The 56,108-nt window shown below is 66.3% G+C and carries 53 protein-coding genes and 6 tRNA genes (1 of these 59 running past the window's edge); 27 read left to right on the forward strand and 32 right to left on the reverse strand.

The window, feature by feature from the left end; genetic code table 11:
• The coding region (locus LQ564_RS26050; RefSeq protein WP_371873524.1) for a MerR family DNA-binding transcriptional regulator at positions 1-100 on the reverse strand (100 nt) is incomplete at its 3' end.
• 380 nt (positions 101-480) lie between these two features.
• Between LQ564_RS26050 and LQ564_RS19800 the strand changes: the two genes are divergently transcribed.
• The 7 genes from LQ564_RS19800 (at position 481) to LQ564_RS19830 (ending at position 5,580) form a co-directional block, all read left to right on the forward strand.
• The gene (locus LQ564_RS19800) at positions 481-690 is read left to right on the forward strand and encodes a hypothetical protein (protein ID WP_231059839.1); all 210 of its coding nucleotides are present in this window, start codon (positions 481-483) and stop codon (positions 688-690) included.
• Between the two features lie 12 nt (positions 691-702).
• A complete protein-coding gene (locus tag LQ564_RS19805; protein WP_231059840.1) occupies positions 703-1,848 on the forward strand; it encodes a methyltransferase in 1,146 nt (381 codons plus the stop codon).
• 94 nt (positions 1,849-1,942) lie between these two features.
• A tRNA-Met gene (locus LQ564_RS19810) sits at positions 1,943-2,019 on the forward strand.
• A 124-nt stretch (positions 2,020-2,143) separates the two neighbouring features.
• Positions 2,144-2,377, forward strand: a complete 234-nt coding sequence (locus LQ564_RS19815) for a hypothetical protein (protein WP_231059841.1) — start codon at positions 2,144-2,146, stop codon at positions 2,375-2,377.
• Between the two features lie 35 nt (positions 2,378-2,412).
• Positions 2,413-3,825, forward strand: coding sequence for an ATP-dependent RNA helicase DbpA (gene dbpA / locus LQ564_RS19820; protein ID WP_231059842.1), 1,413 nt, complete (start codon positions 2,413-2,415; stop codon positions 3,823-3,825).
• 157 nt (positions 3,826-3,982) lie between these two features.
• Positions 3,983-5,074: a serine/threonine-protein kinase gene (locus LQ564_RS19825; protein WP_231059843.1), complete on the forward strand. Its 1,092-nt coding sequence runs from the start codon at positions 3,983-3,985 to the stop codon at positions 5,072-5,074.
• The gene (locus LQ564_RS19830) at positions 5,071-5,580 is read left to right on the forward strand and encodes a TssQ family T6SS-associated lipoprotein (RefSeq protein WP_231059844.1); all 510 of its coding nucleotides are present in this window, start codon (positions 5,071-5,073) and stop codon (positions 5,578-5,580) included. The genes LQ564_RS19825 and LQ564_RS19830 overlap by 4 nt, the downstream gene beginning before the upstream one ends.
• 160 nt (positions 5,581-5,740) lie before the next feature.
• Here the strand turns inward: LQ564_RS19830 and LQ564_RS19835 are convergent, their stop codons facing one another.
• Positions 5,741-7,345: an amidase gene (locus LQ564_RS19835; protein WP_231059845.1), complete on the reverse strand. Its 1,605-nt coding sequence runs from the start codon at positions 7,343-7,345 to the stop codon at positions 5,741-5,743.
• Positions 7,346-7,724: 379 nt separating this feature from the next.
• Between LQ564_RS19835 and LQ564_RS19840 the strand changes: the two genes are divergently transcribed.
• A complete protein-coding gene (locus LQ564_RS19840) occupies positions 7,725-8,333 on the forward strand; it encodes a TetR/AcrR family transcriptional regulator (RefSeq protein ID WP_231059846.1) in 609 nt (202 codons plus the stop codon).
• 66 nt (positions 8,334-8,399) lie between these two features.
• Here LQ564_RS19840 and LQ564_RS19845 read toward each other — a convergent pair whose 3' ends face one another.
• Together LQ564_RS19845 and earP are read right to left on the reverse strand one after the other, a co-directional pair.
• Complete coding sequence (locus LQ564_RS19845) at positions 8,400-8,975, reverse strand: elongation factor P (RefSeq protein WP_159697749.1); 576 nt, start codon at positions 8,973-8,975, stop codon at positions 8,400-8,402.
• Between the two features lie 111 nt (positions 8,976-9,086).
• Entirely contained in the window at positions 9,087-10,265 is a 1,179-nt protein-coding gene (earP, locus tag LQ564_RS19850; protein WP_231059847.1) for an elongation factor P maturation arginine rhamnosyltransferase EarP, read from the reverse strand.
• Between the two features lie 392 nt (positions 10,266-10,657).
• Here earP and LQ564_RS19855 point away from each other — a divergent pair, with 392 nt between their 5' ends.
• The 3 genes from LQ564_RS19855 to LQ564_RS19865 all read left to right on the forward strand — a co-directional run bounded on the left by LQ564_RS19855 (position 10,658) and on the right by LQ564_RS19865 (position 13,826).
• On the forward strand, positions 10,658-11,512 hold the full coding sequence (locus LQ564_RS19855) for a hypothetical protein (RefSeq protein WP_231059848.1): 855 nt from the start codon (positions 10,658-10,660) through the stop codon (positions 11,510-11,512).
• A 65-nt stretch (positions 11,513-11,577) separates the two neighbouring features.
• Positions 11,578-11,841: a hypothetical protein gene (locus LQ564_RS19860; RefSeq protein ID WP_231059849.1), complete on the forward strand. Its 264-nt coding sequence runs from the start codon at positions 11,578-11,580 to the stop codon at positions 11,839-11,841.
• Positions 11,842-11,870: 29 nt separating this feature from the next.
• Positions 11,871-13,826, forward strand: coding sequence for a S8 family serine peptidase (locus LQ564_RS19865; protein WP_231059850.1), 1,956 nt, complete (start codon positions 11,871-11,873; stop codon positions 13,824-13,826).
• A 307-nt stretch (positions 13,827-14,133) separates the two neighbouring features.
• Here LQ564_RS19865 and LQ564_RS19870 read toward each other — a convergent pair.
• The 9 genes from LQ564_RS19870 to LQ564_RS19910 form a co-directional block, all read right to left on the reverse strand.
• Positions 14,134-14,209, reverse strand: a tRNA-Glu gene (locus LQ564_RS19870).
• Positions 14,210-14,288: 79 nt separating this feature from the next.
• Positions 14,289-14,364 (reverse strand) — tRNA-Glu (locus LQ564_RS19875).
• Between the two features lie 30 nt (positions 14,365-14,394).
• Positions 14,395-14,470, reverse strand: a tRNA-Ala gene (locus LQ564_RS19880).
• Positions 14,471-14,563: 93 nt separating this feature from the next.
• Positions 14,564-14,639: transfer RNA gene (locus LQ564_RS19885), tRNA-Glu, on the reverse strand.
• A gap of 57 nt (positions 14,640-14,696) precedes the next feature.
• A tRNA-Ala gene (locus LQ564_RS19890) sits at positions 14,697-14,772 on the reverse strand.
• Positions 14,773-14,898: 126 nt separating this feature from the next.
• Positions 14,899-16,290: a glutamate--tRNA ligase gene (gene gltX, locus LQ564_RS19895; RefSeq protein ID WP_231059851.1), complete on the reverse strand. Its 1,392-nt coding sequence runs from the start codon at positions 16,288-16,290 to the stop codon at positions 14,899-14,901.
• Positions 16,291-16,380: 90 nt separating this feature from the next.
• A complete protein-coding gene (locus tag LQ564_RS19900) occupies positions 16,381-17,736 on the reverse strand; it encodes an aminotransferase class I/II-fold pyridoxal phosphate-dependent enzyme (RefSeq protein WP_231059852.1) in 1,356 nt (451 codons plus the stop codon).
• 27 nt (positions 17,737-17,763) lie between these two features.
• Positions 17,764-20,304, reverse strand: coding sequence for a bifunctional diguanylate cyclase/phosphodiesterase (locus LQ564_RS19905; protein WP_231059853.1), 2,541 nt, complete (start codon positions 20,302-20,304; stop codon positions 17,764-17,766).
• A 69-nt stretch (positions 20,305-20,373) separates the two neighbouring features.
• Positions 20,374-20,535 (reverse strand): hypothetical protein, encoded by a 162-nt coding sequence (locus LQ564_RS19910; RefSeq protein WP_231059854.1) that lies wholly within the window; start codon positions 20,533-20,535, stop codon positions 20,374-20,376.
• On the opposite strand from LQ564_RS19910, the gene LQ564_RS19915 reads away from it, so the two are divergent.
• Both LQ564_RS19915 and LQ564_RS19920 read left to right on the forward strand, forming a co-directional pair.
• Entirely contained in the window at positions 20,536-21,024 is a 489-nt protein-coding gene (locus LQ564_RS19915) for an SDR family NAD(P)-dependent oxidoreductase (protein ID WP_231059855.1), read from the forward strand.
• Positions 21,025-21,053: 29 nt separating this feature from the next.
• Entirely contained in the window at positions 21,054-21,455 is a 402-nt protein-coding gene (locus LQ564_RS19920; protein WP_231059856.1) for a limonene-1,2-epoxide hydrolase family protein, read from the forward strand.
• Here the strand turns inward: LQ564_RS19920 and apbC are convergent.
• Positions 21,452-22,540, reverse strand: coding sequence for an iron-sulfur cluster carrier protein ApbC (gene apbC, locus LQ564_RS19925; protein ID WP_231059857.1), 1,089 nt, complete (start codon positions 22,538-22,540; stop codon positions 21,452-21,454). The two genes, LQ564_RS19920 and apbC, sit on opposite strands and share 4 nt — an antisense overlap.
• Before the next feature lie 152 nt (positions 22,541-22,692).
• On the opposite strand from apbC, the gene metG reads away from it, so the two are divergent.
• The 6 genes from metG to LQ564_RS19955 all read left to right on the forward strand — a co-directional run bounded on the left by metG (position 22,693) and on the right by LQ564_RS19955 (position 29,392).
• Positions 22,693-24,822, forward strand: a complete 2,130-nt coding sequence (gene metG, locus LQ564_RS19930; protein WP_231059858.1) for a methionine--tRNA ligase — start codon at positions 22,693-22,695, stop codon at positions 24,820-24,822.
• Between the two features lie 310 nt (positions 24,823-25,132).
• Positions 25,133-26,449 carry an enoyl ACP reductase FabMG family protein gene (locus LQ564_RS19935; RefSeq protein ID WP_231059859.1) on the forward strand — a complete coding sequence of 439 codons (1,317 nt, stop codon included), beginning with the start codon at positions 25,133-25,135 and terminating at the stop codon, positions 26,447-26,449.
• A 66-nt stretch (positions 26,450-26,515) separates the two neighbouring features.
• Entirely contained in the window at positions 26,516-26,725 is a 210-nt protein-coding gene (locus LQ564_RS19940; protein ID WP_231059860.1) for a DUF3460 family protein, read from the forward strand.
• Positions 26,726-26,768: 43 nt separating this feature from the next.
• Positions 26,769-27,629, forward strand: a complete 861-nt coding sequence (locus LQ564_RS19945) for a segregation and condensation protein A (protein WP_371873525.1) — start codon at positions 26,769-26,771, stop codon at positions 27,627-27,629.
• A gap of 33 nt (positions 27,630-27,662) precedes the next feature.
• Positions 27,663-28,502, forward strand: coding sequence for a pantoate--beta-alanine ligase (panC, locus tag LQ564_RS19950; protein WP_231059862.1), 840 nt, complete (start codon positions 27,663-27,665; stop codon positions 28,500-28,502).
• Between the two features lie 116 nt (positions 28,503-28,618).
• The gene (locus tag LQ564_RS19955) at positions 28,619-29,392 is read left to right on the forward strand and encodes a flagellar brake protein (RefSeq protein ID WP_231059863.1); all 774 of its coding nucleotides are present in this window, start codon (positions 28,619-28,621) and stop codon (positions 29,390-29,392) included.
• Positions 29,393-29,444: 52 nt separating this feature from the next.
• Here LQ564_RS19955 and LQ564_RS19960 read toward each other — a convergent pair whose 3' ends face one another.
• The 15 genes from LQ564_RS19960 to flhD all read right to left on the reverse strand — a co-directional run bounded on the left by LQ564_RS19960 (position 29,445) and on the right by flhD (position 41,894).
• Positions 29,445-30,653: an EAL and HDOD domain-containing protein gene (locus LQ564_RS19960; RefSeq protein WP_231059864.1), complete on the reverse strand. Its 1,209-nt coding sequence runs from the start codon at positions 30,651-30,653 to the stop codon at positions 29,445-29,447.
• A gap of 45 nt (positions 30,654-30,698) precedes the next feature.
• Positions 30,699-31,337: a protein phosphatase CheZ gene (cheZ, locus tag LQ564_RS19965; protein ID WP_231059865.1), complete on the reverse strand. Its 639-nt coding sequence runs from the start codon at positions 31,335-31,337 to the stop codon at positions 30,699-30,701.
• 1 nt (position 31,338) lies between these two features.
• Positions 31,339-31,737, reverse strand: coding sequence for a chemotaxis response regulator CheY (gene cheY, locus LQ564_RS19970; protein ID WP_211525801.1), 399 nt, complete (start codon positions 31,735-31,737; stop codon positions 31,339-31,341).
• A gap of 121 nt (positions 31,738-31,858) precedes the next feature.
• Positions 31,859-32,920, reverse strand: a complete 1,062-nt coding sequence (locus LQ564_RS19975; RefSeq protein WP_231059866.1) for a protein-glutamate methylesterase/protein-glutamine glutaminase — start codon at positions 32,918-32,920, stop codon at positions 31,859-31,861.
• Between the two features lie 41 nt (positions 32,921-32,961).
• Positions 32,962-33,558, reverse strand: coding sequence for a chemoreceptor glutamine deamidase CheD (gene cheD / locus LQ564_RS19980; RefSeq protein ID WP_231059867.1), 597 nt, complete (start codon positions 33,556-33,558; stop codon positions 32,962-32,964).
• Positions 33,559-33,570: 12 nt separating this feature from the next.
• Positions 33,571-34,425: a CheR family methyltransferase gene (locus tag LQ564_RS19985; RefSeq protein WP_231059868.1), complete on the reverse strand. Its 855-nt coding sequence runs from the start codon at positions 34,423-34,425 to the stop codon at positions 33,571-33,573.
• A 62-nt stretch (positions 34,426-34,487) separates the two neighbouring features.
• Positions 34,488-34,988, reverse strand: a complete 501-nt coding sequence (locus tag LQ564_RS19990) for a chemotaxis protein CheW (protein WP_231059869.1) — start codon at positions 34,986-34,988, stop codon at positions 34,488-34,490.
• Between the two features lie 24 nt (positions 34,989-35,012).
• The gene (gene cheA / locus LQ564_RS19995) at positions 35,013-37,178 is read right to left on the reverse strand and encodes a chemotaxis protein CheA (protein ID WP_231059870.1); all 2,166 of its coding nucleotides are present in this window, start codon (positions 37,176-37,178) and stop codon (positions 35,013-35,015) included.
• 35 nt (positions 37,179-37,213) lie between these two features.
• Complete coding sequence (locus tag LQ564_RS20000; protein WP_231059871.1) at positions 37,214-37,579, reverse strand: response regulator; 366 nt, start codon at positions 37,577-37,579, stop codon at positions 37,214-37,216.
• A 76-nt stretch (positions 37,580-37,655) separates the two neighbouring features.
• Entirely contained in the window at positions 37,656-38,204 is a 549-nt protein-coding gene (locus LQ564_RS20005) for a chemotaxis protein (protein WP_231059872.1), read from the reverse strand.
• A gap of 24 nt (positions 38,205-38,228) precedes the next feature.
• Complete coding sequence (gene motB / locus LQ564_RS20010) at positions 38,229-39,164, reverse strand: flagellar motor protein MotB (RefSeq protein ID WP_231059873.1); 936 nt, start codon at positions 39,162-39,164, stop codon at positions 38,229-38,231.
• Between the two features lie 52 nt (positions 39,165-39,216).
• Complete coding sequence (motA, locus tag LQ564_RS20015; RefSeq protein ID WP_231059874.1) at positions 39,217-40,071, reverse strand: flagellar motor stator protein MotA; 855 nt, start codon at positions 40,069-40,071, stop codon at positions 39,217-39,219.
• Between the two features lie 149 nt (positions 40,072-40,220).
• Entirely contained in the window at positions 40,221-40,964 is a 744-nt protein-coding gene (locus tag LQ564_RS20020; protein ID WP_231059875.1) for a class I SAM-dependent methyltransferase, read from the reverse strand.
• Positions 40,961-41,518, reverse strand: a complete 558-nt coding sequence (gene flhC / locus LQ564_RS20025) for a flagellar transcriptional regulator FlhC (RefSeq protein WP_231059876.1) — start codon at positions 41,516-41,518, stop codon at positions 40,961-40,963. The genes LQ564_RS20020 and flhC overlap by 4 nt, the downstream gene beginning before the upstream one ends.
• A 58-nt stretch (positions 41,519-41,576) precedes the next feature.
• Complete coding sequence (gene flhD, locus LQ564_RS20030; protein ID WP_231059877.1) at positions 41,577-41,894, reverse strand: flagellar transcriptional regulator FlhD; 318 nt, start codon at positions 41,892-41,894, stop codon at positions 41,577-41,579.
• A gap of 531 nt (positions 41,895-42,425) precedes the next feature.
• Between flhD and kynU the strand changes: the two genes are divergently transcribed.
• The 4 genes from kynU (at position 42,426) to LQ564_RS20050 (ending at position 46,530) form a co-directional block, all read left to right on the forward strand.
• A complete protein-coding gene (gene kynU / locus LQ564_RS20035; protein ID WP_231059878.1) occupies positions 42,426-43,682 on the forward strand; it encodes a kynureninase in 1,257 nt (418 codons plus the stop codon).
• A gap of 10 nt (positions 43,683-43,692) precedes the next feature.
• Positions 43,693-44,532, forward strand: coding sequence for a tryptophan 2,3-dioxygenase (gene kynA / locus LQ564_RS20040; protein WP_231059879.1), 840 nt, complete (start codon positions 43,693-43,695; stop codon positions 44,530-44,532).
• Between the two features lie 217 nt (positions 44,533-44,749).
• Positions 44,750-45,874: an acyltransferase family protein gene (locus tag LQ564_RS20045; RefSeq protein WP_231059880.1), complete on the forward strand. Its 1,125-nt coding sequence runs from the start codon at positions 44,750-44,752 to the stop codon at positions 45,872-45,874.
• 104 nt (positions 45,875-45,978) lie between these two features.
• Positions 45,979-46,530 (forward strand): RBBP9/YdeN family alpha/beta hydrolase, encoded by a 552-nt coding sequence (locus LQ564_RS20050; RefSeq protein WP_231060053.1) that lies wholly within the window; start codon positions 45,979-45,981, stop codon positions 46,528-46,530.
• Between the two features lie 13 nt (positions 46,531-46,543).
• Here LQ564_RS20050 and LQ564_RS20055 read toward each other — a convergent pair whose 3' ends face one another.
• On the reverse strand, positions 46,544-47,053 hold the full coding sequence (locus tag LQ564_RS20055; RefSeq protein ID WP_231059881.1) for a hypothetical protein: 510 nt from the start codon (positions 47,051-47,053) through the stop codon (positions 46,544-46,546).
• A 138-nt stretch (positions 47,054-47,191) separates the two neighbouring features.
• Here LQ564_RS20055 and LQ564_RS20060 point away from each other — a divergent pair, with 138 nt between their 5' ends.
• The gene (locus LQ564_RS20060) at positions 47,192-47,590 is read left to right on the forward strand and encodes a GFA family protein (RefSeq protein ID WP_231059882.1); all 399 of its coding nucleotides are present in this window, start codon (positions 47,192-47,194) and stop codon (positions 47,588-47,590) included.
• Between the two features lie 100 nt (positions 47,591-47,690).
• Here the strand turns inward: LQ564_RS20060 and htpG are convergent, their stop codons facing one another.
• The gene (gene htpG, locus LQ564_RS20065) at positions 47,691-49,607 is read right to left on the reverse strand and encodes a molecular chaperone HtpG (protein WP_231059883.1); all 1,917 of its coding nucleotides are present in this window, start codon (positions 49,605-49,607) and stop codon (positions 47,691-47,693) included.
• A 242-nt stretch (positions 49,608-49,849) separates the two neighbouring features.
• On the opposite strand from htpG, the gene LQ564_RS20070 reads away from it, so the two are divergent.
• A complete protein-coding gene (locus tag LQ564_RS20070) occupies positions 49,850-53,599 on the forward strand; it encodes an ATP-binding protein (protein ID WP_231059884.1) in 3,750 nt (1,249 codons plus the stop codon).
• An 85-nt stretch (positions 53,600-53,684) separates the two neighbouring features.
• On the forward strand, positions 53,685-54,170 hold the full coding sequence (locus tag LQ564_RS20075; RefSeq protein ID WP_231059885.1) for a VOC family protein: 486 nt from the start codon (positions 53,685-53,687) through the stop codon (positions 54,168-54,170).
• A gap of 10 nt (positions 54,171-54,180) precedes the next feature.
• Here the strand turns inward: LQ564_RS20075 and LQ564_RS20080 are convergent, their stop codons facing one another.
• The gene (locus tag LQ564_RS20080) at positions 54,181-55,593 is read right to left on the reverse strand and encodes an aminotransferase-like domain-containing protein (RefSeq protein ID WP_231059886.1); all 1,413 of its coding nucleotides are present in this window, start codon (positions 55,591-55,593) and stop codon (positions 54,181-54,183) included.
• Between the two features lie 114 nt (positions 55,594-55,707).
• Between LQ564_RS20080 and LQ564_RS20085 the strand changes: the two genes are divergently transcribed.
• A protein-coding gene (locus LQ564_RS20085) for a DMT family transporter (RefSeq protein WP_231059887.1) crosses the window boundary here: on the forward strand, positions 55,708-56,108 show its 5' portion. It continues 502 nt past the right edge of the window; 401 of the gene's 903 nt are visible here — the first part of the coding sequence; its start codon is at positions 55,708-55,710; its stop codon lies off the right edge, out of view.

Consider the following 56,108-nt stretch of genomic DNA (forward strand, 5'->3'; position numbering starts at 1 on the left):
GGCTGGGGATGAGCTTGCCGGCCGCCTCCCAGCGTCTCAGCGTGCTGGCCGAAACGCCAAGCGCTTGCGCGGCAGCGGTGATGGACAAAAACTTGTTCATATGAGTATGACTACTCAAAAATGAATAAGTTCCAAACTAACTGTTAAAACCCGCGCCGGTGCGCAGCAACGGGCGCTGACGAAGCAGGCGCACGGCCGAAATCCGGGGTTTGCGCAGAGGGTGTGAAAAAACGGCTATGGCAAGGCGCCGAGTCGAAGACAGTACACTCGTACGGCGAGACGAGGCAACGCAGCCATGGACGAATTTTTCACACACTCGTAGGGTGGGCAATCCCTTGCCCACGCGTTCAACGAAGGCAAGCGTCGCGACAGAGCATCCTCGAGTCGAACGCGTAGGCGGGAACCGCAAGGCTGCCCCGCCCCACCCATCCCTAGTACAATGCGCCCTTTGCACGCCTCCAACTCCGGATCTCGACCACCATGAAACCCGCCCGCATCCTTACCTTCAAGTGCGCCAAGTGCACCAAACCCGTCAAGGTCTTCCTGCAAAAGGTCTCGGCCTGCTCGCACATCCAGCCCTACCAGGGTATCTGCGATTGCGGCGAGGTCAAGCGGCATGCGACCGGCAGCCCGGACGCCGTGAAGTCCTTCCTCGAATCGAGCGACGGCAACTGGCACCACCACCATTAATCCAGGGTAGCGATGAGCCAGATCACATGGCAGGAAGGCGGCGTCGAACGCAGCGCCCAGTGGCGCTCGGAAAGCGGCTGGCCGGCGCCGAAGAAGGTCGTGCTTGCCGACGACACCATGAACGCCGATGCGGCCTACCGGCTGGCGCTGGACGGCACCGCCCTGCTCTGGCGCGGCGACTTCCAGAACGCGCGCCAGCTGCTGAACGCGCTGGTGCGCCGGGTCGACCATAAAAGCGACCGCGCACGCCGCGCCAAGGCCAAGCCGGATACAACGCCGACGCCGACGGAGCTGTTCCACCGCCACCGCCTGCAGCAGCTGCAGCGCGCCCGCACCCTGGCCATGCTCCTGATCCCGTTCGAGGCCGGCCACACGATCCCGCTACGGCGCGCGCCCGACGTCCACGAGGCTTGCCTCGAGGCCTACGGCGCGGCCGCCGAGCCCTACGTCGCTTCGCTGCGCGAACTGCTGGGCGTGATCGGCGCCCACGAGTGGCGCCGCAAGGGCGTGCACATTCCGGCCCTCGACGAGCGCATCCACCCCTGGTACGGCGTGTTCTCGCCAGTGCGCGGCGAGTATGTCGAACTGGTGGCGCAGGCTCCCCTGCGCCATGGCATGGAGCTGGCCTTCGACATCGGCGCCGGCACCGGCGTGCTGTCGGCGGTGCTGGCGCGGCGCGGCATCGAGCGCGTGGTGGCCACCGACATGGACCTGCGCGCGCTCGGCTGCGCGCGCGACAACATCGTGCGCCTGGGACTCGGCTCGGCCGTCGAGCTGGTCCAGGCCGACCTGTTCCCGCAAGGCCGCGCGCCGCTGGTGGTCTGCAATCCGCCCTGGCTGCCGGGCAAGCCCAGCTCGGCCATCGAGTACGCGATCTACGATCCCGACAGCCGCATGCTCAAGGGTTTCCTGAACGGCCTCGCCGAGCACCTGGAGCCGGACGGCGAAGGCTGGCTGATCCTGTCCGACCTGGCCGAGCACCTGGGCCTGCGTCCGCGCGAACAACTGCTGGGCTGGATCACCGCGGCCGGCCTGGCGGTCGTCGCGCGCCACGACGTGCGTCCGACCCATGGCAAGGCCAGCGATCCGGACGACCCATTGCATGCGGCGCGCTTACAAGAAGTCACCTCGCTGTGGCGCCTGCGCGCGGCGGCCTGAGGTTCTGCACGCTTGAGCTCGCTCAAGCATTGCGCATCGAAAAAATTTGCCGTTTGCTTTCGGCCCCGCGACGCGTTATAATCTTTTTCTCAGACGCGGGGTGGAGCAGTCTGGCAGCTCGTCGGGCTCATAACCCGAAGGTCACAGGTTCAAATCCTGTCCCCGCAACCAAATACCGTACAGAAGCCCGACTCTTGTAGCCGGGCTTTTGTTTTCTGTGGCAGCAAAAGACGGCGCAAGCGACACCGCGCCAGCATCGTATAGTGCCGCAGCAAGAGCTTCGCAGTCAGAGCTGATGAGAGACAAGAAAGACAACGCAACGATCGACCTGCCGGGCTTCGAACCGGCCGCTCCGCCCGTTTCCGTTGCCGAACCGAAGCGCGCCGCTCCCCGGCCGCGCCGCGGGTCACTCAAGCAGGAACAGCTCGAATTGCTCGACGAGACCGACACCACCGGCTTGCCGGTCTGGCGCCGCGACGACAACCTTGACCTGACCGGCCTGCCGGTCTGGGCGCCGGCCTCGACGTAGTCCGGCTCACCGGCTTCGGCCCAGGCTTGACTACCATGCACACCCACTCACCTTTCACTTCGCTGCCGCTGACGCCGCGCTTCCTCGCCAACCTCGCCACGCTGGGCTACCACGCGATGACGCCGATCCAGGCCGAGAGCCTGCCGGCCGTGCTCGAAGGACGCGACCTGATCGCCCAGGCCAAGACCGGCAGCGGCAAGACCGCCGCCTTCGGCATCGGCATCCTGCACACCCTCAATCCGGCCTGGTTCGCAGTCCAGGGCCTGGTACTGTGTCCGACGCGCGAGCTGGCCGACCAGGTCGCCGGCGAGCTGCGCCGGCTGGCGCGCGGGGTCGGCAACGTCAAGATCCTGACCCTCACCGGCGGCGTCGCCATGCGTCCGCAGATCGCCTCGCTGGAGCACGGCGCCCACATCGTGGTCGGCACCCCAGGCCGCATCCGCGACCACCTGGGCCGCGCCACCCTCGACCTGTCGAAAGTCCAGACCCTGGTGCTGGACGAGGCCGACCGCATGACCGACATGGGCTTCTATGACGAGATCGCCGGCATCGTCAGCGCCTGCCATGCGCGCCGCCAGACCCTGCTGTTCTCGGCCACCTACCCGGACGACATCCGCTTCGCCACCGCGGGTTTCCTGCGCGACCCGCTCGAAGTGGCGGTCGAGAGCCAGCACAGTGCGGAAAAGATCGAACAGCGCTTCTACGAGATCGGCTTCGAGGGCCGCGACCAGGCCGTCGCCAAGCTGCTCAAGCATTACCGGCCGGTGTCCACCCTCGCCTTCTGCAATACCAAGGCGCACTGCCGCGAACTGGCCGACCACCTGCGCGAGCAGGGCTTCTCGGCGCTGGCCCTGTACGGCGAGCTGGAACAGTGGGAACGCGACGAGATCCTGGTGCTGTTCGCGAACCGCAGCTGCTCGGTGCTGGTCGCCACCGACGTCGCCGCCCGCGGCCTCGACATCGCCAACCTCGACACCGTCATCAATGCCGACGTCTCGAAGGACCCGGAAGTGCACGTGCACCGCATCGGCCGCACCGGCCGCGGCGGCGAATCGGGCCTTGCGCTGACCCTGGCCGCGCCGAACGAAAAGAAATGGGTGCGCCTGATCGAGGAATACCAGGACCTGCCTGCCACCTGGCACCCGCTGGACGAACTGGGCGAACACCAGGAACCGGGCGTGCCGGCGCCGATGCTGACCCTGCACATTGCCGGCGGCAAGAAGGCCAAGCTGCGCCCGGGCGACATCCTGGGCGCCCTGACCGGCGACGCCGGCCTGTCGAAGGAGCAAGTGGGCAAGATCAACGTGACCGAGTTCGCCAGCTACGTCGCGCTCGACCGCCACGTGGCGCATGCCGCCGTCGCGCGCCTGTCCGACCGCAATGCCCCGGGCCCGGAATTCGGCGCCATCAAGGGCCGCTACTTCAAGATGCGTTTTCTGGCGGTCTGATCCGCACGACGACTGTGACGCGATTTGTAAGTATTTTGTAACAGTCGCGCACGGTTGGCTCAGCAGCACCGCCACCCGGGCAAATCTGGCATTATTTGTCAAAATACAAATACCGGGCCGGGGACAGCGGGCGACGTCACGGCGCGGCGCACATGCCATGATGACGAGCACACCCGTAACCCCACAGCAGCAGACCGACGGCCGGACCGTGCGCGAGGTGGTCGAATGCAACCAGGAACTCGTCAACGAGGTCTGGTGCCGGCGGATCTTCCGCCAGATCCTGCAGTCGCTCGAGCTGCAGTACGCGATGCAGATGCCGCATCGCCCCATCGATCCCGATACCGTGCTGGTGCTCGATTCCGGCGACCCGATCCTGCTGCCCGCCTCCGGCCAGAACGATCCGGGCGCCGAAGCCCAGGACCTGCACGCGCTGGCCGCCGTGGTCCATTACGCGATCACCCGGGAAACGCCGCCGCGCGGTCCCCTGCGCGGCCGCGCCCTGCCGGACGACTACAGCGACACCTTCCTCACCGCGGTCGACCGCTGCCTCGCGCCGGACCCCGCCGAGCGTCCGCGCACGATCGAGGAACTGCGCAACCTGCTGGGCATCGTGCTGCTGGGACCGGCAGTACCGGCGGCGCCGCCGCAGCAAGCAACGGTCCACCATGCCGTCCGCGAAGCGCAGGCCGCCTCGCTTGACGATTCCGCCGGCTCCCTCGACAGGGACCGGATGCGGCGCTGGCTGCTGCTGGTGGCCGCCACCACCGTGCTGCTGTGCGCGGCCGGCGCCCTGGTCGCCTTGCTGCACCAGGCCGATGCGCGCGACGCGCTGACCTTGTCCCTGCCGGAGCCGGCGCCAACGCCGCCCGTCGCAGCGGCGCCGCAGGGAATGCCGGCCGACACCGTCATCCTCACCGATGACAACGCCACGCCCGCGCCTCCTCTCGTCCAGGCGCCGCAAGCTGAAGCGACCCCGGCCGCCGCTTCCCAGCCCACGCCGCCACGCGCCGCGCCCGCCGCCGTTGCCGGCGCAAGCTACAAGCTCGTCATCAAACCCTGGGGCATGGTGCAGGTCGACGGCGTCGACCACGGCGCCAGCCCGCCGCTCAAGCGCCTGAACCTGGCGCCGGGCGAGCACACGATCCGCATCACCAACCCGGACTTCCCGGAACACACGGTCGTCGTGAACGCCGCCCGCGGCGATGCGTCGACCATCGAACTGGACTTCAGCGAGGAGGCTGCCGAGTGAAGCCGCGCATCGAACCTTGCTGGCGCGCCGGCGCGCTGGCCGCCCTGCTGCTGCTGGGCGGCTGCGCCGAGATGAACGCGTCCCTGAACTCGGTGTTCGGGCCAAGGGAACCGTCGCGTCCCCGCCCGCACCCGCGCGCCGAGGACGTGCAGCGCGCCCGCGCCGAGCGCAGCGAACGTCCGGCGCCGCGCCCGGAACGCCCGGCGTCGAACCGCGACGACACCGCCCTGCGCGAAGGCATCGCCCTCTACGACGACGGCGACTTCAACGGCGCCATCAAGCGCCTGGCGTCAAGCGACATGAACGGCGGCTCGCTGCGCAACCGCATCACGGCCCTGAAATACACGGCCTTCAGCTATTGCGTGACGAACCGCCCCGCGCCCTGCCGCCAGGCCTTCGAGCGCGCGCTGCGGCTCGACCCGGCGTTCGACCTGGCGCCCGGCGAACGGGGCCACCCGCAATGGGGGCCGGTGTTCGCCAAGGCCAAGAGTAGCAGCGCGCGCTAAGTACTCGACTAGAAATAAATGTGAATTTTGGCAAACAGAACCGGATGCGGTGCATGGCGGCGAGTGCGCCGCAGTGCGAGCACTGCAAGCAGGAGCCAACGCAGCAACGCGCCGGTTATGGCAGCCAAAAACACATTTATTTCGTGGCGAGTACTTAGATTCAGAACTTGATGTTGATGCTGCTGGGGTAAGTCGGCGCGCGGCGGCGTTTCGACGCCTGCTCGTAGGCATAGGCCATGCCGATCAGGCTGGCTTCGCTCCAGGCACCGCCGACGAAGGAGATCCCCACCGGCAGGCCGCGGGTGAAGCCGGCCGGCACCGTGATGTGCGGATAGCCCGCCACCGCCGCCGGGGTCGAGAAGCTGCCGCCGTAGTGGTCGCCGTTGATGTAGTCGGTGAGCCAGGCCGGGCCGCCGGTCGGCGCCACCAGGGCGTCCAGCTTGTGTTCCTTCATGACCTGGTCGATGCCCTCGTCGCGCGAATAGCGCAGGTCATTGGCCAGCGCCTCCTTGTACTCGCGCGCATCGAGGCCCGGCTTGGCCGCGGCCGCCACCAGGTGCTCCTGCTTGAAGTAAGGCATCTCCTTCGCCGCGTTCTTTTCGTTGAAGGCGATCACGTCGGCCATGGTCTTGACCGGCGCATGCGGCGCGTAATTCTTCAGGTAGGACGCCAGGCCCGGCGCGAATTCATGGAGCAGCACCTGCAGCTCGCTGTCGCCGTACTTGTCGGTGTTCGGCACCTTGACGTCGACCAGGGTCGCACCCTGCGCGCGCAGCACATCGAGCTCCTTTTCGATGATGGCGTCGACGGCGTCGTTGGCGCCGAAGAAATTGCGCGCCACGCCGATGCGTTTCCCCTTCAGTCCGTCCGTGCGCAGCGCCGCGGCGTAATCCTTGACGTGGCGCCCGGCGTCGGCGGTGGCCGCGTCGTCCTTGTCGGCGCCGGCCATCGCGGCCAGCATCAGGGCGGCGTCGGCCACGCTGCGGGTCATCGGGCCGGCGGTGTCCTGGGAATGGGCGATCGGGATGATGCCGCCGCGGCTGAGCAGGCCCAGGGTCGGCTTGATGCCGACGATGCCGCAGGACGAGGACGGCGACACGATCGAGCCATCGGTCTCGGTGCCGACGGTCAGGGTCGCCAGCGCGGCGGCGGCGGCCGAGCCGGAGCCCGAACTCGAGCCGCTGGTGTTGCGGTCAAGCGCATACGGATTCCTGGTCTGCCCGCCGCGGCCGCTCCAGCCGCTGACCGACTTGGTCGAGCGCATATTCGCCCATTCGGACAGGTTGGTCTTGCCGATGATGACGGCGCCGGCCTGGCGCAGCAGGGTGACGATGTGGGCGTCACGGGTGGCGCGCACGCCGTCGAGCGCCAGCGAACCGGCGCTGGTGCTCATCTTGTCGGCGGTGGCGATATTGTCCTTCAGCAGGACGGGGATGCCGTGCAGCGGACCGCGCACCTTGCCGGCGGCGCGCTCGCGGTCCATCTCGGCGGCGATCTGCAGCGCGTCCGGGTTGGTCTCGATGACCGCATTCAGGCGCGGGCCGGCCTTGTCGACGGCGGCGATGCGCGCCAGGTACTGCTTCACGAGGCTGCTGGAAGTCAATTTGCCGGAAGCCATCTGCGCGCCCTGCTCGCGCACGCCGGCATCCAGGATGCCCGAGCCGGCGCTGGCGGCGGGCGTCGCCGCTCCCCCGGCGCCCGCAATGCCTGCGCTGGCCGTGATGCCAGCGCCGATTCCAAGCTGAACGAACTCCCTGCGTTTCATACAAGCCTCCATGTCAAATGATGCATGAGCATAACAGTAAAGTTACTCATGTGACACGTTTGCTACGGGAAAGTCCGGGTGCCCTCCGGCGCCGGGCGCCGCCGCGAGGCAAGCATGCCACCGGGTGCGTGCCCCGGCTCGGCGCGTTCGCGCAAGGGCTTGGGATCCGTATGGGTACATGGCGTCGTGACATTTCCCTGCCCGGCAGTTCTCCTGTAGCGGCAGAACATGCATACTTGAGGATTGGGCATGACATCTCCTTTCAGGAACAGATCGAAGGAAGTTCCGCTGCCCTGCCAGGAGCTGTTAAGATACACAAAGCGGAACACGATTCCGCATATTATAAACGGAACTTTGTTCCGTTTAATAGATATTTTTTATGGATACGAATACCAAGCAAGAAGACGAGGGACCGGAGGGCCAGCCGGCGCGCGGCAAACGGGCGGACGCCCAGCGCAACCTGGATCGCCTGCTGCAGGCGGCACTGGACGTGTTCGCCGAGTCGGGTGTCGAGGCGCCGGTGCGCGACATCGCGCAGCGCGCCGGCGTTGGCGTCGGCACCTTCTACCGCCACTTCCCCCAGCGCGCCGACCTGATCATCGCGGTGATGAAATCCCAGATCGACGCCTGCGCCGACGCCGCCCCGCTTCTGGCCGCCGAACACGATGCGGGCGAGGCGCTGGCGCGCTGGATGCAGCGCTACGTCGACTTCATCGTCACCAAGCGCGGCCTGTCGAACGCGCTGCAATCGGACAGCGCCGCCTACGCCGCCCTGCCCGACTATTTCTACAGCCGCCTGCGCCCGGCCCTGGCCGGCCTGCTGCAGGCCGCGGTCGACGCCAAGGTGATCCGGCCCGGCTTCGAGGCCGACGAGCTGCTGCGCGCCGTCGCCACCCTGTGCAAGGCCAATCCCGACGAGGACACCGCCGCCACGCGCCGCATGGTCGGCCTGCTGGTCGACGGCCTGCGCTGCCGGGCCGGGGACTGATTCGCCAAGTGAACGGGCGAAAAAAAACGCTGCCGAGGCAGCGTTTTTTTCATCGAGCCGGTTCGCTTAGTTGCGGACGACGCGCTTGTATTCGTTGGTGCGGGTGTCGATCTCGATGGTGTCATCGGTGCTGACGAACAGCGGCACCATCACGATGTGCTGCTTGGCTTCGATGGCATTCTCGATCTTGGCTTCCTTCAGGACGTTGCCCGAGGTGTTGCCCTTGACGGCCGGCTCCGAGTACACGACCAGGCGTGCGATGGTGGTCGGCAGTTCGACCGAGATCGCCTTGCCGTCGTAGAACACCGCTTCGCATTCCATACCGTCTTTCAGGTAGTTGATGGCGTCGCCCATGTTCTCTTCTTCGATTTCGTACTGGTTGTACTCTTCGTCCATGAAGACGTACAGCGGATCGGCGAAGTACGAGTAGGTCACCGGCTTCTTGTCCAGCACGACGACGTCGAACTTGTCGTCGCCGCGGAACACGTTTTCCAGCGGAGCATTGGTCAGGAGATTCTTCATCTTCCACTTGTAGGTGAAGCCCGTGCGGCTCGAACCGTTCACGTCGGAACGCAGCACGATGAACGGCTTGTCTTCGACCATAATGATGTTGCCAACACGGATTTCTTTAGCGAATTTCATAGGTGTTTTCGTAAAAAGGGTTTTGCATTAAATCAGCGGTGGCCAGTGAGCGAAGAAGCTTTTTTCAGGCTACGTCTGATCGTCGGTGATTCCTTACAGACTAACCGCGCATTATACCGGATTTTCGCTTGCGGACCCTAGCGCGCGGGCAAAATCGAGCATCTGCGTCGTCAAGTCGCCATGCGCCAACACCTCCCCGCGCCATTCTTCCGCACGAGGGGCAATGCGCGGCAAGGCGGCTTGCAAGTCTCGCCACGCCTGCGGCCAGGACGCGATCACGCATGCGCCGTTCCAGCCCAGCGAAAAAGTGGCGAGCTCATCCAGTCCGCCGGCGTAGCGGTCCAGGAAGGCGCGCAATTTCTTGTGGTGCAGGTTCTCGTCCTGGGGATAGATGTGCCAGACGAAAGGCCGGCCGGCCCATTGCGCGCGGACAAAAGAATCCTCGCCGCGCACGAAGTTCAGGTCGCAGGCCCACAGCAGGCGGTCGTAGTCCGGCTGCGGCACGAAGGGCAGCACCCGCACCGTCAGACGGCCGCGGGTGGCGCCGGCCCCGGCCACCGCGTCGGCCTGGATGAAGTCCGCGACCGCCTCGCGCGCCACGCCTTCCGGCACCAGGCAGGTCACCGGACGTTCGCCGTCGGCCCAGGCCGCCAGCTGCGCCGCGACCGGCGCATGCGGGTAGCAGAACAGCGACACTTTCAGGCTGTCCATTTCCTCCTTGGTCACACCAAAAGGGGCCAGGAAGCGCGCCATGGCTGCGCGGTCGGCCTGGAAGGCCAGGCGCTCCTCGTCGAGGCCGGCCTCGTGCAGCAGGCCGCCGGTCTTCACGGTGAAACCCGGGAAGAAGAAATGCTTGGTCAGCTTCAGGCGCGGGTGCATCGAGGGCAGGCGGTGGCAGCCTTCGACCCACTCTTCCGCGGTCAGGCCCTCGAGGTTGAACCAGACCGGGCGCGGCAGGCGCTGGGCCATCGCGGCGACGTAGCCGGGCGGCAGGTCGACCGCGAAGAATTCGATGACGATGTCGGCCACGTCTTCCGGCGTGGTGGTCACGTCCTGGCTGGACCAGTGCAGCACCCGCACGCCCTCGACTTCCTGCTCGGCGGCGCCCAGGTCCACCTGCGGGCAGATGCGGCGGAAGCTGGACAGGTCGTCGACCCACAGCGTGACGCGCACGCCGTGCTCGCGCCACAGCTGGCGCGCCAGGCGCCAGCAGATGCCGATGTCGCCATAGTTGTCGACGACCTTGCAGAACAGGGCCAGGGTAGTGGCGCGGGAGGCGGGAGGGTTCATACGGAAAGGGGTACGCGAGGAAGGGCGCCATTCTAAGCGATTTCATGCGTCCACGCTCGGAGGTACCGCACGAAAACGCCGCCTGAATCCAGGCGTTTGCAAGCCTCGTTCGCAGCATGTCTGCGCCATCGCAAGCAATGGGACGACAAGGGAAAAGCGCCCCGTCCCTCTCAAAACTTCGCTTCATGTCCCCTGTCGAACGCCTACCTGCAGGGAGCCCGGCCGAGCAAACCCGGCCCCTGCCCTCCGTCCACGCACCGACCTTACCCGGTGCGCGGATGCCATGGTCGCTACCGCGCATACCAGGCGCGTAAGGGCGCCGGCATCGCGTGCGCCTCGCACCCGATGCCGAACTGTTGCGCGCGGAGGCAACATTCAAAAGGAGTTTGAACATGTACGATTACCAGCAATACGGCGTGGGCCAACCCCAGATCGCTCCCCAGGGCCTGTTCGGCGGCATGATCGGCGGTCCGCTGGGCGGCCTGATCGGCCGCGGCATCGGCACCGTCTTCGGCAACCCGGGCCTGGGCGGGCGCATCGGTGAAGTGGCCGGCGGCATCGGCGGCGGGCTGCTGCCCTTCGGCGCCGACCCGAGCACCGCCTATGGCGGCCAGGCTCAGCAATTGCAGCAACTGCAGCAGCTCCAGCAACTGCAACAGCTGCAGCAGCAACAGCAGCTGCAACAGCAATTGCAGCAGCTACAACAGCAGCAACAGGCACAGATGGGCCAGGTGACGCCGCAAGGCTTCGTCGGCGACCTGTTCACCCAGTATGGCAAGGGCGCCGGCAGCGTCCTCGGGAACATTACGGGGAATTCGACGCTCGGCAATATTGCCGGTGGCGTGCTGTCGGGCATCGGCGGCCTGCTGCCCTTCGGCGCCGACGCCCAGGGCGCGGGCGTGCAGCAACACCCAATCGTCCAGCAACTGCAACAGCTGCAGGCGCAGCAACAGCAGCTGTTCCAGGCGCTGCAGCAGATCCAGCAACAGCAGGCCGTGCTGCAACAGCAGCTCGCCGCCGAACAGCAAGGCGGCCAGATCGGCCCGCAGGGATGGCTGGGCAATGTGATCAAGCGCGTCGCCCAGCCGGTCGGCGGCTTCATCGGCGGCCAGCTCGGCAACAAGGCCCTGGGCAGCGCCATCGGCGGCGTCGCCGGCCAGGTCGGCGGCATGCTGCCGTTCTCCGCCGATCCGTGGTCGGTCTACGCCCAGCAGGCGCAGCTCGGGGGCCAGCAGACCCTGCATTGATTCCGTCTTGCCATCGCGCCGCCTCCCGCCGCGGGAGGCGGTTTCCGCCCAGGAGACACCAGCGTATGCCGAGTACCACCAGCGGGCCCGTGGCGGGCCGCCGCAGCCGTTACATCGTCCAGGCCGCCGTTGATGGCGCGCTGGACGCCTTCCTCGACGGCCTCGCCGCCTTTCCCGCCGTGCGCCTGGTCGAGACGATCGGGCCGCAGGCCGGGCCGCCGCATACCGTCGTGGTCGAGATGGATCCCGATACCGCCGAGCAGCTGCGTCGGCTCAACCTCAATCAGTTAACGATCGAACCGGACCAGCCGCTGTCGCTATTCGACTAGCGCCGCCGGCGATCGAGCAAGGAGACACCATGCCCAAAACCCCACCGGGTCCCAGCGAGCAGCCGGGACCGCCACCCAACGGCCCCGACGGCCGTCCGAGCGCCGACGACGCCTCCGCCGCGCGCATGCGCGACCAGGCGCGCGACGCCGGCGCGGAGCCCGGCAGCGGCGACGGCCCCGCGGCGTCGCGCGAATTCGCGGGCCACCGCACCGTGACCGAGCGCAAGAAAAAATACCTGGTCGCGCCGCGCCCCCTGCCCGCCACCGCCGGCTTCCTGCTTCCAGCCGGGCTGATGCCCTCCTTGTCGCTGTCCTCCGTGCACCAGGCGCTGGAAGGGCTCGGCGACATCGAGGTCGTCGATACCGTCGGCGGCCGCAGCGGCCCCCACCCGGCCGGCCTGGGCATGCCAGACGAGGGCGTCATCGTGGCGCGCATGACCGAGCAGAAGGCGGGCGAACTGCAGCAGCGCGGCCAGGGCCGCCTGATCGTCGAGCGCGACCAGCACCTGCAGCTGCTCGATCCGATGCTGCGCCGGCCCGACCTCGTCAGCTCGCTCACGCCCTACAGCGGGCCGAGCGTGGACGTCACTGTGGCGGTGCTGGGCAAGGACGGCGCGCCGCTGCCGGAGGCCGAAGTCTCGCTGTTCGGCGGCCTGCTGCCGAGCAGCGCGGCGACCGGCCCCGATGGCGTCGCCCGCCTGCGCCTGTACGGCGACGACCTGCACATGATCAGCGGCCTGTACGTCAAGCCGCGCGCCGACCACTGGAGCCTCTACCAGCGCGACCCCGACCTCAACGCCCGCGAGGCGAACGTGGTCATGCTGCGCCCGCTAGCCGAGTGGCCGGCCCTGCGCAACCTGCCGCGCCAGAACGCGCTCGGCTGGGGCGCGCGCGCGATGCGCCTCGACCAGGTGCCGCCGCCCATGCGCGGCCAGGGCGTCAAGGTCGCCGTCATCGATTCCGGCGTGGCTACCACCCACGGCAACCTGAACCGCATCCGCGCGGGCTTCGACGTCATCAACAAGGCGGTCGACCGCAACACCTGGAATGTCGACACGCTCGGCCACGGCTCGCATTGCACGGGCGTGATCGCCGGCGCCGATCCGAGCTGGGGCATCCGCGGCTTCGCGCCGGACGCCGAGATCCACGTGTGCAAGCTGTTCCCGGGCGGCCAGATCAGCCAATTGATCGACGCCCTCGAATACTGCATCGAGAACGGGATCGACGTCGTCAACCTGAGCCTGGGCGGCAGCGCGCCGTCGGAAACGCTGGAGCGCCAGATCGTGCGCGCCAAGCAGGCCGGGGTCGCCTGCATCGCGGCGGCCGGCAATTCCGGCGGACCGGTCCAGTATCCGGCGGCCTCGCCGCACGTGCTGGCGGTCGCGGCGATCGGCAAGGCCGATGAGTTCCCGCCCGACAGCTACCACACCGAGACCATCGGCCAGGACATCGACCAGCAAGGCTACTTCACCGCCCGCTTCAGCTGCGCCGGGCGGCAGGTCGACGTGTGCGCGCCGGGCGTGGCGGTGGTGTCGTCGGTGCCGCCGAACAATTTCGCGGCCTGGGACGGCACCTCGATGGCGGCCCCCCACATCACCGGACTGGCGACGCTGGTGCTGGCGCACCGTCCGGAATTCCAGGGCATCCTGCGAACGCGCTCGGCGGAGCGGGTCGAACACCTGTTCCAGGTCTTGCGGCTCAGCGCGCGGCCGGTCGCGACGAGCGATCCCATCCGGATCGGCTACGGCATGCCGGACGCGCTGGTCGCACTCGGCCTGTCGGCCCCGGCCGGCCAGTTCGCCGCCCAGTGGCAAGTGCCGGCGGCAGCGTTCGGCATGGCGCCAGGCCTGATGGCGGGCATGCTGGCCGGCGTGCCTGACGGCGGAGCGCGCTATCCGGTCGGATTCGCACCCCTGCAGGCAGGCGCGATGCCGGGCTTTCCCTTCGGGCTGGGTGTAGGCAACTTGCGTCCCGCGGGCTGGTGAACGGATGAGGCGCAGGATGGGCGGTGCGGCATGGCTGCGCCGCTCGTCTTGCGGCGCATCGCGTGCCGTGGGAAGCGCTCCTTGCCGGAGTCAGATACAGGGATGCGATCGATGCGAAGGCCCCGATCAATGTGGGTCCGATCGATGTGGGTCCGATAGATGCGAAGATCCGGTAGGTAACGGAGGTGCGATGGATGCGATGAGCGAGAAGTGCACCGCCGATAACGTGCACGCCCAATCCGGCGCGCAAAATGAAAAACCGGAGCACCTATCCGCGCATGCGCGTTGGTCTGCTCCGGTTTTATGCTGGCGTCCCCACGGGGATTCGAACCCCGGTACTCACCGTGAAAGGGTGATGTCCTAGGCCTCTAGACGATGGGGACCTAAAACTGTGCTTGCTGCTTTTATTACCGTTTACTACCGCTGCGCCGCCATGCGGCACAGCTTATCGAACCAAATTCTTGGCGTCCCCACGGGGATTCGAACCCCGGTACTCACCGTGAAAGGGTGATGTCCTAGGCCTCTAGACGATGGGGACCCGGACGGTTACAACATTGTTTTCCTCACGTGGTGGAGGTAAGCGGGATCGAACCGCTGACCTCTTGCATGCCATGCAAGCGCTCTCCCAGCTGAGCTATACCCCCTACGGGAAAAACAACATTCTAACATACTGCATTTACTTCTACTACCGCACGCTGCTGGGTGCGTGCTGCCAGGATCGGTTGGCTATCGAACCTTGGCGTCCCCACGGGGATTCGAACCCCGGTACTCACCGTGAAAGGGTGATGTCCTAGGCCTCTAGACGATGGGGACCTCGGGACTACCGTACAACTCATTTACCGCTTTACTACTTACTACACTTCAGGGTTTTGGTGGAGGTAAGCGGGATCGAACCGCTGACCTCTTGCATGCCATGCAAGCGCTCTCCCAGCTGAGCTATACCCCCTCTTTTCACACTGTAGCGTCTTGCTCTTTGCTACCGTGTGCTGCTGAAGTGCGAGCATTATAGCGGAGCGCCTTGCATTTCGCAAATACCTGTTTTCAGAAAATGCGCGCCCCGCAAATGGGCTAATTAAAGATACTTTGCCACACGCGCCACCACGACGTCGCGCCCGAACAATTCGAGCACCGCGTCGATCGCCGGCGTCTGCAACTGGCCGGTGACGATCAGGCGCAGCGGCATTGCGATCTGCGGCATCTTGAGACCATGCGCCGCCAGCACTTCCTTGAACATGGCGGCGATCGCAGCCTTGTTCCACTCCACATCCTTGCAGCGCTCGGCGAAGGTGGCCAGGGCCGGACGCACTGCGTCGGTCAGGTGCTGGGCCAGCAGCGCCGCATCCGGCTGCGGGTCGCGGTAGAACAGCATGGCGGTATCGGCCAGCTCGTTGATGGTGTTGGTGCGGTCCTTCACCAGCGCGATCACGGTCGCCAGTTCAGGCGCGCCGTCAAACTTCGCGCCTTCGCGCTCCAGCACCGGACGCGCGAGGCCAGCCAGGCGTTCGTTGTCGGCCGCCTTGATGTAATGGTTGTTCAGCCAGGCCAGCTTCTCCGGATTGAACTGCGCCGCCGACGCGGTCAGGTGCTCGAGGTTGAACCACTCGGTGAACTGCTCCATCGAGAAGATCTCGTCGTCGCCGTGGCTCCAGCCCAGGCGCGCCAGGTAGTTCAACATCGCTTCCGGCAGGTAGCCCTGCTCCGGGTACTGCATCACGCTGACCGCGCCGTGGCGCTTGGACAGCTTCTGGCCGTCGGCGCCCAGGATCATCGGCAAGTGGCCGTACTGCGGCAGCTCGGCGCCGAGCGCGCGCAGGATGTTGATCTGGCGCGGCGTGTTGTTCACGTGGTCGTCGCCGCGCAGCACGTGGGTGATCTTCATGTCCCAGTCGTCCACCGACACGCAGAAGTTGTAGGTCGGGGTGCCGTCCGGACGCGCGATGATCAGGTCGTCGAGCTCCTTGTTGGCGATGGTGATCGGGCCCTTGACCACGTCGACCCAGGTGACTTCGCCGTCGAGCGGATTCTTGAAGCGCACCACCGGCCTGACCCCTTCCGGCACGGGCGGCAAGGTCTTGCCCGCTTCCGGCCGCCAGGTGCCGTCGTAGCGCGGCTTCTCGCCCGCGGCGCGCATGCGCTCGCGCATCGCCTCGACTTCTTCGGGCGAGCAGTAGCACAGGTAGGCGGTGCCGGCTTCCAGCATCGACCGCACCACCTCGCGGTAGCGGTCCATGCGCTGCATCTGGTAGAACGGGCCTTCGTCATGCGACAGGCCGAGCCACTGCATGCCGTCCAGGATCGCCTGCACCGCTTCCGGCGTCGAGCGCTCCAGGTCGGTGTCTTCGATGCGCAGGATAAAGGTGCCGCCGAAGTGGCGGGCATAGGCCCAGGAATACAGCGCGGTGCGGGCGCCGCCGAGGTGGAGGTAGCCGGTCGGGCTGGGAGCGAAGCGGGTGCGGACGGTCATGGTGAGCGATGCGAAATAGGTAAAGGGGGTATTTTACCGCGTCGCCCGATCCCCACCATACCGCACAAGCGCCCCGCCCCGCTCCTTCGCTCAGCCTTGCGCGGAGGGCGCCAGCGCCGGCCGCGGCGCGGTGCCGGCCTTGCGCACGGCCGCCGCCAGCAGCGGCGCCGCGCGCCGGATCTGGGCCGGCGTGTGCTGGGCCATCAGTTGCAACCGCAGGCGCGCCGCGCCCAGCGGCACGCCGGGGAATTCCATCGGGTTCACGAAGACCTGCTGGCGCGCCAGCAGCATGCCGGCGATGCGGCAGGCCGCCTCGGTGCCGGTCCACAGCGGCACGATCGGCGACGGCGCGCCGATGCAGCGCATGCCCTCGTCCTTCAACAGCGCGCGCAGCTCGACCTCGTGGCGCATCAGCGCGGCGCGCAGGGTCTCGCCTTCGGGACTGGCGACGATGCGCAGGCAGGCCAGCACCGTGGCCGCCTGCACCGGCGACAGGGCGTTGGAAAACATGTGCGGTCCGGCGAACAGCTGCAGCTGGCGGCGCACGCTCGGCGCGTCGCAGGCGACGAAGCCGCCGTTCGAGGCGAAGGTCTTGGAGAAGGCGCCGATCACCATGTCGATCTTGCCGATCATGCCCTGAGCCCCGATCACGCCGGTGCCGCCGGGCCCCATCGCGCCCAGGTCGTGGGCCACGTCCACCAGCAGGGTGGCGCCGTACTCGCGGCACAGGTACTGCAGCAGCGGCAGGTCCGGGCTGTCGGCATCCATGCTGAACAGGCCTTCGGTGATGACCAGGATGGCGGCCTGGCTGTCCATCGCGCGGATGCCGGCCAGCAGTTCGCGCACGTGGTCGCAGTCAAGGTGGCGGAAGGAAGTGACGTTGCGGGTAGCCGCCATCGCGCCCTGGCGCAGCGAGGCGTGCGCCAGGCCGTCGATCAGCACGTGGTCGGCGCCGTGCACCAGCGCGGTGACGGCGCCGAAGGCCGCGCCCCAGCCGGTCGGGAACAGCACCACGTGGCGGCACTGCAGCAGCTCGCCCAGCAACCCCTCCAGCGCGCCCGTGAGGCGGCTGTTCCCGAGCAGGACCGCCGAGCCGGCGCTGTGCGGCCCGCACTCGGCCAGCGCCGCCATCGCCGCCGCCAGCACCGCCGGGTGCGCCGACAGCGACAGGTAGTCCTGCGAGGCGAAGTTGATGCCGCGCGCGGCCGGCAGGCCGTCGCCCTCGACGGTGCTGAGTGGCCCCGGCGCACCCTCCAGGCGGCGGTTGTAGGGCCAGACCCCGTGGCGCATGCGCAGCGCGTACCAGTCGTCGAGCGGCTGCGCGCGCCGCATCAGGTCCGGCCCGCGCGGCTGGCGGAACAGGGCGACGTTGCCGCCCAGGGCGCCGGACGCGGCCAGCGCCGGCAAGTCCTGCGACGGGTCGAATGGAATGGCTTCGTTCTGCATGGCGTTCTCCGGTATGGGTGCGTGGTCTCAATCGAAGGAAGGTTCGGGCTGCGGCGCGGGGTCGGCCTGGCGCGCCAGCATGGCCGCGATCTCGCCTGGCGGCAGCGGGCGCGCGAACAGGTAGCCCTGGGCCGCGTCGCAGCCCATCGCCGCCAGGTCGGCCAGCTGCTCGGGCAGCTCGACCGCTTCGGCGATCACCCGCAGGCCGAGGCGGTGCGCCATGCCGACGATCAACTCGGCAATCGCGAAGGAGCGGCCGGCCTGCCCGTCGCCGAGGCGGCGCACGAACAGCGCGTCCATCTTGAGGATGTCGACCGGCAGCTCGGACAGGTAGTTCAGGCTCGAGTAGCCGGTGCCGAAATCGTCGATCGACACCAGCACGCCGGCGCCGCGCAGGCCGTTCATCAGCGCGCAGTTGGCGGCCAGGTCGTCGATCAGCATGCCCTCGGTGATCTCGAGGTCGAGGCAATGCGCCGACATGCCGGTCTCCACCAGGATCGCGAGCACGCGCCCGGCCAGGCCCGGTTCCTTGAGCTGGCGCGCCGACAGGTTGACGGCCAGCTCGATCTCCGGCAGGCCGGCCTCGCGCCAGGCGCGGTGCTGCCGGCAGGCGGTGCGCAGCACCCAGTCGCCGATCGGCACGATCATGCCGGTCTCCTCGGCCAGCGCGATGAAGCTGCTCGGGGCCACCCGGCCGTAGACCGGATGCTGCCAGCGCAGCAGCGCCTCGACGCCCATCACGCGCTGCTCGGCCAGGTCGAACTGCGGCTGGTATTCGAGGAAGAACTGGCCTTGGGTGAGCGCTTCGCGCAAGCCGTTCTTCAGCGCCAGGCGCTCGCTCTGCGGCTGCGCGGTGTCGCCGGTGTAGACCACCACGCCGTTCTCGCCCAGGCGCTTGGCGTCGCGCATGGCGATGTCGGCGCGCTTGAGCAGCGCATCGAGGTCGCAGTCGGCGGCCGGATACAGGGCCACGCCGACGGCCAGGGTCATGCAGCATTCGTGCGCACCGACCCGCATCGGCAGGCCAAAACGGTCGAGCACCTTCTCGGCCACCAGCTGGGCGTCCGACTCGAAGGCCAGGTCTTCCAGCAGCGCCACGAACTCGTCGCCGCCCCAGCGCGCCACGGTGTCGGAATCGCGCAGGGTGGCGCGGATGGTGGCGCCGGCCTGGCTCAGGAGCGCGTCGCCGGCCTCGTAGCCGAGTTCGTCGTTGATCTCCTTGAAGCGGTTGATGTTCAGCAGCAGCAGCGCTACCAGGCGCCGGTTGCGCCGGGCCCGGTCCATCGCGTGGCGCAGGCGGTCACGCAGCAGGCTGCGGTTGAGCAGGCCGGTGAGCTGGTCGCACTGGGCGCCCTGCGCCAGGCGCGCGTCGGCGGGCCGGCTGCCGCCGTGCGGCGCGGCGTCGCGCGCCAGCACCGGCTGGCGCTGGTCGGCGTCATGGCACTGCACCCGGTTGCGGCCCAGCGACTTGGCCAGATACAGCGCCTGGTCGGCGCGCGCGATCGCCGCGGCCGCCGCTTCACCGAGCCGGTATTCGGCCACGCCGACCGACACCGTCATGCCGATATCCATTCCCTCATGCCGGCAGCACAGCGCGGCGGCCACGCGCCGCACCCGTTCGGCCAGCACGGTCGCATCGGGCGCCGGGGTCTCGGGCAGCATCAGGAGGAACTCCTCGCCGCCGTAGCGCCCGAAGGCGTCGGTCGCGCGGATCTGCCCCTGCACCGCGCCGGCGAAGGCGCGCAGCACGGCGTCGCCGGCCGCGTGGCCATAGGTGTCGTTGATGCGCTTGAAGAAGTCGAGGTCGAACAGGCACAGGCAGAACGGACGGCCGTTGCGGTCGCTACGCTCCTTTTCGCGGTCCACCAGGCCGAGCAGGAAGCGGCGGTTGTGGCTGCCGGTGAGTTCGTCGCGGATGGCCAGCTCGTTGATGGTGGACAGCGCCTTCTGCAGCTTGACGAAGCCCTCGGTCTTGGTCAGCTCGAACAGCAGCACGAACACCAGCAGCACCACGTACAGGCCGAGGTCGCAGACCAGGTGCAGCAGCTGCATGTCGACGGTGGGCGCCGGCGGGCGCGCCAAGCCCAATGCCGGCAAGCCCCAGATCGCGCCGGCCGCCAGGCAGCTCATCACCAGCCAGAACACGCCGCTGGCGACGCCGCCCAGGAACATCGCCACCACCGGCGCCGTCACCAGCCAGCTGGCGGTCGGCGCGTCGCTGCCGCCCAGGTGCCACGTCAGCCAGCTGAAATTGAAGAACAGCGCGCACAGGAACAGCTCGCGCGCCGCCACGATGCTGCCCGAGTAGCGCAGCACGGGAGGGGCCAGCAGCATCACCAGGCAGCAGGCCAGGATCTCGGCCGCCGCCTTGCGCAGGTCGAGCAGCCAGTAGACCAGCGCATAGAAGGGACCGGCGGTGGCCGCCATGAGCGCCGCGTTGACCACGTTCTCGGCGCGCGCACGCAGGGCCGCGTCCTGGCGCAGCCGGCCTGGGACGAACAGGCCGGCGGCGTCGAGGTAGCGGCCGCGCCAGCGCTGGGGGTTGCCTGTCGGGCTGATCTCGCTCATCGGGATTCCGCTTGCATCCACTCAATTAAACTCAATCACCGAGTGTATGCAGGGAAATACCGCGGGATTTTATTTTCGAGCAGAAAGTCTCGAAATAGCCGGCGCCGCCGACAGCCGGCGCGCCAGGTCCGCCGCCTCGAAGGCCGCCACCACCGCGGCGATGAAGACGCGGGTCTTCGCAGGCAGCTGGGCGCGGCTGGGGTAGTAGAGGGAGATGGTGCCGGCGTCCACGTGCCAGTCAACTCGGCCGGCGTCTTCGTCACCGGCAAAGTGGACGACCCCACGGCCGACCTGGCCGGCTTCGAGCGCCAGCTCGACATCAATGTAAAGGGCGTGGCCGCCGCCGTGCGCGCCGCCGCGCCGCTGCTGGCCGACGGTGGACACATCGTCTCGATCGGTACCACCGGCGCCGAACGCATCCCCTTCGCCGGCGCCGCCGACTACGTCGCCTCGAAAGCGGCGGTGGCCGCCTACTCGCGCGGCTGGGCGCGCGACCTGGGCGCACGCGGCATCACCGTCAACGTGATCCAGCCGGGCGCCATCGACACCGAGATGAACCCGTCCGACAGCGCCTTCGCCGACACCTTGCGCGCCATGACCGCGCTGGGCCGCTACGGCCGTCCGGAAGAGATCACGGCGGCCGTCGCCTTCCTGGCCGGGCCGGACGCCGCCTACGTCACCGGCGCCCCCCTCAACGTCGACGGCGGCCAGGTCGCATGAGTCCCGCGCTGCCACGCGAGGAGATTGCCATGGACAACGAGATCCGCATCGCCGAGACGTTCTTCGCGCACTGGAGCGCCAACCGCATCGACGCGGCGCTCGCCACGCTGTCGGAAGACGTCCTGTACGACAACGTGCCCTTTCCCGACATCGTCGGCCGCGAGGAAGTCGGCAAATTCCACCGTGGGTTCGGCGTGGGCATCGACTTCCTGCTGGACTGGAAAATCACCCACATCGCGGCCAGCGGCAACGTCGTCCTGAACGAGCGCATCGACGTGTTCCGACACAAGGATGGCGGCAGCATCGTGCTGCCGGTGATGGGCTTACTAAAGATCGAGAACGGCCGGATCAGCGTCTGGCGCGACTACTTCGATCCGGCCGATTTCGCGCGCCAGCTGGCGGCCTTGCGCGCGAATCCGCTCCCGGCTTAATCGTTCTTGACGACGATGCTCGGGAACTTGCTGCTCATGTCCTTGGCCCGCTCCGCCACCTTGACCGCCACCTTGCGCGCGATCTCTTTATAGATGGTGGCGACCGGGCCTTCGGGATCGGCCACCACGGTCGGGCGGCCGGAATCGGTCTGCTCGCGGATCGACAGGTTCAAGGGCAGCTTGCCGAGGAAGTCGACGTTGAAGTCGCGGCACATCTTCTCGCCGCCGCCGGCCCCGAAGATCTCTTCATGGTGGCCGCAGTTGGAGCAGATGTGGGTGCTCATGTTCTCGACCACGCCGATGATCGGAATCCCGACCTTCTCGAACATCTTGAGGCCCTTGCGCGCGTCCAGCAGGGCGATGTCCTGCGGAGTGGTGACGATCACGGCGCCGGTCACGGGCACCTTCTGCGACAGGGTCAGCTGGATGTCGCCGGTGCCCGGCGGCATGTCGACGATCAGGTAGTCGAGGTCTTGCCAGTTGGTCTGCTCGAGCAGCTGCTGCAGCGCGCCGGTGACCATCGGGCCGCGCCAGACCATCGGCTCGTCCGGGTCGATCATGAAGCCGATCGACGACACCTGCACGCCGTGGTTTTCCAGCGGCTCCATGGTCTTGCCGTCGCGGCTCTCGGGGCGGCCACTGATACCCAGCATCATCGGCTGCGAGGGGCCGTAGATGTCGGCGTCCAGGATGCCGACACTGGCGCCTTCGGCGCTCAGGGCCAGCGCCAGGTTGACGGCGGTGGTCGATTTGCCCACGCCGCCCTTGCCCGAGGCGACCGCGATGATGTTCTTCACGTTCGGCATCACCTTCAGGCCGCGCTGCACGGCGTGCGACAGGATCTTGCTGTACACCTTGACGGTGACGTTGCCGACACCCGGCAGCGCCTTCACGCCGGCCAGCACGCTGTCGCGGATCGCCGCAACCTGGCTCGCGGCCGGATAGCCCAGCTCGACGTCGAGGCTGACGTCGGCGCCGTCGACCTTGATGTTCTTGATCGACTTGGAAGAGACGAAATCCTTCCCGGTATTAGGATCGATGACCGCCGACAGTGCCGTCTTGATATCGTTCTCGGTGATGCTCATGTGTTTCTCCAATGTGATTGGGGCGAAGTGTAGCGCAAAATGCATGACTGGCGTTTAGGCCCGTTTCGCGAACCTGTCGGTTCGCCCCCCTGCGCATGTAGGGCCTTCCGCTGTTAAAATGCTTCTTTTCATATACCACTAGCGCTTCGACCATGACCCGCAAGCTGTTCGTCACCACCGCCCTGCCCTACGCCAACGCAGCCTTCCATATCGGCCACATGATGGAATACATCCAGGCCGACATCTGGGTTCGTTTCCAGCGAATGCAGAAGGACAATGGGCAACAGCGCCAGGTCCATTTCGTCTGCGCCGACGACACCCACGGCACCCCGATCATGATCGCGGCCGAGAAGGAAGGCATCACGCCGCAGGAATTCGTGGCCAAGATCGCCGCCGGCCGCCCGCAATATCTGAACGGCTTCCATATCGCCTTCGACAACTGGTACTCGACCGATTCGCCGGAAAACGTCGAACTCTCGCAGGGCATCTACCGCAAGTTGCGCGACGCCGGCCTGATCGTGACGAAAACCGTCGACCGCTTCTACGACCCGGTCAAGGGCATGTTCCTGGCCGACCGCAACATCAAGGGCGAGTGCCCGGTCTGCCACGCCAAGGACCAGTACGGCGACAACTGCGAAGTCTGCGGCGCCGCCTACCAGCCGACCGAGCTGATCAACCCGTTCTCGGTCTTCACCCAGGCCACCCCGATCCTGAAGCCATCGGAACAGTATTTCTTCAAGCTGTCCGACCCGCGCTGCTTCACCTTCCTCAAGGAATGGCTGAACACCCCGGGCCGCCTGCAGCCGGAGATGGTGAACAAGGTCTCGGAATGGCTGGGCGAATCCGGCGAGAAGCTGGCCGACTGGGACATTTCCCGTGACGCGCCCTATTTCGGCATCCCGATTCCCGATGCGCCGGGCAAGTTCTTCTATGTGTGGCTGGACGCGCCGGTCGGCTACCTGGCCTCGCTGAAGAATTACTTCAGCAAGCAAGGCATCGATTTCGAGTCCTTCCTGAAGGATCCGGGCGCCGAGCAGGTGCACTTCATCGGCAAGGACATCGTCTCCTTCCACCTGCTGTTCTGGCCGGCCATGCTGAACTTCAGCGGCCACCCGATCATCGACAAGCTGAAGGTCGCCGTCCACGGCCACCTGACCGTCAACAACGAAAAGATGTCGAAGTCGCGCGGCACCGGCATCTCGCCGCTGCGCTACCTGGAACTGGGCATGAACCCGGAATGGCTGCGCTATTACCTGGCGTTCAAGTTGAATGCCAAGGTCGAGGACCTGGACTTCAACGGCGACGACTTCGTGGCCCGCGTGAACAGCGACCTGATCGGCAAGTACGTCAACATCGCCAGCCGCTGCGCCGGCTTCATCGCCAAGAAATTCGACGGCAAGCTGGCCGACACCCTGTCGCCGACCGCCCGCGAGTGGATCTGCAAGGCCCTGATGAACGAAGGCGCCGAGCGCCAGGCCAGCATCTCCGCGGCATTCGAAGCGCGCGAATACGGCCGCGCCCTGCGCGAGATCATGGAGATCGCCGACGTCGTCAACCAGTACGTGGACGAGTACAAGCCGTGGCTGCTGGCCAAGGACGAGGCCAAGGCTGCTGAACTGCACGACGTCTGCACCACCGCCCTGATCCTGTTCCGCCAGCTGACCATCATGCTCTCGCCGGTCCTGCCGCACATCGGCGCGCGTGTCAGCGAATTCCTGGGCGACGGCGCCTACACCTGGGCCGACACCCACGGCGCCGCCGTCTACGAATCGATGCTCGGCCGCACCATCGGCGCCTACAGCCACCTGATCCAGCGCGTGGATGCGAAGATGGTCGAGAACCTGTTCGACAAGCCGGCCGTGGCCGCCGTCGCCGCCCCTGCCGCCGTCGAGGCGGCACCTGTCGCTGCCGCACCGGCCGGCGATATCGAGGAACTGGCCCCGGAAATCTCGATCGACGATTTCCTGAAGATCGACCTGCGCGTGGCCAAGATCGTCAACTGCGAACACGTCGAAGGCGCCGGCAAGCTGCTGCGCCTGACCCTGGATGTGGGCGAAGGCCGCTACCGCAATGTGTTCTCGGGGATCAAGTCGGCGTACAAGCCGGAAGAATTGGTCGGCCGGCTGACCGTCATGGTCGCCAACCTGGCGCCGCGCAAGATGAAGTTCGGGGTGTCGGAGGGGATGGTGCTGTGTGCCTCCGCGGCGGACGAGAAGGCGAATCCGGGCTTGTATTTGCTGGATCCGCAGGCGGGGGCGACGCCGGGGATGCGGATTCGCTAACACTGTTCACATAAACTTGGGCGATATGATGCCAGTGGCATCATATCGGCCTTCGCCGGAACGACGTGCTGAGGAAGCAGGCCATAAAAGCTGTTCCCTGCGCTAGCCTCACAACCGTCATCCCGGCGAAGGCCGGGATCCAAGTTCGCCGCGCCCCGCCGCCGCCTCCCCGCAGCAACCACCCCAACCCCCAAAATCAATCCCCCACCCGTCAGCGGCGTTATAATGCCACGTTATTTTTCTGAAACCCGCGCCCCTACGGCCCTCGCCGGCAGGCCTCTTCAGACCAACAAGATAGGTAGATAATAAGATGACCGAATTCACTCCCCTCCGCCATATTCCCACCGCCAATGTGTTCCGCAAGGGCGACGTCTTCGTCCTGTTCGGCGAACTGTTCGGCCGCGGCTATGTGAATGGCCTGATCGACGAGGCGCGTGCCGCCGGGATGACCATTGTCGGCATCACCGTCGGCCGCCGTGACGAATCCGGCGCCCTGCGCGCCTTGAACGCGGAAGAACACGCCGAGGCGGAAGAGAAGCTGGGCGGCAAGATCATCAATGTGCCGCTGATGGCCGGTTTCGACATGGATGCCCCGGAAGGCGAGCAGAACCCGACCGAGATGCTGTCCGGTATCACCCTGAAGAGCTGGCAGGAAGACAAGCTGGACTGGGAAAAGATCGAAGCCTGCCGCGCCGCCGGCGTGCGCCGTTTCACCACCAGCGCCGCCCAGGTCATGGGCGAGATCGACAAGCTGGTCCCTGAAGGCGCCAACGTCTTCTTCGCCCACACCATGGCCGGCGGCATCCCGAAGATCAAGGCCTTCCTGGCCATTGCCAACCGCATCTACAAAGGCCGCGGCGAGCGCTTCATGTCCTCGCGCGCCCTGCTGGAGAGCGACCTGGGCAAGCTGATCCTGATGAACTTCGACGAAGTCACCGCCAACACCCTGAAATACCTGATCGACGCCTCCAGCGCGATCCGCGAGCGCGTGACGAAAGCCGGCGGCGAAGTGCGCTACACCGCCTACGGCTACCACGGCACCGAGATCCTCATCAAGGGCGAATACCTCTGGCAGACCTACACCAACTACACCCAGGGCTACGCCAAGATGCGCCTGGAGTCGGTGGCCGAGGCGGCCTGGAAGAGCGGCGTGTTCGCAACCGTCTTCAACTGCCCGGAAATCCGCACCAACTCCTCCGACATCTTCGTCGGTGTCGAGCTGTCGCTGTTCCCGCTTCTCATCGCGCTGAAAAAAGAAGGCGGCGGCGCCTGGGCCGACGAGCAATGGGCGATCTGCCAGGAGCTGCTGGGCGAAGGCACCTCGCTGCAAGCGCTGCTCGACAAGATCGAGCAGTACAATAACGATGCGACCAGCGCCGAGTTCCGCAACTTCGAAGCCTGGCCGATGGACAATACCCCGGCCCTGGCCGACGTGATGATCGGCACCTCGGAAGAGATCACCGGCCTGCACAAGGACAAGAAGGCGCTGATCACCGATCACCTGTCGAGCCTGGTGCTGGAAGGCGCCGGCCCCTTGATGTTCCATGGCGCGTCGGAAAAGATCGCCCCGGTGCTGTGGCTCAGCCACGACATCATCGCGCGCCAGCTGAACGCACTGCACAAGTAAACTTGACGGGGATGGGCCGCTTCCAGAGAATCGGGTCCGGGCCATTCCCTACTATTTCTTAGAATCATGATCTTCTCGAAAAAACATTCGCTGTACGAATCCGAGCACACCAAGTTCATCAAGGAACTGAAAGCCAAGACCCCGGGCATGGAAGAGCGCCAGGTCGAAGGCCGCTCCCTGCTGTGGGACAAGGCCCCGCTGTCGCTCGACGAGCAGGAGCGCGTCAAGCAGTCGCGCCTGCGCCAGAACGCCTACCCTTACCAGACCAAGGTCTGATTCCCGGGACGCGTCCTTCATGCTGCCAGAGCAGGCCGAGCCCATGGCGCCGGCCGATCCCCGGCAGGACGGGGCGCCTCCCCCACCCGACGATGCTGCGCTGAACGCGGCCGCCGACGCGGCCGAGTCCGCCATTGCGCGCCTGTACGGCGAGCCGCTGACGCGCCTGCCGAACGACCTGTACATCCCGCCGGATGCGCTCGAAGTCTTCCTCGACGCCTTCGAAGGTCCGCTCGACCTGCTGCTGTACCTGATCCGCAAGCAGAATTTCAACATCCTCGACATCCCGATGGCGCAGGTGACCCTGCAATACCTGGAATACGTCGAGCAGATCCGCCAGCGCAATCTGGAACTGGCCGCCGAGTACCTGCTGATGGCGGCGATGCTGATCGAGATCAAATCGAGGATGTTGCTTCCCAAAAGGCAGGACGACCTGGTCGAGGACGTCGGCGACCCGCGCGCGGAACTCGTGCGCCGGCTGCTGGAGTACGAGCAGATCAAGGTCGCGGCCCTGCAAGTGGGCGCCCTGCCCCAGGAAGGCCGCGACTTCGTCCGCCCGCAATTGTTCGTGGAACAGGGCCTGGCGCCGGTCTTCCCCGACGTCGATCCTTGGGACCTGCAGCGCGCCTGGCTCGACGTGATGCGCCGCGCCAAGCTGACCCAGCACCACCGCATCTCGCGCCAGGAACTGTCGGTGCGCGAGCACATGTCGGCCATCCTGCGCACCCTGCAGTCGCAGCGCTTCGTCGAGTTTTCCGACTTGTTCGCAGGCCAGCACACGGTGCCGATTGTGGTTGTACACTTTGTCGCCATGCTCGAATTGGCGAAAGAGACCTTGATCGAGATCACGCAGGCCGAACCTTTCGCGCCGATCTACGTGCGCCTGGCCTATTCCCCGGCTTGAGAAGCCGGCTACATTTATAAGCTTCGATACCCCATGAAAATTATTTCCTCCATCGACGACCTGCGCGACCAGTTGCACGGCCAATTGCGCACCGCCTTCGTGCCGACGATGGGCAACCTGCACGAGGGCCATCTCTCGCTGATGCGCCTGGCGCGCAGGCATGGCGACCCGGTGGTCGCCTCGATCTTCGTCAACCGCCTGCAGTTCGGGCCGAACGAGGATTTCGACAAATACCCGCGCACCTTCCAGGCCGACGTCGAGAAACTGGAAAAGGAAGGCGTCTACGTGCTGTTCGCCCCGACCGAGAAGGACATGTACCCGGAACCGCAGGAATACCGCGTGCGTCCGCCGGATGGCCTCGGCAACACGCTGGAAGGCGAGTTCCGCCCCGGCTTCTTCGAGGGCGTGTGCACGGTCGTCACCAAGCTGTTCTCCTGCGTGCAGCCGCGCGTGGCCGTGTTCGGCAAGAAGGATTACCAGCAGCTCATGATTGTCCGTAACATGGCGCGCCAGCTGGGCTTGCCGACCGAGATCATCGGCGCCGAGACTTTCCGTGCGGATGACGGCCTGGCGCTGTCCTCGCGCAACGGCTACCTGTCGAGCGAAGAGCGGATCGAGGCGCCGGTGCTGTACCAGCAGCTCAACGGCGTGGCCGAGGCGCTGCGCGGCGGCGAGCGCAACGTGGCGGCGGTGGAAGGCCGCGCCATGGAACACCTGGCCGGACGCGGCTGGAAGCCGGATTATGTCTCGGTGCGCAAGCGCATCGACCTGCAGGCGCCGGGCGCCGCCGACCTCGAAGCCGGCACGCCGCTGGTGGTGCTGGCGGCGGCCAAGCTGGGCAATACCCGACTGATCGACAATCTCGAGATCTGAGTCGGTAGCAAAACATGATTTGTTCTTGCGATGCTGCAACTTTGCAGGAGTTGGCTGTATACTTCGTCCGGACCTGACGACCGTCCAGACGAAGGCCACACCAGGGAGCCGCTGCCGTGAATGACTCTGCCGCACCGCTGATCCGCAAAGGCCCGCCCAAGCCCGCGGACGCCCTCAGCCGCATCGGCGGCAAGATCCAGCCGCACGAGATGCGCGACCCCTTCGACATCGGCGAAGCCCTCACGGCGCTGGCCGAGTCGGGCGCGCCGGTCACGGTATTCCCGGCCGGCTGGCTCGATCCCCTGCTGGCGCGCATCGACTCGGTCGACCCGGAACTGCCGCATTTCGTGATCGACTTCAGCGGCAGCGAACGCCCGCCCGAAGGAAAGGCGACCCTGGTCGCTTCGCTCGGCGGCAACGCCAAGCTGCAGTTCGAACTCCAGCAAGCCTGGGATCCGCTACCCGGCAACCTGCTGCACGTGGCGGCCGAGTTCCCCGAATCCTGCCTGGTCCTGAACCGCCGCGCCGCCCGCCGCGTCGAGACCCCGGTCGGCGTCAACTACACCGCCAGCTTTCGCCTGCAGGGCCGGCAGTTCGACCTGCCCCTCTACGATTTCTCCCAGGGCGGCGTCGGGATGCGCGCAACGCCGGAGCAGTGCTTCGGGCTGCATGTGGGGAAGAAACTGGACAATGTGCTGCTGGAGCTGGGGCCGAACCTGGTGATCACGGCGGATCTCGAGGTGCGGCTCTTACGGCCGTTCCGGACGTTCCTGCTGGGGGAGCAGGTGCAGATCGGGTGCAGCTTTGCGGCGATTTCGATGCAGATGCAGCAGACGTTGGAGAGGTTTGTGACGACGGGTTCCGTTGAGCGGCGTTCCATTACGCGCTAGCAAAATTGGATCCCGGCCTTGGCCGGGATCCAAGTTGACGTTGAAGCTGAATTTAAGCCGCCACCGACTGCGCCCACGCCAGCGCCGACAAATGCGCCTTGTTCACATCATGCGGGCTGATATCCAGCGACCCCGCCAGCGACGCCACCAGGTTCGAATTCAGCTCGCACGCCTCCGCCAGCGCCAGGTAGGGCCCGTAGATCCCCTCCCGCCCCAGCAGCGCCTTGACCACCTCTTCCGGCAGCGGCACCGTGTCCAGCACCTCCTTCATCGGCAGCCCCAGCAACCGGTCCAGCAGCGAGAACATCCCCGCCACGAACAGGTTCTCGCCCTCCCCGCGCGGCAGCGCCATGGTGCCGAGCAGCTCGGCAAGGCGGCCGCGGATCACGGCGGTTTCCATCAGCACCGGCGAATAGCCGCTGGTGCTGGCGGTGGCCAGCAGCAGCACCAGCCAGCGGTACAGCGGCGCATAGCCCATCAGGGCGATCGCCTGGCGCAGCGACTCCACGCGACGCGCGGCGCCGAAGCCGGCGGAATTGATATAGCTGAGCAGCTTGTAGGTCAGGGCCGGATCGCGCTTCAGCACGTTCTCGATCTTCGGCACGTCCTCGTTGTTCTGCACCATCTGCATCAGCTGCAGGATGGTGCTCTGGGTCGCATTCATGCCCTTGACCGGGTTGCCCGGGCGCGGCGTCAGGTGCAGCTTGCCGACGAAGGCGTCCAGGCCGAGCGCGGCGCAGGCGTCGAAATCGGCCCAGCTCGCCACAGGGCGCCCGACCATGCGCATCGCCGCGTGCTTGGCGGCGGCGTAGGTGCGCGCCTGGGCGGCGACGTCGTTGCCGGTGAACTGGACTTCGACGTAGGAGGCGTAGGGCGAGAGGTTGCGGCCCAGCAGGTGGATGTCGGCGCCGCGGATCGACACCCCGACCCCTCCCACGCGCACGGCCTGCACCGCCGAACGCACGTCCGGATCGGTCAGCTTGCGGATGTTGAGGGTGAGGACGGTGCGTTCCGGCGGCAGGCAATGCAGGGCGTCGGTGGAGAGCATCTCCGGCACCGCATCGAGGAACAGGATCTTGTCGCGCAGGAGCCAGCCATGGTCGTCATGGCAGACGTGCTCGGCGACGAAGGCGACCAGGTCTTCGAGTTCCTGGTCGCTCGGGATCTTGCCGTCGTTATGCTGCCACGACAGCTCGTATCCGATGACCCGCTGCTTCGGATCGAGCAGCGGTTCACGAACGATGTAATTGGTTTGGTGCATGTGGGCGCGTAAGTGATACCTGGCGGATGCGCGGCCCGGCGCGTGTCAGAAACCGAGACTGTCGAGCAGGTCGTCGACCTGGCCCTGGTCGGCAACGACTTCGTTCTTGCCTTCCGGGTTGATCTGCGGACCGTTCAGCAAGCCGTTGTCGATCTCGCGCTTGATCTCGCTCGGCGCGAAGTCGATCAGCACCTGCACCAGCTGCTTCTCGAGGTTCTGCGCGATGCCCGTGATGCGGCCGATCACCTGGCCGGTCAGGTCCTGGAAATCCTGGGCCATCATGATGTCCATCAGCTGGCCACGGGTGGCGGCGGCGCCGATGCGCGATTCGTCGAGGCCGGCGATGGTGCGCTGCGCCAGCGCGCGCCAGGCTTCTTCCGACGCGCCATTGTCGAGCAGGGACTGCCAGGAGGCGGACAGCTCGGCGGAGCGGGTCTCGATCGCATCCTGCACGGGGCCGGCCGCATCGGTGGCGTCCAGCACGCGCTTGGCGGCCTGTTCCGACAGGCGCGCCACGTAGTCGAGGCGGTCGCGCGCATCGGGGATGTCGCTGGCTGCTTTCTCGATCAGCTTGTCGAGCCCGAGTCCGCGCAGGCTTTCGTGCAGCGCGCGGGTCATGTGACCGATGCGGCTCAGGACCTCCTCATGCGAGCCCTGCGCAGGCTCCGCGATCTGCTCAAGCATCTCAGGCTCCGGCCTTGTCGAGTTTTTCGAAGATCTTGTTCAGCTTCTCGTCCAGGGTGGCGGCCGTGAACGGCTTGACCACGTAGCCGCTGGCGCCAGCTTGCGCGGCGGCGATGATGTTTTCCTTCTTCGCCTCGGCGGTCACCATCAGCACCGGCAGCTTGGCCAGCGCGGGATCGGCACGGATGTTCTGCAGCATGGTCAGGCCGTCCATGTTCGGCATGTTCCAGTCCGACACCACGAAGTCGAATTGCTCGCTACGCAGCTTGGCCAGCGCCATCACGCCGTCTTCGGCTTCGTCGACATTGGCATAACCCAGTTCCTTCAACAGATTTCGGACGATGCGGCGCATCGTCGAGAAATCGTCAACAACCAGAAAACGCATCTTTGGATCAGCCATGAATTACTCCGTTTTGAATCTTGTAGTTTGGGTTATTGGATGAAGACTGCATAACAGCCTCCAGAATAGCATTTTTGTTGCCGTACGGCGATAAAATGGCATCAATACATCAGTATTCGGATCAAACGCGCAACGCTCGGCTGCCCTGGGCCGCCAGATGCTCGAGCACCATGCGCGGCAGCTCGTGCAAAGGACCCACGTCGTGGGCCGCGCCGAGCGCGATCGCCTCGCGCGGCATGCCGAACACGACGCAGCTCGCCTCGTCCTGGGCGAAATTGTGCGCTCCGGCGTTGCGCATGTCCAGCATGCCGGCGGCGCCGTCCTTGCCCATGCCGGTCAGGATAACACCAACGGCGTTCTTGCCCGCCGCCTGCGCGGCGCTGCGGAACAGGACGTCGACCGAGGGCCGGTGCCGGTTCACCGGCGGGCTCTGTTCGATCTTGGTCATGTAGTTGGCGCCCGAACGCGTCAGCAGCAGGTGCGAGTGGCCCGGCGCGATGTAGGCGTGCCCCGGCAGCACCCGCTCGTTGCCCTGCGATTCGACGACGCTGATCTTGCACAGCGAGTCAAGACGTTTAGCAAAAGACGAAGTAAACCCTTCCGGCATGTGCTGGGCGATCAGGATGCCCGGGCAGTCCGACGGCATCTGCATCAGGAATTCGCGGATCGCCTCGGTGCCGCCGGTCGACGCCCCGATGATGATCAGCTTTTCCGACGAGATCAGCGGGCTGCGCAGGGCCGACAGCTGCGGCGCCGGCGTGCTGCCGGGCACGGCGCGCTTGATGCGGGCGCGCGAGGCGGCGCGGATCTTGTCGGCGATGAGTTCGGTGTATTCGCGCATGCCGGTCTGGATCGAGATTTTCGGCTTGGTGACGAAGTCGACCGCGCCCAGTTCCAGCGCGCGCATGGTGATCTCGGAGCCGCGCTCGGTCAGCGAGGACACCATCAGCACCGGCATCGGGCGCAGGCGCATCAGCTTTTCCAGGAAGTCGAGGCCGTCCATCTTCGGCATCTCGACGTCCAGCGTCAGCACGTCCGGATTGTGCTTCTTGATCAGTTCGCGCGCGACGAGGGGATCGGGGGCGGTGGCCACCACTTCCATGTCGGGCTGGGAGTTGACGATTTCGCTCATCACGCTGCGGATCAGCGCAGAGTCGTCGACGATCAGTACCTTGATTGTCATGAAGCGTCCCTTTCAGGTCGTTTTTATTGTCCCGGCAAGCGTCAGAACAGGTCGATGTCGCCGCCGACCGGTTCGACCTTGAGTCGTTTGGCGTAATCGAGTTCGCGCTTTGCCAGCGTATCGTTCTGGGTCTGCATCAGCTTCTTCACCAGCACCTTGCCGGTCTTGGGAAAGAAGTACACCTTGCGCGGGTAGATGTCGTTCAGGTCCGAGGCCAGCACCGGAATCCGCTCGGTCTTGAGGAAGCTGGTCACGAAAGCCGCGTTGCGTTCGCCCACGTTCATCGCCGTGAAGCCGCGCAGTACCGCGCCGCCGCCGAACACCTTGGCTTCCAGGTGCTCGCGCCGAGCGCCGGCCTTCAGCAGGTCGTTGATCAGGATTTCCATCGCGAAGCTCCCGTAGCGCATCGAGGCCGACACCGGGCTGCCGCCGTCGCCGCCGCCGTCCGGCAGCATGAAGTGGTTCATGCCCCCTAAACCCGTGACGCGGTCGCGGATGCAGGCCGAGACGCAGGAACCGAGCACGGTCACGATCAGCATGTTCTTGCCGGTGTAGTAGTACTCGCCCGGCAAGATCTTGGCGGCGTCGACGTCGAAGGTGCGGTCGTAGTAGACGTTGGTGGCAAACTGGTTGTTCATGATTCTGCCGCCCTAGCGGCCCGCCTTGTCGAGCTCATACACCGTCTTGCCGCGCAGGCGCAGCGAATCGGACACGTAGAGGAAGTTTTCGGAGTGTCCCGCGAACAGCAGGGCGTGCGGCTTCATCAGGGGCACGAAGCGCGACAGGATCTTGCGCTGGGTGTTCTTGTCGAAGTAGATCATCACGTTGCGGCAGAAGATCGCATCGAAGCCGCCCTTGACCGGCCAGTCGTCGGCCAGCAGGTTCAGCTGGCGGAATTCGACGAGTTTACGCAGCTCCGGACGCACGCGCGCCATGCCCTCGTTGGCGCCCCTCCCCTTCAGGAAGAAGCGGCGCAGCCGGTCCGCGCCCACCTTGTCGACCCGCTCCATCGGATACACGCCGTTGGCGCCGGTGGCCAGCACATTGGTGTCGATGTCGGTGGCGATCACCTGCACCGGCGGGCTCAAGGTGTTGAAGGCCTCGCAGGCCGTCATCGCGATCGAATACGGCTCCTCGCCGGTGGAGGCGGCCGAGCACCAGATCGTGATCGGGCCGCCTTCGCGGCGGCGCAGGCCGGCCAGGTGGTCGGCCAGCAGCGGGAAGTGGTGGGCTTCGCGGAAGAAGGAGGTCAGGTTGGTGGTCAGCGCATTGGTGAAGGCTTCCCACTCGGCGCCCATGCGGCCCGCTTCGAGGTCGTCGAGGTAGCGCGCGAAGGACTGGATGCCGGTGGCGCGCAGGCGCCGCGCCAGGCGGCTGTAGACCATCTCCTGCTTGCTCTCGGCCAGCGAGATGCCGGCGCGCTGGTAGATCAGCGCGCGGACCCGTTCGAAGTCACTGCGCGTGAAATCGAATTCCTTGACCGTGTCGGTTTTTTGCTGCGGCACTGCTTGCCTCTTTCACTGTTGTGTTACCCGAATCGTGGGCAAATCCGCGCCGAAACCGGTGATTACGCCGCCAGCTTGTCCATCAAGCCCATCTCGCTCGACGACATCAGCTTGTCGATATCGACCAGGATCAGCATGCGCTCGTCCACCGTGCCCAGGCCGATCATGTAGTTGGTGTCGAAGGCGGTGCCCATTTCCGGCGCCGGCTTGATCTGGTCCGGAGTCAAGGTGGTCACGTCCGACACGCTGTCCACCACCATGCCCATGATGCGCCCGCCGATGTTCAGGATGATCACGACCGTGAACTGGTCGTAGGTCGGGGTGCCGAGCTTGAACTTGATGCGCATGTCGACCACCGGGATGATGATACCGCGCAGGTTGATCACGCCCTTGATGAATTCGGGCGCGTTCGCGATGCGGGTCACCGCTTCGTAGCCGCGGATTTCCTGCACCTTGAGGATGTCGATGCCGTATTCCTCGGAACCCAGGGTAAAGGCCAGGAATTCGCTGCCGGCGCCGTCGGCGGCGCCTTCGAGCGGCTTGTTGTTCTGTACAGTAGACATGGTCAGTCCTCTAGCGTTGAAAAATTATGAAACGGTGACGTCTTCGAACAGCTGGCGCGAGGAGCGCACCAGCGCGGCCACGTCCAGGATCAGGGCGACGCCGCCGTCGCCCAGGATGGTGGCGCCGGAGATGCCGGCCACCTTGCGGTAGTTCGCTTCCAGGTTCTTTACCACCACCTGCTGCTGGCCCACCAGCTCGTCGACGAACAGCGCGGCCTTCTTGCCCTCGGTCTCGAGGATCACCACGATGCCCTCGGACGGATCGGTGATGCGCGGCGCGATGTCGAACATCTGGTACAGCGGGATCAGGGGCAGGTATTCGCCGCGCACCTTGAGCACCCGGCCGCGGCCCGCGATGTCGCGGATGTCCTGCTCGGCCGGCTGCAGCGACTCGACCACGAAGGAGAGCGGCAGGATGTAGATCTCGTCGCCGCTGCGGATCGACATGCCGTCCAGGATCGCGAGGGTCAAGGGAAGCGAGATCGAGATCGTGGTGCCGAAGCCGCGCGCCGAGCGGATGTCGACGGTGCCGCCCATCGAGGCGATATTGCGCTTGACGACGTCCATGCCGACGCCGCGGCCCGAAACGTCGGTCACCTGCTCGGCGGTCGAGAATCCCGGCGCGAAGATCAGCTGCCAGACTTCCTCGTCGGTCATGCCGTCGCTCACCGCCAGGCCATTCTCGCTGGCTTTCGCCAGGATGCGTTCGCGGTTCAGTCCCCCGCCGTCGTCCGAGACTTCGATCACGATGTTGCCGCCCTGGTGGCCGGCCGACAGGAACAGGCGCCCCGCTTCCGACTTGCCGGCGGCCGCGCGTGCGGCCGGCATCTCGATGCCGTGGTCGATCGAGTTGCGCACCAGGTGGGTCAGCGGGTCGACGATGCGCTCGATCAGGCCCTTGTCCAGTTCCGTGGCGGCGCCGTTGGTGATGAAGTCGACCTTCTTGCCCAGTTTCGACGCCAGGTCGCGCACCATGCGCGGGAAGCGCGAGAACACGAAGTCCATCGGCATCATGCGGATCGACATCACCGCTTCCTGCAGCTCGCGCGTGTTGCGCCCCAGCTGGCTGATGGAGTTCAGCAGGCGCTCGTGGCCCATCGGATCCAGGATGCTGGAACGCTGCTCGAGCATCGCATTGGTGATCACCAGCTCGCCGATCAGGTTGATCAGCTGGTCGACCTTCTCGACCGAGACGCGGATCGACGAGGATTCGGCGCCCGGGTCCTTTTTCACCGATTTCTTTTCGCTTGCCGCTTCGGCGGCCAGTTCGGAGACTTCGATCGGGTCGGGGCGCTGCACCGCCTGCGCCGGCGGCGCCTCGCTGGTGATGCCGGCCATGGCGCGGATCTGTTCGATCGGCTGGAAGAAGCCGTAGCCGCGTTCGTCGTCCGACATGTCGTCGGCCTGCGCCGCGGCGCCGCCCTCTTCGTCCATGTCGAAGAAGCCCCAACCCTGCGCATCCTCGATGCGCTTGCGCTCGGCGGCCTCGATGGCGCGCTGCTCCGGCGTCAATGCCGGGGCCTCGAAGATCTTCAGGTCTTCCGGGTTCAGCACGAAGGAGCAGATCGCGATGATGTCGTCCAGGCTCTCGTGGGTCGTGATGATGATGGCGCTGCGCCCGCCGTCGAGCGGGGTGACTTTTACCCGGCCCATCAGGCCGAGTTCATCGACCAGGGCGCTGATGTCGCGCTGCTCGACCGGCGGCAGCTCGATCTTGTAGCGGTGCGCGTTTTCAAGCGGGTGATGCGTCTTCGGCTCAAGCGTCAGGTAGGACGGCGCCACCACCGGCGCCTGCGGCACCAGGCCTTCGGCCAGATCGTGCAGCACCATGCGCACGTTGGCGACCGCTTCCTGGTCGACCCGGGCGCCGTGGCGGTGGCCGTCGAGCTGCATCTTGAGGCTGTCCTTGGCCGCGAGGAAGGCGTCCACGTGGTTCGAGGTCAGCGCCATCTCGCCCTTGCGGATGCGGTCCAGCAGCGACTCGAGCACGTGCGTCACCTCGCTCATGTCGGTCAGGCCGAAGGTCGATGCCCCGCCCTTCACCGAGTGGGCGGTGCGGAAGATCGCGTTCAGGTCTTCCGGGTCGGGCGACGCGACATCGACGCCCAGCAGCAGCCGCTCCATCTCGGCGAGCAGTTCTTCCGCTTCGTCGAAAAAGACCTGGTAAAACTGGCTGATGTCGATCGTCATGATGAAATCCGTTTCAAGGCCGGTGCGTCACCGGATTAACCGATGACTTTTTTCACGACCTCGATGAGGCGCTGCGGATCGAAGGGCTTGACCAGCCAGCCGTTGGCGCCGGCCGCGCGGCCCTTCGACTTCATCTCGTCCGACGACTCCGTGGTCAGCATCAGGATCGGCGTCTTGGCGTAGTTCGGCAGCGTGCGCAGGGTCTTGATCAGCGACAGGCCGTCCATGCGCGGCATGTTCTGGTCGGTGAGGACCAGGTCCACGCTCTGCTGCTTCGCCTTGTCCAGGCCATCCTGGCCGTCGACCGCCTCCACCACGTTGTAGCCCGCCGCCTTCAGGCTGAAGGCCACCATCTGGCGCAGCGAACTGGAATCGTCGACCGCGAGAATCGTTTTTGCCATGTTTTGCTCCTGCTTTTTTAAATCCCGGCCAGGCCGGTTGAATGTGAAGTGGCTGAATAGTTTACTGCGGACCGGCTCAGAAGAGCTCGATGTCCCCGCTCTCGAGATGATGCTGGTCGACCGACTTGCGCAGCATGCTGCGCAGTTCCAGCGACTGGATCGCCAGCGCCATGCTGACCTTTCCCAGGCGTTCGACGATCTCCTCGCTGTCGGTCTCGGGCGCGATCTCGGCGCCGTGTTCGGAGAGCGTGCCGAGGAATTCGCGCAGGCCGGCGACGCGGCGCAGGGTGCGGTCGATCAGCTGGCTGGTCATGTCCTGGAACTGCATGCTGGTGATCGCCGAGTTCACGTGCTGGCCGATCTCGCCCGACATGTCCGAGAGGCGCGCGCTGTCCTCGGCGCTCGGCTTCTCGCCGGCCAGCAGGCGGTCGATCGTCTCCTGGCGCGCGCCGACCGCGCTATGGATCGCCATGAAGCTGCTGGTCAGCTTGTCGATGGCTTCTTCCAGCAGCAGCTCGGTCTGCAGCAGGTCGGTCTCGACCTCGTTCAGGTGGCGGCGGCCATGGATGGCGACGCCCGACAGCAGCCGTTTCACGTGCGATCCCAATATCTTTTTTCTTTTCATGGTGTCCTCCAGGCCCGCTGTTCTTCAGTGTCCGCCCGCCGCGGCGCTTGCGTCCTGCGCCGCGGCCTCGGCTTGCTGCGCCGGCACCTCGAGGGCGGCGGCGTCGCGCTGGACCGCTTCCTCGGTGCGCTTGTTCATCACGATGATGCTGATGCGGCGGTTGATCGGGTTGAACGGGTCCTTGCGGTCCAGCGCCACCGCCGAGGCCACGCCGGTCACGCGCAGCACCTTGTCGTCGCCCAGGCCGCCCTTGACCAGCTCGCGGCGCGAGGCGTTGGCGCGGTCGGCGGAGAGCTCCCAGTTGCTGTAGCCGGCGTCGCTGAAGTACGGCGTCGCATCCGTATGGCCCGACAGGCCGATCTTGTTCGGCACCTCGTTCAGGACCATGCCGATCACGTTCAGGATGTCCTTCGTATAGGGCTGCAGCTCGGCCTTCGCCAGCGCGAACATCGGGCGGTTCTGCTCGTCCACGATCTGAATGCGCAGGCCTTCGCTGGTGATGTCGAGCAGCAGCTGGTTCTTGTACTTCTTGAGCAGCGGGTTGACCTCGATGACCGACTCGATCTTCTGCTTGAGCGACTCGAGGCGCTCGGCCTCGGCGCGCGCCACCTGGGCCTTGGCCGCTTCCAGGTTGTAGGTCTTGGAGGTCGGGTCGATGTCGCCCTTTTTCACTTGCCCGTTGCGGCGCGTGAGGTCGGCGCCGCCGCCCTTGATCACGGACGAGGAGTCGCCCGAGCCGGTGCCGCCCGCCATCGCGACCTTCAGCGGGGTCGAGAAGTATTCGGAGATGCCGTTCAGGTCGCCCTTGGCGGTCGAGCCGAGCAGCCACATGAGCAGGAAGAAGGCCATCATCGCGGTCACGAAGTCGGCGTACGCGATCTTCCAGGCGCCGCCGTGGTGGCCGCCGGCGACCTTCTTGATGCGCTTGACGACGATGGGGCGCATGTTTTCGTCAGCCATGGTCCCCTCCTCGTTGTACGTGTTGCGGTTGATGGATAAGCGGCATCACTGCTTATTTCTTCTTCTTGATGTGCTCTTCGAGCTCGGCGAAGGTCGGGCGCTCGGTCGAGTACAGCACCTTGCGGCCGAATTCGACGGCCAGCGCCGGCGCGTAGCCGTTCAGGCTCGCCAGCAGGGTCACCTTCACGCACTGGAACATCTTGGTCGATTCTTCCAGCTTCTGTTCCAGCACGCTCGCCAGCGGGGTCACGAAGGCATAGGCCAGCAGAATGCCGAGGAAGGTGCCGACCAGCGCCTTCGCGATCAGGATGCCCAGCTCGGCCGGCGGCAGACCCACCGACTCCATGGTGTGGACCACGCCCATCACCGCCGCCACGATGCCGAAGGCCGGCAGGCCGTCGCCCAGCTTCGAGATGCAGTGCGCCGGAATCGCGCCCTCGTGGTGGTGGGTCTCGATCTCGTTGTCCATCAGGTTTTCGATTTGCATCGCGTCCATGTTCCCCGACACCATCAGGCGCAGGTAGTCGGTCATGAATTCGACGATGTGGTGGTCGGCGAGCACCGCCGGGTATTTCGAGAACAGGGGCGAAGCTTCCGGGTTCTCGATATCGCCCTCGATCGACATCAGGCCTTCCTTGCGGACTTTCGAGAGCACGTCGAACTGCAGCGCCATCAGCTCCATGTACATGTCCTTCGTGTAGGGCGAACCCTTGAGCACGCTCGGCAGGGCCTTGAAGGTGGCCTTGACCGACTTCATGGTGTTACCGACGAAGAATGCGCCGACGGCGGCGCCGCCGATCATCAGGAGTTCGATGGGCTGCCACAGGGATGCCAGGTGGCCACCGGCCATGGCGAAACCGCCGAACACGCAACCGCAGACGACGAGGTAACCGATAATGACTAACAAGGGAAGACCGCTCCAGAAATGCCGGGTCCCGATGGTCCGGCTGGCTCAAACAAGGCGTTTTGAAAAAGTGATTTCGGGCAAAGTTGATGCAGGGAACCACTCTAGCGGGAGAACGGCCCCCGGGCAAGTAAAAAGCCCTGTTTTGTCGCCTAAAAGTGCCAGATATAGAGCCCTGGACCACCCTTTGTGGGGTACACGGTACGGTTCGCTAAACGATCGGCAATGACGAATTCGTAACTGACTAGCAGTGAGCCGGGACGCATCTCGCACGAGGCCTTGCGCCACAGCGCGCCCATGGCGGCCGGGGACAGGTAGGCGAACACCAGGTCGTAGTCGGCGAAGTCGAGTTTGTCGTAGTCGCCGCGGATGAAACGGGCCGTGCTTTTGCCCAGACGCGCGCGCAGGCTGCTGGCCAGCCAGGGCAGCGGCGCCAGTTCGATGCCGGTGGCCTCGATGCCGGGCCGGCGGCCTGCCATGTCGAGGGTGAAGCCGCCCAGGCCGCTGCCGATGTCGATGACCCTTACCTTGCCCTCGGGCGGCAGCAAGGCGGCGACGGCGTCCCAGACGGGGCGGTTGGAGGGGTAGTACGGCACTTGCGTGCGGTAGGTCGACCAGTAGAGGAACAGCAGGAACAGGAAGATCGCCAGGAAGGCGAGCGGCGGGATGTTCAGCTGGGCGGTTGCGAACAGGGCAAGGGGGAAAAGTAATTGGATGACGCGCCACCAGCTGGCCAGGCCGCGCCACCAGGTCAGGCCGGCGGCGATTGCGCCCTGGATCAGGGCGACGCCGAGGTAGGACATGGAGACGCCCGACCTGGCAAGCAGCCAGGTAACGCCAAGGGTGAGCGGAAAAGCGGCGACCTGCAGCAGCAAGGCCGCAACGGCGGGTTTCAAACGGAACCCGAATCCTGGTTGGCGGCGGCTTCCTTCGCCTTGCGGGTTTTACCCGCGCGCGAGGGCATATGGCACAGCCCGCACAGGTAATCGGCATTCAGATCGAGCGCATTCACGATGAACTTGCCCTGGCATTTCTGGCAAGGCTTGAGCACCAGCATCCCGCTCTGGAAGAAGCGCACCAGCGTCCAGGCGCGCGTGAGCGACAGCAGCGGCTCTTCGCCCGGCTCCGGCGGCATCTGTTCGAGGTAGAGTTTATACGCCTTCATCACCGCCTGGATGCCGGTGGCGCCGGCGTGTTCGACCAGGAAGTTGTGGATGTTGATGAACAGCGAGGAGTGGATGTTGGGCTGCCAGGTCAGGAACCAGTCGGTCGAGAACGGCAACATGCCCTTGGGCGGGGAGACGCCCTTGAGCTCTTTATAGAGTTTCAACAGGCGCTCGCGGGACAGCGAGACTTCGGTTTCGAGCAGCTGGAGGCGCGCCCCCAGGTTGATCAGTTCGATCGCAAGCTGGATTTCCTGGGCTTCCGAAACGACGCTTTTCTTGCTCATGTGCTGCTCCCGCTAGTAAAACCAGGTGCGGCTCCGGCGGAACCGCGATAGCGGGATTTTATACGATCTCTTCAACAGGCTGGCCGGCCATCAGGATGGCGGCGTGCGACTGGGCCAGGCTGCGCTCCTTGGTGTGGCTGGTCAGCATCGACAGGATGGCGGTGTCGTCGAAGCGGAAACGGGCCAGCATCATGTTGCCGCTTGCCAGTTTCAGGATCTGGGCATTGCTCATGCTTTCGATCAGGTCGGCGATGTCGGCCGAGATGCCGAGACGGAAGATGGCGGTGACCTTGTCGGCGCGGATCATTTGCTGAGCCAGCATCAGGTAGCTCAGGTTAGCGTCGCGGATTTCAGCCATCATGTCGTTCATCGTCATTTTTTCTCTCCGTATCCGTGTTGAAGCAGGGAATGTGTGTTGCCGTTGAGATAGATTCTCGCCGTAGGGCAACTTTTACGGAATTGGACGAACTCTGTATTTTTCGTCCGCGAATGACGGACATGACCCGTAGGAGTTTGTCTGACAAACCCTTCTGGATCACTCTGGCGCCCCTATATAACGAGGGGCTGGGAGATGCCGGGGAGACCGGCCGAGTTGTAGGCGTCCGACACTGTTTCTGTCGTGCGCTTGATACGGTTTACGTCAAGCTTCAAGAGAACTTTAGGGTCTTCGCAAAATATTTTTTCAATCTTTTGCTGCCCTCTCTCCTCCTGTAACGGCACACCCGGAGAGAACTTTAGGGTTCTTGCAAAATATTTTTCAAAACCCATTACCGCGCTTCTGAACAGGGTAACGGCAGCGTTTTTGGGAACTTTAGGGTTCTTGAGAAAAATTTTTTAAATTTTTTTCGCCCTGCTACACTGCAAGACCGACAAGAAGCTTCAAGCCTCAACTATGCAAGGGAAGTCCATGAGCACCAGCCTTACCCGCGCCGATTGCGTTGCGCGCGACCTGCAGGATCCCCTGCGCCCCCTGCGCGACCGCTTCGACCTGCCCCAGGGCGTCATCTACCTGGACGGCAATTCGCTGGGCGCCCGCCCGAAGGCCGCCCTCGCCCGCGCCCAGGACGTGGTGGCCCGCGAATGGGGCGTCGACCTGATCAGGAGCTGGAACACGGCCGGCTGGTTCGAGCTCCCGAAGCGCCTGGGGGACCGACTGGCGCCGCTGATCGGCGCACAGGCCGGCGAAGTCGTGGTCACCGACACCACCTCGCTCAACCTGTTCAAGGCCCTGGCCGCCGCCCTGCAGATCCAGGCCAGCGGCCCGAACGCCGCCCGCCGCACCATCGTCACCGAACGCAGCAACTTCCCGACCGATATCTATATGGCGGAAGGACTCACCCAATGGCTGGAGCGCGGCTACCGGGTGCGCCTGGTCGATTCGGTCGAGGAGATCCCGGCCGCGGTCGACGCCGACTGCGCCGTATTGATGCTGACCCACGTGAATTACCGCACCGGCTACCAGCACGACATGGCGGCACTGACGCGCCACGCCCATGCCCAGGGTGCGCTGGCGGTGTGGGACCTGGCCCACTCGGCCGGCGCGGTGCCGGTCGACCTGCACGGCGCCGAGGCCGACTTCGCGGTCGGCTGCACCTATAAATACCTGAACGGCGGCCCCGGCGCCCCGGCCTTCATCTGGGTGCCGCAGCGCCACCAGGCCGCTTTCGCCCACCCGCTCACCGGTTGGTGGAGCCACGCCCAGCCCTTCGCCATGTCGCACGGTTTCGAAGCGTGCGAGGGCATCGGCCGCGCGCTGTGCGGCACCCAGCCGGTGCTGTCGCTGTCCCTGGTCGAGTGCGGGCTGGAGGTGTTCGAAGAAACCACGATGGCGGCGGTCCGCGAGAAATCGCTGGCGTTGACCGACCTGTTCATCGAACTGGTCGAATCGACCTGCGCGGCGCACCCGCTCGGCCTCGTCACTCCGCGCGAGCACGCGCGCCGCGGCAGCCAGGCCAGCTTCACCCATCCGCACGGCTATGCGGTGATGGCGGCGCTGATCGCACGCGGCGTGATCGGCGACTACCGCGAGCCCGAGATCATGCGCTTCGGCTTCACGCCGCTGTATACGAGCTATGCGGACGTGTGGGATGCGGTGGCGATCCTGAAGGACATCCTCGACCAGGAGTCCTACGACACCCGTCTCGAACGCAGCGCCGTCACCTGAGGAAGCGACCATGAACGACAATGCCGGCAAGGCCGAGTGGCACGGCGCCAGACTCGATTTCAAGGAGTCGATGAGTTACGGCGACTACCTGGGCCTCGACCAGATCCTGAGCGCCCAGCATCCGCTCTCGCCGAACCACAACGAGATGCTGTTCATCGTCCAGCACCAGACCAGCGAGCTGTGGATCAAGCTGATGCTGCACGAGCTGCAGGCGGTGCGCCGCCACATCCGCGAAGATAACCTGCCGCCCGCCTTCAAGATGCTGGCGCGGGTGGCGCGCATCATGGACCAGCTGGTGCACGCCTGGGACGTGCTGGCGACCATGACGCCACCCGAGTACACGGCGATCCGGCCCTACCTGGGCGCCTCGTCCGGCTTCCAGAGCTTCCAGTACCGCGAACTCGAGTTTATCCTCGGGAACAAGAACCCGAACCTGCTGGCGGTGCACGCAAAGGCGCCGGAGCACCACGCCATCCTCGAGCAGGAGCTGGAGGCGCCGTCGGTCTACGACGAGGCGGTGATGCTGCTGGCGCGCCGCGGCTTCCCCATCGCCGCCGAGCGCCTGCAGGCCGACTGGACCCAGCCGACCAGGCCGGACGCCAGCGTGCAGGCGGCCTGGCTCGGCGTCTACGGCGACACCGAGCACCACTGGGCCCTGTACGAGCTGGCCGAGAAGCTGGTCGACCTGGAAACCGCATTCCGCTTCTGGCGCTTCCGTCATGTAAGCACCGTGGAGCGCATCATCGGCTTCAAGACGGGCACCGGCGGCACCTCGGGCGCCAGCTACCTGCGCAAGATGCTGGACGTGGTGCTGTTCCCGGAACTGTTCGCGCTGCGCACGGAACTCTGAAACGGGAGGTAGGAACCTATCCCAGCAGGGAGAGGGAAGTTGATGACGATGACTGGCAAGCGCGGGCAAGGCGCGAGGACGCCGCATGGCGAGCCATGCAAGGACGAGCAACGCAGCCCCCGCTTGCCAGGCGCGTCAGCAACGACCGGTTCCCTACTGGGATAGGTTCCAAATATTACCGGTGTATGATCGCGGTATTGTCGCGTTCACTACATCCATGTCCACCTCCTCCCCGCCCATGGCGCCGGCGTTTTCGCTCTACCTCGACCTCGTGCGCATCCTCGGCGCGAGCGCGGTGGTGGCCGCGCATTTCGCCTATACCGGCGCGATCGCGCCCGGCGCCTGGGGCGTGGGCGGCAGCATGGGACGCGAAGCGGTGATCCTGTTCTTCGTGCTGTCCGGCTTCGTGATCGCGGCGACCACCGACCAGGCCCGCCCGGACGCGCGCTCGTATGCGGTGGCGCGGCTCTCGCGCCTGTACTCGGTGGTGCTGCCGGTGCTGCTGCTGGCGCTGGCCTGCGCGGCCTTCCTGGTGATCATGGACCGCAGCGTCCCCAACGCCGGCTACGCCCTCGGCAAGCCGCACGTCTACATTCCCTTCTACCTGCTGTTCCTCGGCCAGAGCTGGACCCTCACCGAGACGCCGCCCTTCATGGTGCCCTACTGGTCGCTGTGCTACGAAGCCTGGTACTACCTGCTGTTCGGCCTCGCGCACTACCTGCGCGGCCGGCGCCGCATGCTGGCCCTGCTGCTCGCGCTGGCGGTCATGGGTTATAAAATGTGGCTGCTGCTGCCGGTGTGGCTGGCCGGGGCCTGGCTGTATCGTGCGTACCGGGAGCCCTTGATGTCGCCGGGCGTCGCACGCGCCGGCTGGATCGGGTCCCTGCTCGCCTTCGCGATCTACGTCGGCGCCGACCTCGAGACACCGCTGCGCGCCCTGGGCAGCGCCTGGTGGCCCTTCCCCGCCCTGCCGCTGGGCAGCGCCGACCGCTTCCTGGCCGATTACCTGGTCGGCGCCATCGTGCTGTTGAATTTTGCATGCGCCCGCGACGCCGGGTTTGCCGGCCTGCTGCGCTTCAAGCCGGCGATCCGACTGCTGGCCGGCCATACCTTCACGCTCTACCTGTCGCACATGCTGGTGATCGGCATGTGGCTGGCCTTGTATCCGCACACGCGCGGGAATGGCGCCGATATCCTCGGCTTGCTGCTGGCGATTATCGTGGCGACCGCGCTGCTGGGTGGCGTGACCGAGCGGCGCTTGCCGGCATGGCGTGCCTTGTTTGCGCGCCTGCCCGGCCTGCGCCCGTCGCGCAAGGCTGGCGCCGTCGTGATCGGGAATTGAGATGCGATTTATGCCAGACAAGCCCTGTGCATCCTGGGGCGCCTGAAGGGTCTGGCGCTTTCACGTACAATCGTCGTTGATCTTTTCCCAACGGCGGAGGCATGATGAAGTGCGACGTACTGATCCTGGCAGGCCTGTGGAATTCCGGCCCCGAGCACTGGCAAACCCAATGGCAGGCGCGCTACCCGAAGTGGACCAAGGCCGAGCACCGCGACTGGAACTGTCCCGAGCGCGATGAATGGGTGGCCGAACTCGACGCCGCCATCGCGGCCTGCAAGGGCGCCCCGATCCTGGTCGCGCACAGCCTGGGCTGCATGCTGGTCGCACACTGGGCCGCCAGCGGCTCGCCGCTGAAGGTCTCGGGCGCCTTCCTGGTCGCGCCCAGCGACGTCGAAGCGTCCAGCTATCCGATTCCGGACAACGGCTTCGCCCCGATCCCGCTCGCGCCCCTGCCCTTCCCGAGCGTGGTGCTGGCGAGCGGCGACGACCCCTACGTATCGAACGAGCGCGCCGAGGCGTTCGCTTCAAGCTGGGGCAGCCGGCTGGTGCGGATCGGCGACGCGGGGCACGTGAACGGCGATTCGGGGCACGGCCCGTGGCCGGAAGGGGAAAGACTGCTGCAGGAATTCTGCGACGAGATCGGGCACAGCACCTGAATCGCGCGGCGGTCTACTTCCCTGAACGCAGCCGCTCGACGACCTGCTCCACCGGCACCATGCCGGTCGTGTCGGTCCCGAACCATTCGCGCTTGACCGCCAGCAGGAAGCTGACAAAGCGGTCCGGGTGGACCAGCACCTGGCCATCGCGCATGACAGCGGGCGTCCAGCGCAGGCGCGTGCCGTCATCGTGCACGACGATCAGCTGGCTGGTGACTGGCAAGGCGGAACCCCATTCGCCGACACGCTTGCTGACCGACCACGCGCTGCCGGGCTGGCGCCGGCCCAGGAAGTCGCGCTCGACCTTCAGCTCCATGGCTTCGCAGCCGCCGCCATTGCTGACGCAGATGCGCCGGGAACCGTCGGGCAGCGTCTCCGGCTCGACGGGGCATGGCGGCGGGCAGCCGTCGGCGCCGCTCGGCTGCTGGATGACTTTCTGCACGCGGCCGGCCAGCAGTTCTTCGGCGGCGCACGGGCCTGCAAGCGCCAGCGATAGCACGGCGGCGGATCCGATCCTGAGCATGTCTCGTTCTCCTGTTGAAGGCCCGATCATAGCGTGCGGATGTACGCCCCAGGCATGGCGCCGCGTATTTCATGCGTGGTGGCTGGGATGCCTCGGCTTGTTGGGGTATCGTGGCGGCCCGGAATGCAAGGAGGACGTGTGAATACTTATCAGGGCGGCTGCCATTGCGGCGGCATTCGGTTCGAGGCGGATATCGACTTGAGTAAGGGCACGATCAAGTGCAACTGCACGATCTGCACGAAGATGCGGTTCTGGGCGGCGCAGGTGCCCTCAGAGCGCTTCCGGCTGCGCAGCGGTGGGAAGGATTTACGGGAGTACCGCTATCACACCCGGCGCGATGCCCATTACTTTTGTGGGACGTGCGGGGTCAATGTGTTTTCGACCGGGGAGTCGGCGGCGCTGGGGGCGTTTCACGCGATTGCCGTGGTGTGCCTGGATGATGTGCCGGTGGATGAACTGCTGGCGGCGCCGATGCGGTATCTGGACGGCCGTAACGAAAACTGGCTGACACCGCCTGTCGAAGTGCGGCATTTGTAGGGTGGGCGGTCCTGCGACCACGCGTTCAAACCATGTGCGCGTGGACGCGACGTGCATTTGAACGCGCGGACGGCGAAGCCGTCCACCCTACCACTACCTGTTACTTGATCGCCAGCAGCATCTCATTGAGACGCTTCACGAACGACGCCGGATCGGTCAAGCTGCCGCCTTCCGCCAGCATCGCCTGATCGAACAGGATGTGCGACCAGTCCCCGAAGCGCGCGCCGTTCGCGTCTTCGTACTTCAGGCGCTGCACCAGCGGGTGGTTCGGGTTGATCTCGAGGATCGGCTTCGATTCCGGCGCGCTTTGCCCGGCGGCCTTCAGCATGCGCAGCAGGTTGCCGGACAGTTCGTTCTCGTCCGCGACCAGGCAGGCCGGCGAGTCGGTCAGGCGGAACGTCACGCGCACGTCCTTGGCCTTGTCGCCCAGCGCGCCCTTCATCTTGTCGACCAGTTCCTTGTAGCCCGCTTCGACTTCCTCGTGCTCCTTCTTTTCAAGCTCGTCTTCCAGCGCGCCCAGGTCCAGGCCGCCCTTGGCGACCGACACCAGCTCCTTGCCGTCGAAGTCGTTCAGGAAGGACAGCATCCACTCGTCGACGCGGTCGGTCATGAGCAGCACTTCGACGCCCTTCTTGCGGAAGATCTCGAGGTGCGGGCTGTTCTTGGCTGCGGTGTAGCTGTCGGCGGTGACGTAGTAGATCTTGTCCTGGCCTTCCTTCATGCGGCCGACGTAGTCGCCGAAGGAGACGGTCTGCTCGTCCGAATCGTTGGCGGTCGAGGCGAAGCGCAGCAGCTTGGCGATGCGGTCCTTGTTGGTGGCGTCCTCGCCGATGCCTTCCTTGAGCACCTGGCCGAACTCCTTCCAGAAGGTCGCGTATTTATCCTTGCCTTCCTGCTCTTCGGCGTTCGCCATCTCTTCCAGCATGCCCAGCACGCGCTTGGTCGAGCCTTCGCGGATCACCTTCACGTCGCGCGACTCCTGCAGGATCTCGCGCGAGACGTTCAGCGGCAGGTCCGACGAGTCGATCACGCCCTTGATGAAGCGCAGGTAGGTCGGCATCAGCTGCTCGGCGTCGTCCATGATGAACACGCGCTTCACGTACAGCTTGATGCCGGCGCGCTTGCTGCGGTCCCACAGGTCGAACGGCGCATGCGCCGGCACGTACAGCAGCTGGGTGTATTCGCTGCGGCCCTCGACCCGGTTGTGGGTGTAGGCCAGCGGATCCTGGAAGTCGTGCGAGACGTGCTTGTAGAACTCGTTGTACTGCTCTTGCGTGACATCGGACTTCGAACGGGCCCACAGCGCGCTGGCCTGGTTCACGGTCTCGAGTTCGTCCTTGACGACGGTCTGCTTGGCTTCCTCGTCCCACTCTTCCTTCTGCATCACGATCGGCAGCGAGATGTGGTCCGAGTACTTGCGGATGATGGACTTGAGCTTCCACGACGACAGCAGCTCTTCCTCGCCGTCGCGCAGGTGCAGGATCACGTCGGTGCCGCGGCCCGTCTTCTCGATCGACTCGAGACTGTAGTCGCCCTCGCCGGTCGACTCCCAGCGCACGCCTTCGGAGGCGAAGGCGCCGGCGCGGCGGGTGTTGACGATGACCTTCTCGGCCACGATGAAGGCCGAGTAGAAGCCGACGCCGAACTGGCCGATCAGGGCCGCGTCCTGCTGCTGGTCGCCGGAAAGCTTGCTGAAGAATTCCTTGGTGCCCGACTTGGCGATGGTGCCCAGGTGCGAGATGACTTCGTCGCGGCTCATGCCGATGCCGTTGTCCGAGATCGTGATGGTGCGCGCATCCTTATCGAACGCGACCTTGATTCTGAGCTCGTGGTCATTGCCGTACAGGGCGTCGTTGTTGATCGCCTCGAAGCGCAGCTTGTCGGCCGCGTCGGACGCGTTCGAGATCAGTTCGCGCAGGAAGATCTCCTTGTTCGAATACAAGGAGTGAATCATCAGTTGCAGCAGCTGTTTTACTTCTGCCTGGAAGCCAAGGGTTTCTTTTTCGGCGACTGCCATCTTGTTCCTCGTCGGTAAATCTGGTTAAGGTTCATCGGGACGCTTGCACGCAAGCGGATTGCAGCGATATGGGCACGGCGCGCGATATTTCAAGAGCATTTTTTGCAAGTAATGCGTTCTCGACAGAAAGTACCTGCCCGCCCTGATGTTGTCGATATACAATGTCATTTCCGTCAATTTTGCTACGCAAGATGTCCGAAAACACGCGCGCGCGTTACCCATTCCTCAATTTCCCCGGCGAAATGGCGGGACTCATCCGCGACAAGGACTGGACCGGAACGCCCTTCGGCCCGATCGACGGCTGGTCGCCGGCGCTGCGTTCCGCTGTCAGCATCTGCCTGGGGTCGCGCTTTCCGATGGTGCTGTATTGGGGCGAGACGCGCGCCCTCATCTACAACGACGCCTGGGCCCCCGTCCCTGGCCGCAAGCATCCGTGGGCGCTCGGCACGCCGGGCATCGAGGTGTGGGCCGAGATCTGGGACATCATCGGCCCCATGTTCGACCACGTGATGGACACCGGCGAGGCCACCTGGTCGGAAGACCAGCTGCTGCCGCTGAACCGTTACGGCTACGTGGAAGAGTGCTACTTCTACTACAGCTACTCGCCGGTGCGCGGCGCCGACGGAACGGTGGAAGGGATCTTTACCGCCGTCACCGAGACCACCGACCGCGTGCTGGCCGAGCGGCGCGAACGCCTGCTGCGCCAGATCGCGGAGCAGACCGTGAACGCGCGCAGCGCATCCGACGCCTGCCGCGCGGCGCTGGCGTCCCTGGCGCGCTTTCCCGAGGAAGCGCCCTTCGCGCTGGCCTACCTGTTCGATGCCGGGAGCGGCGCGGTGGAGCTCGCGGCATATGCCGGCGCCGCCATCGATCCGGCTCTGGCGCCGGCCCGGATCGAGCTCGGCGGCGCGCCGTGGCCATTCGCCGCAGCGCTCGAGGGCGCGGCGCCGATAGCGGTCGACGGCCTGGCGGCGCGCTACGGCGCGTCGCTGCCCGGCACGCCGTGGCCGGAGCCGGTCGACGAAGCGCTGGTGGTGCCGATCCTGAGCACCCGGCGCGAGGCGCCCCATGGCTTCCTGGTGGCCGGCCTCAGTCCGCGGCGCCGCCTGAACCGCGAATACGCGACGCTGTTCGAGCGTGTCGCCGCCCACCTGGCGACCGCCATCGCGAATGCCGAGGCCTACCTGGCCGAACAGCGGCGCGCGGAAAAACTGGCCGAGATCGACCGCGCCAAGACGGTGTTCTTCTCGAATGCCAGCCACGAGCTGCGCACGCCGCTCACGCTGATGCTCGGCCCCCTGGCGGACGTGCTGGCGCATGCCGAGGGGCGCACCCGCACCCAGCTCGAGCTGGTCGAACGCAATGGCCAGCGCCTGCTGCGGCTGGTGAACAGCCTGCTCGACTTCAGCCGCATCGAGGCCGGCCGCGACGACGCCCGCTATGTCGCGACCGACCTGGCGGCACTGTCGGCCGACCTGGCCAGCAACTTCCGTTCGGCCTGCGCCAGCGCCGGCCTAACGCTCGAGGTCGATTGTCCGCCGCTGCCGGAACCGGTCTGGGTCGACCAGGCCATGTGGGAAAAGATCGTCCTCAACCTCGTGTCGAACGCCTTCAAGTTCACCTTATCGGGCGGAATCCGGGTGGCGCTGCGCGTGCGCGCGGGAGCGCCCGAACTGGAAGTGTCCGATACCGGCGTCGGCATCCCGCCGGCCGAGCTGCCGCGCGTGTTCGAACGCTTCCACCGGATCGAGGGGCAGCGCGGGCGTTCGGTCGAGGGCACCGGCATCGGCCTGTCGCTGGTGCGCGAGCTTGTGCACCTGCACGGCGGCGCAATCGACGCCGCCAGCGAAGTCGGGCGCGGGACCACGTTCACGGTGCGCATGCGCTTCGGTTGCGGACACCTGCCGGCCGACCGCGTGGGCGGGGCCGCGGGCGCCGCGCCCGGCGCCGGGGTGGCGGCCTTCGTGCATGACGCCGAGGGCTGGCTCGCCGCGCCCGGCGCGCTGGAGCCGGGCGCGCCGGCGCAGCGCAGCGGCGGAGGGCGCATCGTGCTGGCGGACGACAACGCCGACATGCGCGACTACGTCTCCGGTCTGCTGGCCGAGGGCGGCTACGAGGTGCAGGCCTTCGCCAACGGCGCCGACGCCCTGCAGGCGGTGCGCGCGGGTCCGCTGCCCGACCTGGTGCTGAGCGACGTGATGATGCCGGACATGGACGGCTTCGCGCTGCTGCAGGCGCTGCGCGCCCACCCGCACGGCGCCGGGGTGATGGTGATCCTGCTGTCGGCGCGCGCCGGCGAGGAGGCGCGCGTCGAAGGCCTGGCGGCCGGCGCCGACGACTACATGGTCAAGCCGTTCAGTGCGCGCGAGCTGCGCGCGCGTGTCGACGGCGCCATCCGGCTGTCGCGCCAGCGCCGCGCCGCCGCCGAGCGCGAGCGCGGGCTGCTGGCCGAGATCGAGGCCGAACGCAGCCGCGCCGCCCTGCGCGAAAGCGAAGCCCACCTGGCCTCGCTGTTCGAGCAGAATGCGGCCGGAATCGCCGAATCCGATCTCGACGGCCGCCTGGTGCGCGCCAACGAACGCTTCTGCCGGATCCTGGACCGGCCCTGGAGCGAGCTGGCAGGCATGCCGGTCCTCGATCTGGTCCATCCCGACGACCGCGCCGAAAACGCCGCGCTGATACGGCGCATGTGGTCGACCGGCGCGCCCTTCACGGTGGAGCAGCGCTTCACTCGCGGCGACGGCCGGCCGGTCTGGGTCAGCAAGGCGGTGGCGCCGGTGCGGGTCGACGACGGCGCCGCGGCGCTCGGCGCGGTGGCGGTGGTGCTGGACCTGGCCGACCGCAAGCTGGCCGAAAAGCTGCAGGAGGCGGACCGGCGCAAGGACGAATTCCTGGCCATGCTGGCGCACGAGCTGCGCAATCCGCTGGCCCCGATCGGCGCGGCGGCCCAGCTGCTGCAGGCCGGCCGCCTGGACGAGGAACGGCTGCGCAAGACCAGCGCCGTGATCGGTCGCCAGGTCGAGCACATGACCCACCTGATCAACGACCTGCTGGACGTCTCGCGCGTCACCCGCGGGCTGGTGGAACTCGCCTGCGAGCCCCTCGACATCGCCGCGATCATCGCCGACGCCGTCGAGCAGACCGCGCCGCTGGTGCAGGCGCGGCGCCACCGGCTGCGCATCGACCTGCCGCCGGCGCCGGTGCGCTTCCCGGGCGACCGCAAGCGCCTGGTGCAGGTCGTCACCAATCTCCTGACCAACGCCGCCAAGTACACCGACCCGGGCGGCCACATCGCGCTGCATGCCGGCGTCGACGGCGGCGACGTCGTGATCGCGGTGGCGGACGACGGCATCGGCATGGAAGCGGCGCTGGTGGACACCGCCTTCGACCTGTTCACGCAGGGCGAGCGCACTTCGGACCGCTCCCTCGGCGGCCTCGGGCTGGGACTCGCGCTGGTGCGCAGCCTGGTCGAACTGCATGGCGGGACGGTCGGCTGCGAGAGCGCCGGATCGGGACGGGGCAGCCGTTTCACCGTGCGCCTGCCGCACGCGCAGGCGTTGGATACCCGGGCGCCGGAAGAGGCGGCGTGCGCGCAGCGTGCGGGCGGGAACCGCGGCTCGCTGCAAATCCTGGTGGTGGACGACAATGCCGACGCCGCCGCCATGCTGGCCATGCTGCTCGAATCGATGGGCCATGCGGTGCTGGTCGCCCACGACGGCGCCGAGGCGCTGGAGCGCATCGCGGACCGTCCGCTGGATGTCGGCGTGCTCGACATCGGCCTGCCCGGCATGGACGGCTACCAGCTCGCCGCCCTCCTGCGCGCCCGGACGGGGCAGGCGAACATGCTGCTGGTCGCCGCCACCGGCTATGGCCACGAGGACGACCTGCGCCGCTCGCGCGCGGCCGGCTTCGACCACCACCTGGTCAAGCCGGTCGACCTGGCCGCGCTGGCGCAGATCCTGGAAGGCGTGGCGCCGGCGGCCCGGGAATAAATTCCGGCGCCCGCATGTCGAAAACCCTGTCGCTGGTTCGTCGTGGGAGCAGCAGCACCCCGACAACCACGACTGGAGATCCGACATGAAACAGGCAACCCGCGCCATCCCCGAAGGCTTCCACAGCATCACCCCGCACCTGGTCTGCGAAGGCGCGGCCAGGGCGCTCGACTTCTACCGCGACTGCTTCGGCGCCGTCGAAGTCTCGCGCATGCCCGGCCCGGACGGCCGCATCATGCACGCCGAGCTGCGCATCGGCGATTCGATGGTGATGCTGGCGGACGACTTCCCGGACTACGGCAGCCCCGGCCCGATCGCCCTGAAGGGCTCGCCGGTGGTGATGCACCTTTATGTACGCGACGCCGACGCCGTGTGGGAACGCGCGATGGCGGCCGGGGCGAAACCGCTGATGCCGCTGGGCGACGCCTTCTGGGGCGACCGCTACGGCCAGTTCCTCGATCCCTTCGGCCACCGCTGGGCCGTCGCCACCCACCAGCGCGACATGACGCCGGACGAAATCCAGGAGGCGATGGCGAAGGAGATGCCGCCCGAGTGCGGCGGCGGCGCCTGATCGTCGTTTCTCATCCGCCCAGGGCGCGCTCCAGCAGGCGGATCGTGCCCGCGTCCTGCAGCGCCGCGACGTTCAGGCGCATATGGGTCGATGCCAGCTGCTTCGGCGAGAACAGGCTGCCCGGCGCCAGCAGCAGATCGTCGCGCAGCGCACGCGCCGCCAACAGATTGGTGTCGACGCCGGCGTCGACCCAGACGAACAGGCCCGCGCCCGGCGCCGGGTCCGGCCGCAGGCCGAGCGCTTCCAGCTGGCGCAGCGCGCGCGGACGCGCGGCGTCCAGGCGGCCGCGCACCCGGTCGAGGTGCTTGCGGTACAGGCCCTCGGACAGGATCTTGTACACCACGCGCTCGCCGATGTCGGAGGTGGACAGCGTCGAGAGCATCTTGCGGTCGGCCAGGCGCTCGGCCCGCTCGCCGGACGCGGCGATGAAACCGACCCGCAGGTTGGGCGCCATCGATTTCGAGAAGCCGCTCAGGTAGATCACGCGCTTCAAGCCGTCCAGCGCCGCCAGCCGCGCGGCGCCGCCGGGATGCAGGTCAGCATAGATGTCGTCCTCGACCACCGTGAAATCGAACTGCTCGGCCAGGCGCAGCAGTTGATACGCCTTGGCGGCCGAGATCGAGGTCGAGGTCGGGTTCTGCAGCACCGAGTTGATCACGAACAGGCTGGGCCGGTGCAGCGCCGCCAGCTCGGCCAGCTGCTCCATGTCGGGCCCGTCGGCCAGGCGCCGCACACCGACCACGTTCAGGCCCAGCGCGGCAAAGGAGCCGAACATCAGGAACCAGGCCGGGTCGTCGACCAGCACGGTGTCGCCCGGCCGGCAGAATTCGCGCGCCACCAGGTCGAGCGCCTGGGTCACGCCGACGGTGGTGACGATCTGCTCGGGGCCGGCGGCGATCTCGCGTTCGGCCAATTTGAGCTGCAACTGCTGGCGCAGCGGCAGGAAGCCGTGCGGGGTGCCGTAGGCCAGTAGGGCGGCGCTATTCTGGCGGCTCAGTTCGCGCAGGGCGTTGGCGACCGCGGCGCCGTCCAGCCAGTCGGCCGGCAGCACGCCGGCGCCGGGGGACAATTGCAGCGGCGCCTGGCGGAACAGGCTGCGGATCAGCCAGGCGACGTCGAGCGCGTCCGCATTGCCGCGGGATGGCACGGCTTCATGGCGCGCCGGTTGCGGCCGCTCGCGCACGAAGAAGCCGGCGCCGCGCCGCGAATCGAGGTAGCCCTGGGCCACCAGGCGGTCGTAGCCGGCCACCACCGTGAAGGGCGAGACGCCGTGGGTGGCGGCGAACCGGCGGATCGAGGGCATGCGCACGCCGGGGCGCAGCACGCGCTCCTCGATGCTGGCCGCCACCGTGCGCACGATCTGGTCGGCCAGGGGTTCGCCGGAATCGCGCGCCAGCGGCATGGGGGCGTGTGTACTGGGCATCTCGCCATCACAGTGAATAAATTAAATGGGCAGGTGTACTGGGACTGTATTGGTGCGCAGCGCTAGCATAGGCTTGTGTCTTCGCCAATGCAACCGCTCTCGCACAGGATCCCCATGAGTATCGCGTTCTGCTCACGCCCTGCCGCTCCCGATACGGAAGTGCGCGCCATGCTGCTCGGCCTGTTCGCCGTGGCGCTCTTCAGCCTTACCCTGCCGTTTACCCGCATGGCGGTTGGTGAACTCGATCCGCTGTTCCTCGCACTCGGACGCGCCCTCGGCGCGGCGGTGCTGGCGGCGGCCTGGCTGGCCTGGAAGCGGGCGCCGCTGCCGCCGCGCGCGGCCTTGCTGCCGCTGATCCTGGTCGCCGCCGGATGCATCGTCGGCTATCCGCTCCTGACATCGATCGCTTTGCGCACCGTGCCGGCCGGCCACGGCGCCCTGCTGGTCGGCGTGCTGCCGCTGGCCACGACCCTGTACGCCGCCCTGCGCGACTTCGAGCGGCCGTCGCGCGCCTT

It is taken from the genome of Massilia phyllostachyos, from assembly GCF_021044825.1.
Taxonomy (GTDB): domain Bacteria; phylum Pseudomonadota; class Gammaproteobacteria; order Burkholderiales; family Burkholderiaceae_D; genus Telluria; species Telluria phyllostachyos.

What these genes read in the sequence shown, in the direction of transcription:
- LQ564_RS19800 (WP_231059839.1), top strand. Translation starts at nt 481, where the DNA reads ATGAAACCCGCCCGCATCCTTACCTTCAAGTGCGCCAAGTGCACCAAA.
- LQ564_RS19805 (WP_231059840.1), top strand. Translation starts at nt 703, where the DNA reads ATGAGCCAGATCACATGGCAGGAAGGCGGCGTCGAACGCAGCGCCCAG.
- LQ564_RS19815 (WP_231059841.1), top strand. Translation starts at nt 2,144, where the DNA reads ATGAGAGACAAGAAAGACAACGCAACGATCGACCTGCCGGGCTTCGAA.
- dbpA (WP_231059842.1), top strand. Translation starts at nt 2,413, where the DNA reads ATGCACACCCACTCACCTTTCACTTCGCTGCCGCTGACGCCGCGCTTC.
- LQ564_RS19825 (WP_231059843.1), top strand. Translation starts at nt 3,983, where the DNA reads ATGATGACGAGCACACCCGTAACCCCACAGCAGCAGACCGACGGCCGG.
- LQ564_RS19835 (WP_231059845.1), bottom strand. Translation starts at nt 7,345, where the DNA reads ATGAAACGCAGGGAGTTCGTTCAGCTTGGAATCGGCGCTGGCATCACG.
- LQ564_RS19840 (WP_231059846.1), top strand. Translation starts at nt 7,725, where the DNA reads ATGGATACGAATACCAAGCAAGAAGACGAGGGACCGGAGGGCCAGCCG.
- LQ564_RS19845 (WP_159697749.1), bottom strand. Translation starts at nt 8,975, where the DNA reads ATGAAATTCGCTAAAGAAATCCGTGTTGGCAACATCATTATGGTCGAA.
- earP (WP_231059847.1), bottom strand. Translation starts at nt 10,265, where the DNA reads ATGAACCCTCCCGCCTCCCGCGCCACTACCCTGGCCCTGTTCTGCAAG.
- LQ564_RS19855 (WP_231059848.1), top strand. Translation starts at nt 10,658, where the DNA reads ATGTACGATTACCAGCAATACGGCGTGGGCCAACCCCAGATCGCTCCC.
- LQ564_RS19860 (WP_231059849.1), top strand. Translation starts at nt 11,578, where the DNA reads ATGCCGAGTACCACCAGCGGGCCCGTGGCGGGCCGCCGCAGCCGTTAC.
- LQ564_RS19865 (WP_231059850.1), top strand. Translation starts at nt 11,871, where the DNA reads ATGCCCAAAACCCCACCGGGTCCCAGCGAGCAGCCGGGACCGCCACCC.
- gltX (WP_231059851.1), bottom strand. Translation starts at nt 16,290, where the DNA reads ATGACCGTCCGCACCCGCTTCGCTCCCAGCCCGACCGGCTACCTCCAC.
- LQ564_RS19900 (WP_231059852.1), bottom strand. Translation starts at nt 17,736, where the DNA reads ATGCAGAACGAAGCCATTCCATTCGACCCGTCGCAGGACTTGCCGGCG.
- LQ564_RS19905 (WP_231059853.1), bottom strand. Translation starts at nt 20,304, where the DNA reads ATGAGCGAGATCAGCCCGACAGGCAACCCCCAGCGCTGGCGCGGCCGC.
- LQ564_RS19920 (WP_231059856.1), top strand. Translation starts at nt 21,054, where the DNA reads ATGGACAACGAGATCCGCATCGCCGAGACGTTCTTCGCGCACTGGAGC.
- apbC (WP_231059857.1), bottom strand. Translation starts at nt 22,540, where the DNA reads ATGAGCATCACCGAGAACGATATCAAGACGGCACTGTCGGCGGTCATC.
- metG (WP_231059858.1), top strand. Translation starts at nt 22,693, where the DNA reads ATGACCCGCAAGCTGTTCGTCACCACCGCCCTGCCCTACGCCAACGCA.
- LQ564_RS19935 (WP_231059859.1), top strand. Translation starts at nt 25,133, where the DNA reads ATGACCGAATTCACTCCCCTCCGCCATATTCCCACCGCCAATGTGTTC.
- LQ564_RS19940 (WP_231059860.1), top strand. Translation starts at nt 26,516, where the DNA reads ATGATCTTCTCGAAAAAACATTCGCTGTACGAATCCGAGCACACCAAG.
- LQ564_RS19945 (WP_371873525.1), top strand. Translation starts at nt 26,769, where the DNA reads ATGGCGCCGGCCGATCCCCGGCAGGACGGGGCGCCTCCCCCACCCGAC.
- panC (WP_231059862.1), top strand. Translation starts at nt 27,663, where the DNA reads ATGAAAATTATTTCCTCCATCGACGACCTGCGCGACCAGTTGCACGGC.
- LQ564_RS19960 (WP_231059864.1), bottom strand. Translation starts at nt 30,653, where the DNA reads ATGCACCAAACCAATTACATCGTTCGTGAACCGCTGCTCGATCCGAAG.
- cheZ (WP_231059865.1), bottom strand. Translation starts at nt 31,337, where the DNA reads ATGCTTGAGCAGATCGCGGAGCCTGCGCAGGGCTCGCATGAGGAGGTC.
- cheY (WP_211525801.1), bottom strand. Translation starts at nt 31,737, where the DNA reads ATGGCTGATCCAAAGATGCGTTTTCTGGTTGTTGACGATTTCTCGACG.
- LQ564_RS19975 (WP_231059866.1), bottom strand. Translation starts at nt 32,920, where the DNA reads ATGACAATCAAGGTACTGATCGTCGACGACTCTGCGCTGATCCGCAGC.
- cheD (WP_231059867.1), bottom strand. Translation starts at nt 33,558, where the DNA reads ATGAACAACCAGTTTGCCACCAACGTCTACTACGACCGCACCTTCGAC.
- LQ564_RS19990 (WP_231059869.1), bottom strand. Translation starts at nt 34,988, where the DNA reads ATGTCTACTGTACAGAACAACAAGCCGCTCGAAGGCGCCGCCGACGGC.
- cheA (WP_231059870.1), bottom strand. Translation starts at nt 37,178, where the DNA reads ATGACGATCGACATCAGCCAGTTTTACCAGGTCTTTTTCGACGAAGCG.
- LQ564_RS20000 (WP_231059871.1), bottom strand. Translation starts at nt 37,579, where the DNA reads ATGGCAAAAACGATTCTCGCGGTCGACGATTCCAGTTCGCTGCGCCAG.
- LQ564_RS20005 (WP_231059872.1), bottom strand. Translation starts at nt 38,204, where the DNA reads ATGAAAAGAAAAAAGATATTGGGATCGCACGTGAAACGGCTGCTGTCG.
- motB (WP_231059873.1), bottom strand. Translation starts at nt 39,164, where the DNA reads ATGGCTGACGAAAACATGCGCCCCATCGTCGTCAAGCGCATCAAGAAG.
- flhC (WP_231059876.1), bottom strand. Translation starts at nt 41,518, where the DNA reads ATGAGCAAGAAAAGCGTCGTTTCGGAAGCCCAGGAAATCCAGCTTGCG.
- flhD (WP_231059877.1), bottom strand. Translation starts at nt 41,894, where the DNA reads ATGACGATGAACGACATGATGGCTGAAATCCGCGACGCTAACCTGAGC.
- kynU (WP_231059878.1), top strand. Translation starts at nt 42,426, where the DNA reads ATGAGCACCAGCCTTACCCGCGCCGATTGCGTTGCGCGCGACCTGCAG.
- kynA (WP_231059879.1), top strand. Translation starts at nt 43,693, where the DNA reads ATGAACGACAATGCCGGCAAGGCCGAGTGGCACGGCGCCAGACTCGAT.
- LQ564_RS20045 (WP_231059880.1), top strand. Translation starts at nt 44,750, where the DNA reads ATGTCCACCTCCTCCCCGCCCATGGCGCCGGCGTTTTCGCTCTACCTC.
- LQ564_RS20050 (WP_231060053.1), top strand. Translation starts at nt 45,979, where the DNA reads ATGAAGTGCGACGTACTGATCCTGGCAGGCCTGTGGAATTCCGGCCCC.
- LQ564_RS20055 (WP_231059881.1), bottom strand. Translation starts at nt 47,053, where the DNA reads ATGCTCAGGATCGGATCCGCCGCCGTGCTATCGCTGGCGCTTGCAGGC.
- htpG (WP_231059883.1), bottom strand. Translation starts at nt 49,607, where the DNA reads ATGGCAGTCGCCGAAAAAGAAACCCTTGGCTTCCAGGCAGAAGTAAAA.
- LQ564_RS20070 (WP_231059884.1), top strand. Translation starts at nt 49,850, where the DNA reads ATGGCGGGACTCATCCGCGACAAGGACTGGACCGGAACGCCCTTCGGC.
- LQ564_RS20075 (WP_231059885.1), top strand. Translation starts at nt 53,685, where the DNA reads ATGAAACAGGCAACCCGCGCCATCCCCGAAGGCTTCCACAGCATCACC.
- LQ564_RS20080 (WP_231059886.1), bottom strand. Translation starts at nt 55,593, where the DNA reads ATGCCCAGTACACACGCCCCCATGCCGCTGGCGCGCGATTCCGGCGAA.